This is a genomic window from Streptomyces sp. NPDC020742 (assembly GCF_040641675.1).
In the GTDB taxonomy this organism is placed as follows: Bacteria; Actinomycetota; Actinomycetes; order Streptomycetales; family Streptomycetaceae; genus Streptomyces.
The window spans coordinates 571,187-626,534 of sequence record NZ_JBFAEA010000001.1 but is presented as its reverse complement, the minus strand read 5'-3'; the positions used below and the strand labels follow the sequence as shown (position 1 = coordinate 626,534).

At 71.7% G+C, this 55,348-nt stretch carries 56 protein-coding genes and 1 pseudogene (2 of these 57 cut by a window edge); 29 read left to right on the top strand and 28 right to left on the bottom strand.

The window, feature by feature from the left end; genetic code table 11:
- Positions 1-84, bottom strand: the 5' portion of a protein-coding gene (locus AB0G84_RS02690; protein WP_361314391.1) for a hypothetical protein. It extends 255 nt beyond the left edge of the window; 84 of the gene's 339 nt are visible here — the first part of the coding sequence; it begins with the start codon at positions 82-84; the stop codon falls past the left edge of the window.
- A 109-nt stretch (positions 85-193) separates the two neighbouring features.
- Between AB0G84_RS02690 and AB0G84_RS02685 the strand changes: the two genes are divergently transcribed.
- Positions 194-556, top strand: a complete 363-nt coding sequence (locus tag AB0G84_RS02685; protein WP_361314388.1) for a hypothetical protein — start codon at positions 194-196, stop codon at positions 554-556.
- Positions 557-675: 119 nt separating this feature from the next.
- On the opposite strand, the gene hutH is transcribed toward AB0G84_RS02685, so the two are convergent.
- The 5 genes from hutH to AB0G84_RS02660 all read right to left on the bottom strand — a co-directional run bounded on the left by hutH (position 676) and on the right by AB0G84_RS02660 (position 6,836).
- Entirely contained in the window at positions 676-2,220 is a 1,545-nt protein-coding gene (hutH, locus tag AB0G84_RS02680) for a histidine ammonia-lyase (protein WP_361314386.1), read from the bottom strand.
- A gap of 110 nt (positions 2,221-2,330) precedes the next feature.
- Positions 2,331-3,431, bottom strand: a complete 1,101-nt coding sequence (locus AB0G84_RS02675; RefSeq protein WP_361315114.1) for a sensor domain-containing diguanylate cyclase — start codon at positions 3,429-3,431, stop codon at positions 2,331-2,333.
- A gap of 267 nt (positions 3,432-3,698) precedes the next feature.
- Positions 3,699-4,493 (bottom strand): enoyl-CoA hydratase-related protein, encoded by a 795-nt coding sequence (locus AB0G84_RS02670; protein ID WP_361314383.1) that lies wholly within the window; start codon positions 4,491-4,493, stop codon positions 3,699-3,701.
- Positions 4,494-4,623: 130 nt separating this feature from the next.
- Positions 4,624-5,721: an adenylate/guanylate cyclase domain-containing protein gene (locus AB0G84_RS02665; protein ID WP_361315112.1), complete on the bottom strand. Its 1,098-nt coding sequence runs from the start codon at positions 5,719-5,721 to the stop codon at positions 4,624-4,626.
- 239 nt (positions 5,722-5,960) lie between these two features.
- Entirely contained in the window at positions 5,961-6,836 is an 876-nt protein-coding gene (locus AB0G84_RS02660; RefSeq protein WP_361314381.1) for a biotin--[acetyl-CoA-carboxylase] ligase, read from the bottom strand.
- A 132-nt stretch (positions 6,837-6,968) separates the two neighbouring features.
- Here AB0G84_RS02660 and AB0G84_RS02655 point away from each other — a divergent pair, with 132 nt between their 5' ends.
- The 6 genes from AB0G84_RS02655 (at position 6,969) to AB0G84_RS02630 (ending at position 12,064) form a co-directional block, all read left to right on the top strand.
- On the top strand, positions 6,969-8,558 hold the full coding sequence (locus tag AB0G84_RS02655) for an acyl-CoA carboxylase subunit beta (protein ID WP_361314378.1): 1,590 nt from the start codon (positions 6,969-6,971) through the stop codon (positions 8,556-8,558).
- A gap of 14 nt (positions 8,559-8,572) precedes the next feature.
- Positions 8,573-8,785, top strand: a complete 213-nt coding sequence (locus AB0G84_RS02650; protein ID WP_361314375.1) for an acyl-CoA carboxylase epsilon subunit — start codon at positions 8,573-8,575, stop codon at positions 8,783-8,785.
- 126 nt (positions 8,786-8,911) lie between these two features.
- Complete coding sequence (locus AB0G84_RS02645; RefSeq protein WP_361314372.1) at positions 8,912-9,040, top strand: hypothetical protein; 129 nt, start codon at positions 8,912-8,914, stop codon at positions 9,038-9,040.
- Between the two features lie 166 nt (positions 9,041-9,206).
- Entirely contained in the window at positions 9,207-10,691 is a 1,485-nt protein-coding gene (locus AB0G84_RS02640) for a penicillin-binding protein 2 (protein ID WP_361314369.1), read from the top strand.
- A 42-nt stretch (positions 10,692-10,733) separates the two neighbouring features.
- Entirely contained in the window at positions 10,734-11,345 is a 612-nt protein-coding gene (locus tag AB0G84_RS02635; protein ID WP_361314368.1) for a nucleoside triphosphate pyrophosphatase, read from the top strand.
- A gap of 152 nt (positions 11,346-11,497) precedes the next feature.
- Positions 11,498-12,064, top strand: a complete 567-nt coding sequence (locus AB0G84_RS02630; RefSeq protein WP_361314365.1) for a DJ-1/PfpI family protein — start codon at positions 11,498-11,500, stop codon at positions 12,062-12,064.
- Positions 12,065-12,129: 65 nt separating this feature from the next.
- Here AB0G84_RS02630 and AB0G84_RS02625 read toward each other — a convergent pair whose 3' ends face one another.
- Complete coding sequence (locus tag AB0G84_RS02625) at positions 12,130-12,603, bottom strand: hypothetical protein (RefSeq protein WP_361314363.1); 474 nt, start codon at positions 12,601-12,603, stop codon at positions 12,130-12,132.
- Positions 12,604-13,083: 480 nt separating this feature from the next.
- Here AB0G84_RS02625 and AB0G84_RS02620 point away from each other — a divergent pair, with 480 nt between their 5' ends.
- The gene (locus AB0G84_RS02620) at positions 13,084-14,853 is read left to right on the top strand and encodes a biotin carboxylase N-terminal domain-containing protein (RefSeq protein ID WP_361314361.1); all 1,770 of its coding nucleotides are present in this window, start codon (positions 13,084-13,086) and stop codon (positions 14,851-14,853) included.
- A gap of 92 nt (positions 14,854-14,945) precedes the next feature.
- Here the strand turns inward: AB0G84_RS02620 and AB0G84_RS02615 are convergent, their stop codons facing one another.
- Positions 14,946-16,127, bottom strand: a complete 1,182-nt coding sequence (locus AB0G84_RS02615) for an alpha/beta hydrolase-fold protein (protein WP_361314359.1) — start codon at positions 16,125-16,127, stop codon at positions 14,946-14,948.
- A gap of 435 nt (positions 16,128-16,562) precedes the next feature.
- Here AB0G84_RS02615 and AB0G84_RS02610 point away from each other — a divergent pair, with 435 nt between their 5' ends.
- Entirely contained in the window at positions 16,563-17,108 is a 546-nt protein-coding gene (locus tag AB0G84_RS02610; RefSeq protein ID WP_361315109.1) for a helix-turn-helix domain-containing protein, read from the top strand.
- Between the two features lie 265 nt (positions 17,109-17,373).
- Here the strand turns inward: AB0G84_RS02610 and AB0G84_RS02605 are convergent, their stop codons facing one another.
- Together AB0G84_RS02605 and AB0G84_RS02600 are read right to left on the bottom strand one after the other, a co-directional pair.
- Entirely contained in the window at positions 17,374-18,357 is a 984-nt protein-coding gene (locus AB0G84_RS02605; RefSeq protein WP_361314356.1) for a DeoR/GlpR family DNA-binding transcription regulator, read from the bottom strand.
- Positions 18,358-18,701: 344 nt separating this feature from the next.
- Positions 18,702-20,147 (bottom strand): NAD(P)H-quinone dehydrogenase, encoded by a 1,446-nt coding sequence (locus AB0G84_RS02600; RefSeq protein ID WP_361314354.1) that lies wholly within the window; start codon positions 20,145-20,147, stop codon positions 18,702-18,704.
- A 203-nt stretch (positions 20,148-20,350) separates the two neighbouring features.
- Between AB0G84_RS02600 and AB0G84_RS02595 the strand changes: the two genes are divergently transcribed.
- The 3 genes from AB0G84_RS02595 to AB0G84_RS02585 all read left to right on the top strand — a co-directional run bounded on the left by AB0G84_RS02595 (position 20,351) and on the right by AB0G84_RS02585 (position 23,806).
- A complete protein-coding gene (locus tag AB0G84_RS02595) occupies positions 20,351-20,788 on the top strand; it encodes a gamma-glutamylcyclotransferase (protein WP_361314351.1) in 438 nt (145 codons plus the stop codon).
- Positions 20,789-21,016: 228 nt separating this feature from the next.
- The gene (locus AB0G84_RS02590; RefSeq protein ID WP_361314348.1) at positions 21,017-21,838 is read left to right on the top strand and encodes a purine-nucleoside phosphorylase; all 822 of its coding nucleotides are present in this window, start codon (positions 21,017-21,019) and stop codon (positions 21,836-21,838) included.
- Positions 21,839-22,102: 264 nt separating this feature from the next.
- Positions 22,103-23,806: a phospho-sugar mutase gene (locus AB0G84_RS02585; protein ID WP_361314345.1), complete on the top strand. Its 1,704-nt coding sequence runs from the start codon at positions 22,103-22,105 to the stop codon at positions 23,804-23,806.
- Between the two features lie 114 nt (positions 23,807-23,920).
- Here the strand turns inward: AB0G84_RS02585 and AB0G84_RS02580 are convergent, their stop codons facing one another.
- Complete coding sequence (locus AB0G84_RS02580; RefSeq protein ID WP_361314342.1) at positions 23,921-24,550, bottom strand: PH domain-containing protein; 630 nt, start codon at positions 24,548-24,550, stop codon at positions 23,921-23,923.
- Between the two features lie 130 nt (positions 24,551-24,680).
- On the opposite strand from AB0G84_RS02580, the gene deoC reads away from it, so the two are divergent.
- The 5 genes from deoC (at position 24,681) to AB0G84_RS02555 (ending at position 29,601) form a co-directional block, all read left to right on the top strand.
- Positions 24,681-25,676 (top strand): deoxyribose-phosphate aldolase, encoded by a 996-nt coding sequence (deoC, locus tag AB0G84_RS02575; RefSeq protein WP_361315106.1) that lies wholly within the window; start codon positions 24,681-24,683, stop codon positions 25,674-25,676.
- 7 nt (positions 25,677-25,683) lie between these two features.
- Positions 25,684-27,114: an aldehyde dehydrogenase family protein gene (locus AB0G84_RS02570; RefSeq protein ID WP_361314339.1), complete on the top strand. Its 1,431-nt coding sequence runs from the start codon at positions 25,684-25,686 to the stop codon at positions 27,112-27,114.
- Positions 27,107-27,976 carry an aldehyde dehydrogenase family protein gene (locus AB0G84_RS02565; RefSeq protein WP_361314337.1) on the top strand — a complete coding sequence of 290 codons (870 nt, stop codon included), beginning with the start codon at positions 27,107-27,109 and terminating at the stop codon, positions 27,974-27,976. Before AB0G84_RS02570 ends, AB0G84_RS02565 begins: the two co-directional genes overlap by 8 nt.
- A 230-nt stretch (positions 27,977-28,206) precedes the next feature.
- On the top strand, positions 28,207-28,878 hold the full coding sequence (locus AB0G84_RS02560; protein WP_361314334.1) for a hypothetical protein: 672 nt from the start codon (positions 28,207-28,209) through the stop codon (positions 28,876-28,878).
- Positions 28,879-28,905: 27 nt separating this feature from the next.
- Positions 28,906-29,601: a hypothetical protein gene (locus AB0G84_RS02555; RefSeq protein WP_361314331.1), complete on the top strand. Its 696-nt coding sequence runs from the start codon at positions 28,906-28,908 to the stop codon at positions 29,599-29,601.
- Positions 29,602-29,685: 84 nt separating this feature from the next.
- On the opposite strand, the gene AB0G84_RS02550 is transcribed toward AB0G84_RS02555, so the two are convergent.
- Positions 29,686-30,090 carry a hypothetical protein gene (locus tag AB0G84_RS02550; RefSeq protein WP_361314328.1) on the bottom strand — a complete coding sequence of 135 codons (405 nt, stop codon included), beginning with the start codon at positions 30,088-30,090 and terminating at the stop codon, positions 29,686-29,688.
- Positions 30,091-30,237: 147 nt separating this feature from the next.
- Here AB0G84_RS02550 and AB0G84_RS02545 point away from each other — a divergent pair, with 147 nt between their 5' ends.
- Complete coding sequence (locus AB0G84_RS02545) at positions 30,238-30,876, top strand: ATP-binding protein (RefSeq protein WP_361314326.1); 639 nt, start codon at positions 30,238-30,240, stop codon at positions 30,874-30,876.
- 279 nt (positions 30,877-31,155) lie between these two features.
- Here AB0G84_RS02545 and AB0G84_RS02540 read toward each other — a convergent pair whose 3' ends face one another.
- Positions 31,156-31,974 carry a SigE family RNA polymerase sigma factor gene (locus AB0G84_RS02540; RefSeq protein ID WP_361314323.1) on the bottom strand — a complete coding sequence of 273 codons (819 nt, stop codon included), beginning with the start codon at positions 31,972-31,974 and terminating at the stop codon, positions 31,156-31,158.
- Positions 31,975-32,199: 225 nt separating this feature from the next.
- Between AB0G84_RS02540 and afsQ1 the strand changes: the two genes are divergently transcribed.
- From afsQ1 to AB0G84_RS02515, 5 genes are all read left to right on the top strand, one after another.
- Entirely contained in the window at positions 32,200-32,877 is a 678-nt protein-coding gene (gene afsQ1, locus AB0G84_RS02535; protein ID WP_026169550.1) for a two-component system response regulator AfsQ1, read from the top strand.
- A 185-nt stretch (positions 32,878-33,062) separates the two neighbouring features.
- Complete coding sequence (locus AB0G84_RS02530; protein ID WP_361315103.1) at positions 33,063-34,748, top strand: ATP-binding protein; 1,686 nt, start codon at positions 33,063-33,065, stop codon at positions 34,746-34,748.
- Complete coding sequence (locus AB0G84_RS02525) at positions 34,745-35,458, top strand: hypothetical protein (protein ID WP_361314321.1); 714 nt, start codon at positions 34,745-34,747, stop codon at positions 35,456-35,458. The genes AB0G84_RS02530 and AB0G84_RS02525 overlap by 4 nt, the downstream gene beginning before the upstream one ends.
- A gap of 136 nt (positions 35,459-35,594) precedes the next feature.
- Complete coding sequence (locus tag AB0G84_RS02520; RefSeq protein WP_361315100.1) at positions 35,595-36,110, top strand: VanZ family protein; 516 nt, start codon at positions 35,595-35,597, stop codon at positions 36,108-36,110.
- 46 nt (positions 36,111-36,156) lie between these two features.
- Positions 36,157-36,363, top strand: coding sequence for a PspC domain-containing protein (locus tag AB0G84_RS02515; RefSeq protein ID WP_361314318.1), 207 nt, complete (start codon positions 36,157-36,159; stop codon positions 36,361-36,363).
- 150 nt (positions 36,364-36,513) lie between these two features.
- Here AB0G84_RS02515 and AB0G84_RS02510 read toward each other — a convergent pair whose 3' ends face one another.
- The gene (locus AB0G84_RS02510; protein ID WP_361314315.1) at positions 36,514-36,786 is read right to left on the bottom strand and encodes a hypothetical protein; all 273 of its coding nucleotides are present in this window, start codon (positions 36,784-36,786) and stop codon (positions 36,514-36,516) included.
- Positions 36,787-36,928: 142 nt separating this feature from the next.
- Complete coding sequence (locus AB0G84_RS02505) at positions 36,929-38,089, bottom strand: adenosine deaminase (RefSeq protein WP_361314312.1); 1,161 nt, start codon at positions 38,087-38,089, stop codon at positions 36,929-36,931.
- Positions 38,090-38,192: 103 nt separating this feature from the next.
- Here AB0G84_RS02505 and AB0G84_RS02500 point away from each other — a divergent pair, with 103 nt between their 5' ends.
- Positions 38,193-38,960 carry an alpha/beta hydrolase gene (locus AB0G84_RS02500; protein ID WP_361314309.1) on the top strand — a complete coding sequence of 256 codons (768 nt, stop codon included), beginning with the start codon at positions 38,193-38,195 and terminating at the stop codon, positions 38,958-38,960.
- A 16-nt stretch (positions 38,961-38,976) separates the two neighbouring features.
- On the opposite strand, the gene AB0G84_RS02495 is transcribed toward AB0G84_RS02500, so the two are convergent.
- The gene (locus tag AB0G84_RS02495; RefSeq protein ID WP_361314306.1) at positions 38,977-39,885 is read right to left on the bottom strand and encodes a LysR family transcriptional regulator; all 909 of its coding nucleotides are present in this window, start codon (positions 39,883-39,885) and stop codon (positions 38,977-38,979) included.
- Positions 39,886-40,005: 120 nt separating this feature from the next.
- On the opposite strand from AB0G84_RS02495, the gene AB0G84_RS02490 reads away from it, so the two are divergent.
- Positions 40,006-41,328 carry an MFS transporter gene (locus AB0G84_RS02490; protein ID WP_361314303.1) on the top strand — a complete coding sequence of 441 codons (1,323 nt, stop codon included), beginning with the start codon at positions 40,006-40,008 and terminating at the stop codon, positions 41,326-41,328.
- 131 nt (positions 41,329-41,459) lie between these two features.
- Here AB0G84_RS02490 and AB0G84_RS02485 read toward each other — a convergent pair whose 3' ends face one another.
- The 6 genes from AB0G84_RS02485 to AB0G84_RS02460 all read right to left on the bottom strand — a co-directional run bounded on the left by AB0G84_RS02485 (position 41,460) and on the right by AB0G84_RS02460 (position 46,598).
- Positions 41,460-42,050: a Uma2 family endonuclease gene (locus AB0G84_RS02485; protein WP_361314301.1), complete on the bottom strand. Its 591-nt coding sequence runs from the start codon at positions 42,048-42,050 to the stop codon at positions 41,460-41,462.
- A gap of 132 nt (positions 42,051-42,182) precedes the next feature.
- The gene (locus tag AB0G84_RS02480) at positions 42,183-43,460 is read right to left on the bottom strand and encodes a thymidine phosphorylase (protein ID WP_361314298.1); all 1,278 of its coding nucleotides are present in this window, start codon (positions 43,458-43,460) and stop codon (positions 42,183-42,185) included.
- A 119-nt stretch (positions 43,461-43,579) separates the two neighbouring features.
- The gene (locus tag AB0G84_RS02475) at positions 43,580-44,755 is read right to left on the bottom strand and encodes a methyltransferase domain-containing protein (RefSeq protein ID WP_361314295.1); all 1,176 of its coding nucleotides are present in this window, start codon (positions 44,753-44,755) and stop codon (positions 43,580-43,582) included.
- Positions 44,752-45,720 carry an ATP-grasp ribosomal peptide maturase gene (gene tgmB, locus AB0G84_RS02470; protein ID WP_361314292.1) on the bottom strand — a complete coding sequence of 323 codons (969 nt, stop codon included), beginning with the start codon at positions 45,718-45,720 and terminating at the stop codon, positions 44,752-44,754. Before tgmB ends, AB0G84_RS02475 begins: the two co-directional genes overlap by 4 nt.
- On the bottom strand, positions 45,720-46,055 hold the full coding sequence (locus AB0G84_RS02465) for a hypothetical protein (RefSeq protein WP_361314289.1): 336 nt from the start codon (positions 46,053-46,055) through the stop codon (positions 45,720-45,722). Before AB0G84_RS02465 ends, tgmB begins: the two co-directional genes overlap by 1 nt.
- A 177-nt stretch (positions 46,056-46,232) precedes the next feature.
- Entirely contained in the window at positions 46,233-46,598 is a 366-nt protein-coding gene (locus AB0G84_RS02460; protein ID WP_361314286.1) for a hypothetical protein, read from the bottom strand.
- Positions 46,599-46,933: 335 nt separating this feature from the next.
- Between AB0G84_RS02460 and AB0G84_RS02455 the strand changes: the two genes are divergently transcribed.
- The 3 genes from AB0G84_RS02455 (at position 46,934) to AB0G84_RS02445 (ending at position 48,781) form a co-directional block, all read left to right on the top strand.
- Positions 46,934-47,689 (top strand): DUF5919 domain-containing protein, encoded by a 756-nt coding sequence (locus AB0G84_RS02455; protein WP_361314283.1) that lies wholly within the window; start codon positions 46,934-46,936, stop codon positions 47,687-47,689.
- The gene (locus tag AB0G84_RS02450) at positions 47,682-48,149 is read left to right on the top strand and encodes an NUDIX domain-containing protein (protein ID WP_361314280.1); all 468 of its coding nucleotides are present in this window, start codon (positions 47,682-47,684) and stop codon (positions 48,147-48,149) included. The genes AB0G84_RS02455 and AB0G84_RS02450 overlap by 8 nt, the downstream gene beginning before the upstream one ends.
- Positions 48,150-48,232: 83 nt before the next feature.
- Complete coding sequence (locus AB0G84_RS02445; RefSeq protein WP_361314277.1) at positions 48,233-48,781, top strand: GNAT family N-acetyltransferase; 549 nt, start codon at positions 48,233-48,235, stop codon at positions 48,779-48,781.
- A gap of 4 nt (positions 48,782-48,785) precedes the next feature.
- Here AB0G84_RS02445 and cutA read toward each other — a convergent pair whose 3' ends face one another.
- Positions 48,786-49,109, bottom strand: a complete 324-nt coding sequence (gene cutA / locus AB0G84_RS02440; RefSeq protein ID WP_361314275.1) for a divalent-cation tolerance protein CutA — start codon at positions 49,107-49,109, stop codon at positions 48,786-48,788.
- 33 nt (positions 49,110-49,142) lie between these two features.
- Positions 49,143-49,562, bottom strand: coding sequence for a cytidine deaminase (locus AB0G84_RS02435; RefSeq protein ID WP_361314272.1), 420 nt, complete (start codon positions 49,560-49,562; stop codon positions 49,143-49,145).
- A 180-nt stretch (positions 49,563-49,742) separates the two neighbouring features.
- Between AB0G84_RS02435 and AB0G84_RS02430 the strand changes: the two are divergent.
- A pseudogene (locus AB0G84_RS02430) lies at positions 49,743-50,962 on the top strand (transposase).
- Between the two features lie 34 nt (positions 50,963-50,996).
- On the opposite strand, the gene AB0G84_RS02425 reads toward AB0G84_RS02430, so the two are convergent.
- The 4 genes from AB0G84_RS02425 to AB0G84_RS02410 form a co-directional block, all read right to left on the bottom strand.
- Positions 50,997-52,277, bottom strand: coding sequence for an ABC transporter permease (locus tag AB0G84_RS02425; RefSeq protein ID WP_361314269.1), 1,281 nt, complete (start codon positions 52,275-52,277; stop codon positions 50,997-50,999).
- On the bottom strand, positions 52,274-53,416 hold the full coding sequence (locus AB0G84_RS02420; RefSeq protein WP_361315098.1) for an ABC transporter permease: 1,143 nt from the start codon (positions 53,414-53,416) through the stop codon (positions 52,274-52,276). The genes AB0G84_RS02425 and AB0G84_RS02420 overlap by 4 nt, the downstream gene beginning before the upstream one ends.
- Positions 53,417-53,439: 23 nt before the next feature.
- A complete protein-coding gene (locus tag AB0G84_RS02415) occupies positions 53,440-54,948 on the bottom strand; it encodes an ABC transporter ATP-binding protein (RefSeq protein ID WP_361314266.1) in 1,509 nt (502 codons plus the stop codon).
- 181 nt (positions 54,949-55,129) lie between these two features.
- Positions 55,130-55,348, bottom strand: partial view of a BMP family ABC transporter substrate-binding protein gene (locus AB0G84_RS02410; protein WP_361314263.1) — the 3' portion only. Its footprint extends 813 nt past the window's final position; the window shows 219 of its 1,032 coding nt (coding positions 814-1,032); its start codon lies off the right edge, out of view; its stop codon occupies positions 55,130-55,132.

The following is a 55,348-nucleotide window of genomic DNA, read 5'->3' as shown; positions in this document are numbered from 1 at the left end:
TCCGGTCAGGGCGCCGACGTCGGTGATCTCCATGATCACTTCGACGTGAAGCCGCACAAAACGTGATGTCTCGCCATTGCTCATAGCACGGAGGTTAGGCATGGACCGGTCCTGACTTCCCCGCGACCCGCGGCGGTCACTAACATCTGCGGTCAACGGCCAATTCGCCGAACCCACAAGGGGGATCGCTTCCGTGACCGCACGACGACCACTACTGACCGCCGCGGCCGCGGGATCGGTGCTGTTCGCGCTGTGGTTCGTACCTTCCGCCAATGCCACCGCGGAGGCTGACGGAGCGACACCTTCCGGCCCGCGGGCGGTCTCCGCCCCGGACGCCGGGGCCGACCGGGCGGACACCACCACGGACGGCGGCGCCCTGGCGACCACGCCCGACACCGGCGACGTGGCTTCGGGCGCCGACATCCGGCCGCACTTCCTCGCCGACACCGGCAGCCCGGACACCACCCCGTACGTGATCGGCGGTGTTGCCTGTCTCGCGCTGGGCGCCGGACTGGTCAGCTACTCGGTGCGCCGCACCCACGACGACCTGCTCTGACCCGACGACCTGCGCCGCCCCAACGGCCGGCGCTGCCCCAACGGCCCGCGCTGCCCCAACGGCCGGCAGGGCGCCCGGGCCACCGCCCAGACGCCCCGGCGCCGCTCCGCACCCGCGGCCTACGCCAGCTCTCCGGTGACCGCCTCCACGGCCGCCACCAGACTGCCGTCCCGTACGAACGCATGGGCGCGCTCCAGGTCCGGCGCCAGGAAGCGGTCCTCGCCGGGCCCCTCGATACCGGCCGCGCGCACCGCTTCCAGCACCGCGCGGGTGGCGGGGGCCGGGGTCAGGCCCTCGCGCATCTCGACCGCCCGGGTCGCCGCGTAGAGCTCGACGGCGATGATCCGGGTCAGGTTGTCGACCGCGGTCCGCAACTTGCGCGCCGCGGACCAACCCATGGAGACGTGGTCCTCCTGCATGGCGGAGGACGGGATGGAGTCCACCGAGGCGGGCACGGCCAGCCGCTTCAGCTCGCTGACCAGGGCGGCCTGGGTGTACTGGGCGATCATCAGGCCGGAGTCGACACCGGGGTCGCCGGCCAGGAAGGCGGGCAGGCCGTGCGAGCGGTTCTTGTCCAGCAGGCGGTCGGTGCGGCGCTCGGCGATGGAGCCCAGGTCGGCGGCGGCGACCGCCAGGAAGTCCAGGACGTAGGCGACCGGTGCGCCGTGGAAGTTGCCGTTGGACTCCACCCGGCCGTCCGGGAGGACGACGGGGTTGTCGACCGCGGCGGCCAGCTCGCGCTCGGCGACCAGGCGGGCGTGCGCGAGGGTGTCCCGGCCGGCGCCGGCGACCTGCGGGGCGCAGCGGATGGAGTAGGCGTCCTGCACCCGCGGGGCGTCGTCCTGGTGGTGGCCGGTCAGGCCCGAACCGGCGAGCACCTTCAGCATGTTGGCGGCCGAGGCGGCCTGTCCGGGGTGCGGGCGGATGGCGTGCAGCTCGGGCGCGAGGACCTTGTCGGTGCCCAGCAGCGCCTCCAGGGAGAGGGCCGCGGTGATGTCCGCCGAGGTGAACAGCCGGGCGAGGTCGGCGCAGGCCATCACGAGCATGCCGAGCATGCCGTCGGTGCCGTTGAGGAGGGCCAGGCCCTCCTTCTCGCGCAGTTCGACGGGCTCGATGCCGTGCGCGGCCAGCAGCTCGCCGGCCGGGCGGACCGCGCCGTCGGGGCCCTCCGCGTCACCCTCGCCCATCAGCGTCAGCGCGCAGTGCGACAGCGGGGCGAGGTCGCCGGAGCAGCCGAGCGAGCCGTACTCGTGCACGACCGGGGTGATGCCGGCGTTGAGTATGGCGGCCATGGTCTCCACGACCAGTGGGCGGACGCCGGTGTGTCCGGAGGCCAGGGTCTTCAGCCGGAGGAACATCAGCGCGCGGACGACCTCGCGCTCGACCCGCGGCCCCATGCCGGCCGCGTGCGAGCGCACGATGTTGCGCTGGAGCTGGGCGCGCAGCTCGGGGCTGATGTGGCGGACGGCGAGGGCACCGAAGCCGGTGGAGACGCCGTAGACGGGGTCGGGCTTGGCGGCGAGGTCGTCGATGACGGCGCGGGCGGCGGTGACGGCCGCGAGGGCCTCCTCGGACAGCTCGATCCGGGCCGCGCCGCGGGCCACCGCGATGACGTCCTGTGCGGTCGTGCCGGACGTCCCCAGCACCACAGTGTGCATATCCATATTCAGGCACCCTAGAGATTGAATCGCCGGATGTCACCACCGGATTTCGGGATCACCCCTTACCGCGAGTGAGCACCATCGAGGCCGGTGAGCGCAAGCCCTTGCTCCCCTCACCTCCGGAAGCGGCGGCGCTCCGGCCCCGGGTGCCGGTCGGGGGCGTCCGCGAGCCGGACGACCGGGTCGTCCCTGCCGCCGTGCCGGCCGGCCACCACCGGCTCCCCGGAACCCGCCGCCTTGGCCTTGTACTGCGCGGCGTCCGCGAGCCGGAAGAGCCGGCGGCCGCTACGGACCGGGCCGATCGCGTCGCCGGTCGAGGCGACCCCCACCGCGACCCCCTCCCCGAGCTCCAACTCCCCCGCCCGGTCGCAGAGTTCACCGGCCACCTTGACCACCTCGTCGGCCGGTGGCCCCACCGCGAGCAGGCAGAACTCATCGCCGCCGAGCCGGGCGGCGAGGGTGCCGGGCAGCATCGCCCCGCACAGCGAGAGCACCGACCCGAACCGCTCCAGTAGCCGGTCACCCACCGCATGGCCGCACGAGTCGTTCACCCGCTTCAGTCCGTTGAGGTCGCACACCACCAGGCTGACCACCACCTCACTGCCGCGGTGCAGCTCCAGCGCCTCGTCCAGCCGCATATCGACGGCACGGCGGTTGGCCAGGCCGGTCAGCGCATCAGTGAACGCCAACCGGCGGGCCTCCGCCAGCCGCTCGGTCTGGGCGATGCCGGCGGCGGTGACGGCCGCCAGGACACCGGCGAAGGCGGCGTCGGCCCGGTGGAAGACGGGCTCGCCGGTGCGCCGGGCGACATAGAGCTCGCCCCACGCCCGGCCGTGCAGCACGATCGGCGCGACGACGCAGCAGCCCCGGCCGCGGCGGCGCAGTGCGGCCACCCGCTGGTGGTTGTAGGGACCGCCGCCCGCACCGGGCACCGGGTCCGTCTCGGCGGTCTCCACCCAGGCGCTGGGCTCGCCGCCGCCGGCCCACTGCTCGTGCAGGAAGCCCACGATCTCGGGGAATTCATGGACCGGGTAGCTCTCGTCCTCCGGGAACCCCTCCTCGCCCTCGGCGAGTTCACCGACGTTGACCAGGACCCGCAGCTTCCCCAGCTCGCGCTCCCACTTGGAGATCGCCGCGAAGGATCCCCCCAGGGCCTGACGCACGCCCTCCGCCGCGGCGTGCGCCGACTCGCGCGGCGTATGCGCGGCCGCCATCGCCTGCGCCAGCTCCACCACGGCCCGCAGCCGCGCATCGCCCTCGCCCGTCACCGGATCCTCACATTCCGTCACCGTGAGCACGCTCTGTACTACAGCGTAGGAATGTTTAACCCGTTTCGCCCCTTTCAGCCGGGGAATGACACCGCGGCGTTATCCGCGTCCTGCCTGGTGGGGCCGATCGCGGCCGGTCCGGGCAGTCCGTTCACGGAAAGTAACGAAGTCCGGTGCGCGACCCCTCGTACGGTCGGCGGGTCCCGGCCGGGCTCACTCCCCCGGCCACTGCGGATCCCGCTTCTCATTGAAGGCCGCCACGCCCTCCGCCCGGTCGCCGGAGAAGGCCACGCTGCGCCAGGCACCGTCCTCCAGGTCCAGGCCGGTACGCAGGTCCAGGCCGTGCCCGAGCCGCAGGGCGCGCTTGGCGGCGCGCAGGCCGACCGGCGAGTGCCGGGCGATCGCCGCGGCCAGCTCCAGCGCCTCGGCCCGGTCCTGCCCGTCCGCGGCCAGCTGGTCGATCATGCCCAGCTCCGCCGCCTCGGCCGCCGGCACCCGCCGCGCGGTGAACACCAGCTCGGCGGCGCGCGCCGCACCCACCCGGCGCGGCAGCAGCTGGGTGCCGCCGCCGCCGGGGATGACGCCCACCGAGACCTCCGGCAGGCCGACCACCGCCGTCCCGTCCGCCACGATCAGGTCGCAGGCCAGCGCCAGCTCGTAGCCGCCGCCCAACGCGAAGCCGTGCACCGCGGCGATGGCGGGCACCGGCAGCTCCAGTACGCCGGTGTAGGCGGCCCGGGTGTGCGGGCGCTGGCGCATCAGGTCCGCGTCGGTGAAGGAGTTGCGCTCCTTGAGGTCGGCGCCCACGCAGAACGCCCGCTCATGGGTGGAGGTGAGCACCACCGCCCGTACGGAGCGGTCCGCGGACAGCTCCGCACAGGCCTGCGCCAGGGCGTCGGCCATGGCCGTGGAGACCGCATTCATGGCCTTGGGGCGGTCCATGACCAGCTCCGCCACATGGCCGTGGCGCTCGATGCCGACCCAGCCGTCCGCGCCGAACCGTTCCATGAAGCCCTCCTCGATGAGCCCGCGTCCCTGTTAACGAGCGTTGACCTGAGCGACGGAAGGGATCATGCCAGCTGAGGGCCGCGCGGGACAGGGGGTGGGCCGGCCGGGCCGGGGACGGGTCGCCGGGCGGTCAGCCGCGCCGGGTCAGCAGCCACGGCTCCACGACGCCCAGCCCGCGCACCGGCCGCTGCCACATCGGCTGGAGCGCGAAGCGGTAGGAGGGCGGCGGGGCGCCGGTGCCCTCCTGGGCCGCCTTCTCGGCCGCCGCGGCGTCCGCCTCGGAGATGGGCGCGTCCCCGATCCGGCCCAGCTCCTCGGCGAACGCCTCGTCCACCAACACGGTGTCCTTGGGCGCTATCGAGGTCAGCCGGCTGGCCAGATTCACCGTGGTGCCGAAGACATCGCCCATCCGGGTCGTGACCGTGCCGAAGGCGATGCCGACCCGCAGCTCGGGCATCGTCTCGTCGTGGGTCATCGTCTCGATCAGCCGTAGCCCGATCTCGGCGGCGATCCCGGCGTCGTCGGCGGAGAAGAGGACCTCGTCACCGAGGGTCTTGATGAGCCGGCCGCCGTGCGCGGCGACCAGGTCCGAGCAGGTGGTCTCGAACGCCTCCACCAGCTCGCCGAGCTCCTCCTCCTCCAGGCGGCGGGTCAGGCGGGTGAAGCCCACCAGGTCGGCGAAGCCGACGGCGAGCCGGCGGTCGACCATCTCCGCGTCGTCCTGGGCCCGGACGACCCGGCCGGTGGCGGCGGCGAGCTGGCGCCGCCACACATAGACCAAGAACTCCTCCAGCTCCGGCAGCAGCAGCTGGACCAGGGGATAGGTGATCTCCGTACGGGTCAGACCGGAGTCCTGGGGCTCGGTGAGGCCCTCCAGGAAGGAATCGATCTGCCAATCGGCCAGACGGGCGGTGGTCTGCCCCGTGGAGCGGGCGACCTGCACCGCCATCGCCTCGCTCAGCAGACCGGCCTCGACCAGACCGGCGAGCCGGCGCAGCGCCAGCACGTCGGCCTCGGTGAGCGCCTTGACCTGGCCGATGTCGGCGAAGCCCATGGCCCGCCAGAACCGGGCCGCCAGGTCCATCGAGACCCCGGCACTGCGCGCCGCCTGGAACGGCGTGTAGCGGCGGTCGGCACCGAGGATGAGTTGTTCGAGACGGATGGCGATGTTGTTCTCGTCGCCCTCGTCACCGGCCGCCGGCGGATCGCCCGCGAGGGCGTCGCGCACCGCGTCGCCCTCGGTCTCCCCGCTGTCGGTGTCCACACCGCGCGGGACGCCGCCCGCGTCGTCGGCGGTCACCGGCCGCTCCCTGTCCGATCCGTGCGCACTGCCCTTCCGATCACTGCTCGTCCGAGGCCCGCTCCCTGTCGGACCGCCTCAACGATACGGCAGGTGTGCTCTGGCTCACTCTCACATGTCGGGTCCGGCCAAGGAAGGGCCATGGGCACCCCGTATGTGCGCAGGGCTCAGGAGGGCCCCGTCGCCGGGCGCAGATGGATGATGTCGCCCGCCCCCACCGGCCGCTGCACCCCCTCGCCGGTGGCCAGCACCAGCCGGCCGTCGCCGTCGATCGCCACCGCCTCGCCGGTCAGGTGGGCATCACCGGGGAGTTCGGCGCGCACCTCGCGGCCGAGGGTGGCGCAGCCCGCGGCGTAGGCCTCCTGGAGGCCGCTGGCCGCGGGGTCGCCGTCGGCGGTCTGCCACTCGCCGTACCAGCGCTCCAGGGACCGCAGGACGGCGCGCAGCAGCGGGTCGCGGTCGGTGGTGCGGGCGCCGGCCAGGGCCAGGGAGCCGGCGGCGGGGACCGGGAGCTCCTCGGCGGTGAGGGAGACGTTGAGGCCGATGCCGATGACCACGCCGTCACCGGCCCGCTCGGCGAGGATCCCGCCGGTCTTGCGTTCGGCGCCGTCGACCGTGACCAACACGTCGTTGGGCCACTTGAGTGCCGTGTCCACACCGGCCGTCCGGGCCAGCGCGGTGGCGGTGGCGACGCCGGCCAGCAGCGGCAGCCAGCCCCAGCGCTCCACCGGGACGCGCGGGGTGAGGAACACCGAGAAGAACAGGCCGGAGCGCGGGGGCGCCGACCAGGTGCGGTCCAGCCGCCCCCGGCCGGCGGACTGCTCCTCGGCCACCAGGATCGCGCCCTCCCGCTCCCCGGTGGCCGCCCGGTCCGCCAGATCGGTGTTGGTGGAGCCGGTGGCGGGGACGATGTCGATGGAGGTCCAGAGACTGCCGGAGTGCACCAGGGCGCGGCGCAGCGCCGTGGCGCTCAGCGGCGGGCGGCCCAGATCGCTCCACCGGCCGGCGTCTTTGTCCTGGTTTCCCGGAGGTTGAGGCGTCATGGCACCAGCCTAGGTGTGGTCAACGACGCAGTGCCGCTGAGCAGCCCCGCCGATACGCTACGAGTCGGTAGCCACACACGTACCACCCTCAGTACGAGCACCCTTTCCAGGACGAGCAGGAGCCGCATCCCGATGTCCGAGCCGGAAGCAAACATCCACACCACCGCGGGAAAGCTGGCGGATCTGCAGCGGCGGGTCGAAGAGGCCACGCACGCCGGTTCCGCCCGGGCGGTGGAGAAGCAGCACGCCAAGGGCAAACTGACGGCGCGTGAGCGCATCGATCTGCTGCTGGACGAGGGCTCGTTCGTCGAGCTGGACGAGTTCGCGCGGCACCGGTCGACCAACTTCGGACTGGAGAAGAACCGCCCGTACGGCGACGGCGTGGTGACCGGTTACGGCACCGTCGACGGCCGCCCGGTGGCGGTGTTCTCGCAGGACTTCACGGTCTTCGGCGGGGCGCTCGGCGGGGTCTTCGGCGAGAAGATCGTCAAGGTGATGGACTTCGCGCTGAAGACCGGCTGCCCGGTCGTCGGCATCAACGACTCCGGCGGCGCGCGCATCCAGGAGGGCGTGGTCTCGCTGGGCATGTACGGCGAGATCTTCCGCCGCAACACCCATGCCTCGGGCGTCATCCCGCAGATCAGCCTGATCGTCGGCCCGTGCGCGGGCGGTGCGGTCTACTCCCCCGCGATCACCGACTTCACCGTGATGGTCGACCAGACCTCGCACATGTTCATCACCGGACCGGACGTCATCAAGACCGTCACCGGCGAGGACGTGGGCTTCGAGGAGCTGGGCGGCGCGCGCACCCACAACACCACCTCGGGCGTGGCGCACCACATGGCGGGCGACGAGAAGGACGCCATCGACTACGTCAAGGGCCTGCTGTCCTACCTGCCGTCCAACAACCTCTCCGAGCCGCCGGTCTTCCCCGAGGAGGCGGACCTGGAGACCTCGGACCACGACCGCGAGCTGGACACCCTGGTCCCGGACTCGGCGAACCAGCCGTACGACATGATCACGGCGATCGAGCACGTCCTGGACGACGGGGAGTTCTTCGAGACCCAGGCGATGTTCGCGCCGAACATCGTCACCGGCTTCGGTCGGGTGGAGGGCCATTCGGTCGGTGTGGTCGCCAACCAGCCGATGCAGTTCGCCGGCACCCTGGACATCAAGGCGAGCGAGAAGGCCGCGCGCTTCGTGCGGACCTGCGACGCCTACAACGTCCCGGTGCTGACCTTCGTGGACGTCCCCGGCTTCCTGCCCGGCACGGACCAGGAGTACGACGGCATCATCCGCCGCGGCGCCAAGCTGATCTACGCCTACGCGGAGGCCACGGTCCCGCTGATCACGGTCATCACCCGCAAGGCGTTCGGCGGCGCGTACGACGTCATGGGCTCCAAGCACCTGGGCGCCGACCTCAACCTGGCCTGGCCGACCGCGCAGATCGCGGTCATGGGCGCCCAGGGCGCGGTCAACATCCTGCACCGCCGCACGCTGGCCGAGATCGAGGACCCGGCCGCGCTGGAGACCCGCCGCCAGGAGCTGATCCAGGAGTACGAGGACGCGCTGCTCAACCCGTACGTGGCGGCCGAGCGCGGCTATGTCGACGCGGTGATCATGCCGTCCGAGACCCGCCGGCACATCGTGCGCGGGCTGCGGGCGCTGCGCAACAAGCGCGAGGCCCTGCCCCCGAAGAAGCACGGCAACATCCCGCTCTAGGAGGTGCGGTCGACATGATCAAGGTCGTACGGGGCAACCCGACCCCCGAGGAGCTGGCCGCCGCGGTGGCGGTCGTCCAGGCCCGGGCGGTGGCCGCGGCCGCCGGACCGGCGTCCCAGGACCGTCCCGGCAGCGAATGGGCGGATCCGGCGTCCACCGTCCCGGCACGGTCCCGGCTGCCGCACCCGGGGCCGCAGGCCTGGCGGACGAGCTTCTGGCCGCGCTGAGCGGCCACCCCCGTGCAGGAACCCGCGGACGAAGTCGGTGCATGATGCACTGACTAGTCCCTTGCGCCGAGGCGCCTGAGTACGCGTACTCAGGCGCCTCGCGCGCGTCGGGCACAGGATCGATACATGCTGTGGTCAGATCCGCCCGATGAACCGCCCAAGGAGCTGCGCGATGTGCAGGCCATGCTCCGCCGGCTGGGCGTCGTACTGGCCGTGGCGGCGGTGCTGCTGATGTTCCTGCTCCCGGACAGGTGACCGGCACACCCCACGGGTCGCGACAGTTCCCGTACGGCGGGAGGTAACACTCACACTTCACTCCAGCAACCAGAGCAGCTGGAATCTCATCTTTCACTCTCGAAGGAGCGCAATTCGGGCGTCGAGTCGCCCGGGCGGGCGCGGCGGACCGTGGAGTGGGAGAGCGATGAACAGGCCGCTGAGACACATAGCCGTCTTCTGCGGGGTGCTGGTGCTGGCCCTGCTGATCCGTGCGACCTGGGTCCAGTTCGTCCAGGCCGACGAGCTCGCCGAGGACCCGCACAACCGCCGGGTGAAGATCGAGGCGTACTCCTACCCCCGCGGCAACATCATCGTGGGCGGCCAGCCGGTGACCGGCTCGGTGGCGACCTCCGGCGACTTCAAGTACAAGCGGACCTACAAGGACGGCCCGATGTACGCCCCGGTCACCGGCTTCGCCTCGCAGGCGCAGGGCCAGACCTTCCTGGAAGGCACCTACAACAAGCTGCTCTCCGGCAAGGACGACCGGCTCGCCTTCAAGCACGCCCAGGCCGTGCTGACCGGCGAGAAGCCGCGCGGCGGCGATGTGATCACCACCATCGACCCCAAGGCGCAGAAGGCCGCCTACAAGGGGCTGACCGACCTCAACGCCAAGGGCGCGGTGGTGGCGCTCGACCCGCGCGACGGCAGGGTCCTCGCGCTGGCCTCCACCCCCTCCTACGACCCGTCGACGTTCGCCGGGATCTCCGACGCCGAGAGCCGGAAGTTCAAGGCACTGGACGACGACAAGGACAAGCCGGTCAGCAACCGGGCGCTGCGCGAGACCTACCCGCCCGGCTCCACCTTCAAGATCCTCACCGCGGCCGCCGCCCTGGAGCACGGCGTGGTCAGCGACATCGACGCCCCCTCCGGCGCCCCCGCCCCGTACCAACTGCCGCTGAGCACCACCAAGGTCGGCAACGACGTGCCCGGCGCACCGTGCAACAACGCCTCCCTCAAGACCGGTATGCAGTGGTCGTGCAACAACGTCTTCCTGGACACCGCGCTCAAGGTCGGCAAGGACAAGATGCGGGAGACCGCCCAGAAGTTCGGCTTCAACTCCGACGTCTACGACAAGGAGTTCGGCGACCTGCTGGCCAGCAAGAGCCTCTACCCCAAGGCGCTGGACAAGCCGCAGACCGCGCTGACCGGCATGGGCCAGGGCAGCCTGACCAGCACCCCGATGCAGATGGCGATGGTGACCGCGGCGCTCGCCAACGACGGCAAGCTGATGATGCCGCACGTGGTCGACGAGCTGCGCGGCCCCGACCTGTCGACGCTGCAGAAGTTCGAGCCCAAGCAGATGTCCCAGGCGGTCTCCGAGGGCACCGCGAAGAAGGTGCAGGAGATGATGGAGTACACCGTCTCCGAGGGCACCGCCTCGAAGGCCAAGGTCGACGGCGTGACGGTCGGCGGCAAGACCGGCACCGCCCAGCACGGCGCGAACGTCAACGACGAGCGCCCCTACGCCTGGTTCGTGGCCTACGCCAAGCAGCGCGACGGGTCCTCCCCGGTGGCGGTCGCGGTCTTCGTCGACCCCAAGAGCATGGACATCCCGCGGTCCGAGATCGCCGGCGGCAAGCTGGGCGGCCCGATCGCCAAGCAGGTCATGGAGGCGGTCCTGAACAAGTAGGCCCGCTCCGGCGCGCCCGGTGTGCTCCGTACGATGGCGGACATGACCGAAGAACCCCGTGCCCGCCGCCTCGTCCTCGCCTCCCAGTCCCCCGCCCGGCTGGGCCTGCTGCGACAGGCCGGGCTGGCGCCCGAGGTCGTCGTCAGCGGCGTCGACGAGGACGCGCTGAGCGCCGAGACCCCCGCGGAGCTAGCCCGCGTGCTGGCCGAGGCGAAGGCCGCCGCGGTCGCCGCCCGCCCGGAGACCCAGGGCGCGCTGGTCGTCGGCTGCGACTCGGTGCTGGACCTGGACGGCGTGGCGCTGGGCAAGCCGGCCGACGCCGAGGACGCCACCGCCCGCTGGAAGTCCATGCGCGGCCGGGCCGGCGTACTGCGGACCGGCCACTGCGTGATCGACACCGCCAGCGGCCGCCGGGTCTCCGCCACCGCCGCCACCACGGTCCGCTTCGGCGAGCCCAGCGACGCCGAGATCGCCGCCTATGTCGCCAGCGGCGAGCCGCTGCACGTCGCCGGCGCCTTCACCCTCGACGGCCGCTCCGCCCCCTTCATCGACGGCATCGACGGCGACCCCGGCAATGTCATCGGGCTGTCGCTGCCGCTGCTGCGCCGCCTGCTCGCCGACCTGGACGTGACGCTCACCGACCTCTGGGCCTGAGCGGCCGGTCGCGGAAATCCGGCGGGGTCGACGCATTCCGGGTCATCAGGCGGGGAACCGATGGAACCGATTGATCCGGTACGGACCGATCAGCCCGATCGGTCCGGTCCGACCGGCCCGACCGGTCGAGTCGACCATGAGGAGCGCCCCGCATGCCCAAGATCCTGATCATCGCCGGTGACGCCACCGAGGACCTGGAGTTCTTCTACCCCTACCAGCGGCTGCTGGAGGAGGGGTACGAGCCGCACATCGCCGCCCCGTCCCGCAAGAAGCTGCAGTTCGTCGTCCATGACTTCGTCGACACCTTCGACACCTACGTGGAGCGCACGGGCCACTCCTGGCCGGCCGACCTCGCGCTGTCCGAGGTGGACCCGGCCGACTACGCCGCCCTGGTGCTCCCCGGCGGCCGGGCACCCGAGTACCTCCGCAACGACGCCGACTACCGCCGGGTCGTCACCCACTTCTTCGACGCCGACAAGCCCGTGGCCCACATCTGCCACGCCGCCACCTCCCTCGCCCCGCTCGGCGTCCTCAAGGGCCGGCGCACCTCCGCCTATCCGGCCTGCGCGCCGGACGTCGAGATGGGCGGCGGCGTCTTCGTCGACGGCTCGTCGGTGGTCGACGGCAAGGTCGTCTCGGCCCGCGCCTGGAACGACCACCCGGAGTGGATGCGGGCGTTCATGGACGTCCTGCGGGAGCATGCGCCGACGAAGGACTGAGGACCCGTCGAATCAGGCAGGACGGAGGGGGAGTTCGGCTCCGGGACCGCGGCCGGGTCGGGTGTTCAGAGCGCGCCCGGTGCCGCCGGCTGCGGACCGCCCGGGGCACCGCCGTCCCCGCCCGGAGCGCCCTGCCCGCCTCGAACGCCCGCCTCCCCGTACGCCACAAGGGTGAGCACGAGCAGCCCCAACGTCACCATCATCGCCAGGAAGGCGACCCAGCCGACCAGTCCGACGGCGAAGGCGCCCAGCAGGCCGTGCACCACGGCGGCGCTGATCAGCACGATCCGGGCGAAGCCGCCCGGGGCCCGGTCGCGCACCGCGGCGCGGACGAGGATGACCGCACAGCTCACCAGGTAGAGGCCGAAGAGGCCGCCCGCCACCCAGGAGCCGACGGACATCGCACGCGGCTGCAGACCGGCCAGCGACATCTGCTGCTTGTCCACGACGATGCTCAGGATCCAGTTGAGCAGCACGATCCCGCACGCCTCCAGGACCAGGACCACCGCCGCGGCCAGGGCCACCGGTCGTCGCGCCACCGCCACCACCCACTTCCGCCGTTCGCCGCGCCCGGGACCCACCCAGGACCGATGCCGCGACTCCGGAGAGATCCGTTACCGCGCGTAAGAAGACATCGGGCACGCTACTAATGGGTAATAGCTGGGGCAAGGGTTCTGCACGGGCGGGTGCGAAAGGGAGTGCGGACGGCGGGCCCGCGGCGCGCCGAAGGAGGGAGCCGTCCGCAAAGATTCCTTCGCCCATTCGTAGGGACTCCACAAAGAATTGACGATCCGCTGGACGCCGTATGTGCGAGACCTAAGCCACACCGAGTCCTGAGCCCGGGCCCGGGAATCCGGGCCTACCCTGGGATACCAGGGGGCTTGGGCCTCCTACTGGCGCTCCGAGCACACTCCGTGTGGGCAAGCTCACCCCGGGGAACGGGTCGGCACGCGGTGTCGCCAGTCCCTAAAATCGCCGCATCCCTATTGTTGCGGCGAAGCGCCAAGGAAGGACCCATCGTGCGCAAGGTGCTCATCGCCAACCGTGGCGAAATCGCTGTTCGCGTTGCCCGTGCTTGCCGGGACGCGGGGATCGGCAGCGTGGCCGTCTATGCCGACCCCGACCGCGACGCTCTGCACGTACGCGCGGCGGACGAGGCGTACGCCCTGGGCGGTGACACACCTGCCACCAGCTACCTGGACATCTCCAAGGTCCTGGCCGCCGCCGCCGATTCGGGCGCGGACGCCATCCACCCCGGCTACGGCTTCCTCTCCGAGAACGCCGACTTCGCGCAGGCCGTCCTGGACGCCGGGCTGACCTGGATCGGCCCGCCCCCGCACGCCATCCGCGACCTCGGCGACAAGGTCGCCGCCCGGCACATCGCCCAGCGCGCCGGTGCCCCGCTGGTCGCCGGCACCCCCGACCCGGTCTCCGGTGCCGACGAGGTCGTCGCCTTCGCCAAGGAGCACGGCCTGCCGATCGCCATCAAGGCGGCGTTCGGCGGCGGCGGCCGCGGCCTGAAGGTCGCCCGTACGCTCGAAGAGGTGCCGGAGCTGTACGACTCCGCGGTGCGCGAGGCGGTTGCCGCCTTCGGCCGCGGCGAGTGCTTCGTCGAGCGCTACCTCGACCGCCCCCGGCACGTCGAGACCCAGTGCCTGGCCGACAAGCACGGCAATGTCGTGGTCGTCTCGACCCGTGACTGCTCGCTGCAGCGCCGCCACCAGAAGCTGGTGGAGGAGGCCCCGGCGCCGTTCCTGACGGACGAGCAGAACGCCGAGCTCTACCGCGCGTCCAAGGCCATCCTCAAGGAGGCCGGCTACGAGGGCGCCGGCACCTGCGAATTCCTCGTCGGCCAGGACGGCACCATCTCCTTCCTGGAGGTCAACACCCGCCTCCAGGTCGAGCACCCGGTCACCGAAGAGGTCACCGGCCTGGACCTGGTCCGCGAGATGTTCCGGATCGCCGACGGCGAGAAGCTGGGGTACGACGACCCGGCGGTGCGCGGTCACTCCTTCGAGTTCCGCATCAACGGTGAGGACCCGGGCCGAAACTTCCTGCCCGCGCCCGGCACCGTCACCCGCTTCGACGCGCCGACCGGCCCCGGTGTGCGCCTGGACGCGGGCGTCGAGGCCGGTTCGGTCATCGGCCCGGCCTGGGACTCCCTGCTGGCCAAGCTGATCGTCACCGGTGCCACCCGTGCGCAGGCGCTGCAGCGCGCCGCGCGTGCGCTGGCGGAGTTCACCGTCGAGGGCATGGCCACCGCCATCCCCTTCCACCGCGCGGTCGTCGCGGACCCGGCGTTCGCCCCCGAACTCACCGGCTCCGCCGACCCGTTCACGGTCCACACCCGGTGGATCGAGACCGAGTTCGTCAATGAGATCCCGCCGTTCGCCGCGCCCGGTGGCGAGGAGGCCGAGGCCGACGCCCGCGAGACGGTCGTCGTCGAGGTCGGAGGCAAGCGCCTGGAGGTCTCGCTGCCGTCCTCGCTGGGCATGCCGCTGGCCCGGGCCGCGGTCGCTGGCGGTGCCAAGCCCAAGCGCAAGGCCGGCAAGAAGGCCGGCAGCGCCGCCTCCGGCGATGCGCTCGCCTCGCCGATGCAGGGCACCATCGTCAAGGTCGCCGTCGAGGAGGGCCAGCAGGTCACCGAGGGCGAGCTGGTCGTCGTCCTGGAGGCGATGAAGATGGAGCAGCCGCTGAACGCCCACCGCTCGGGCACCATCAAGGGCCTGACCGCGGAGGTCGGCGCGGCGCTCACGTCCGGCGCGGTGATCTGCGAGATCAAGGACTGACCCGGTGGCCTTCGGGCCACGGCGCGAAGGGGCTCCCGGCAGCGATGCCGGGAGCCCCTTCCGCGTCCCCGCGGGCGGTATCCACCCGGCCGCTACGAGTTCCCCACCACGTCCTCCGGGAACGTCAGCTGCTTGTCCATCCACCGGAGCGCGGCCGGCAGCTCGCGCCGCCAGGTAGCGAAGTTGTGGCTGCCGTGGTCGAGGACGAGGGAGTCCGCCTGCATCGGCGGCCGGACCGCGGCCAGGAACGCCCGGGCCGCCGGGTAGTTCTTCTCCCCCGTACGGCTGGTGCCGATCAGCACGTTCACCTGCGGGGCGGGCAGGTGCCGCAGACGCCACATCAGGTCGTGCTCCTGGCGGCGGCGGACCCGGTCCCGGCCACTGCCGAAGAGGTCGCCGGTGGTGGGGTCGTTGCTGACCTTGTAGTCGGGCGAGAGGGCGGCCGCCGAGGTGTAGGTCCGTGCGTGCCGCATCACCAACTGGAGCGCGCAGCTGCCGCCCGACGAGTAGCCCAGGACGCCCCAGCCGCCCGGATCGTGGCCGACGCGGTAGTGCGACTTGAGCGCGTCGGGCACATCGCGGGCGAAGAAGGTCTCGGCCTGCGGGCCACCGGGCACATCGGTGCACTGGGTATCCCGCGGCGGCGCGATGGTGGGCCGCATCATCACGATCACCGTCGGCTGCATCCGGCCGGTGCGCATCAGCTGCCCGGCGGTCTGCGGCAGCCGCAGGTGCTGGCCCAGCAGGAAGGTGCCGCCCGGGTAGCCGCTGAGCGCGACGATCACGGGGAAGCGCTGCCGGGCGTACTGCGGCTGGAAGTACTGCGGCGGCAGGTAGACATACGCCGGGTCCACCGCCCGGGTCCGCTTGCCGACGATCCGGACCGACTCGACCCGGCCGGACCGCTGCGGCGGGCCCGTCGGCAGCCCGTGCACCTTGTCCAGGCCGTCCGGGCCGGAGGCCTGCACCAGGCCCTTCGACGGGTCGCCCACCGGACCCGCGCCCCCGCCGCCCCACTTGCCGGCGGCGGCCGGCGCATCGTCGTACAGGCCGAACAGCTCGTGCCAGGAGGCGTAGAACTGGAAGTTGGTGTTCACCACCAGGCCGAGGGCCGCCACGACGGCCAGCTGGGTCACCACGATCGAGCCGAGCCGCCCCAGCAGCGCGCGGGGCCCCCGCCCGGCGAACCGCGGCCACAGCCAGAGCGTGAGCCCGACGCAGACCACGGCGGACGCGGCCATGGCGTACAACAGAGACCGGCTGGTCAGTCCCATCACAGCTTCCCCAGGTGTCCCGCGCCGCGGACCGCTCCCCCGGTGGTCCGCTACGGCGTCGTCCCGGCCCTCCGGAAGGGCCCGGAAGACCTCATTGCGCCTGGTTTGATGGCCCTTGGAGACGGCGCGTTGCGGCACCGCGGAGGAGTTCGGCCGTGCGACCGCCGCGGTACGCCGGGACTTCATGCGGAGGGCGCCGGCCGTCCACCCGGCGCCGGGCCACGGGCCGCACCCACTGCCCGGAGAGGGCGCGCCCCGCACTGGTTGCGTACCGCACCGAGATACCCCCCAACGGCGCAATGGCATGCTGGAGCCACCGGGCGGCAACCGGCCGGGCGAGGGAGGACGGCGATGGCGACGGACACGGCAGGGCAGCGGCGGACGGCGCGGGGTCCGGTGGCGGCCACACCTCCGCGGGAGCAGGACGCCCGCCCGATGCGGGCCGACGCCCGCCGCAACTACGAGCGGCTGCTGACCGAGGCCCGGACCGCCTTCACCGCACACGGCACGGACACCTCGCTGGAGGACATCGCCCGCCGCGCCGGCGTCGGCATCGGCACCCTCTACCGGCACTTCCCCAACCGCACCGCCCTGATGAGCGCGGTCTTCCAAGGCGAGGTGGACGCCCTGTTGGCGTACGCCAGGGAGCTGGCCGACGCGCCGCAGCCGTGTGCCGCACTGGTCGACTGGCTGCGCGCGATCATCACCCACGCCAGCACCTACCGCGGCCTGTCCCGCGCCCTGATGACGGCCTCGGCGGACGAGAGCTCGGGGATGGCGCGGTGCAGCGTGCCGATGCGCGAGGCCGGCGGCACGCTGCTGACCCGCGCACAGCAGGCCGGGGCGGTACGCCCGGATGTGAGCATCGGCGATCTGATGCAGCTGACCAACGGCATCGCGCTGGCCGTCGAGGAGTCCCCCGACGACCCCGGGCTCGCCGACCGGCTGCTGACCCTCACGCTGCGAGGGCTGAAGGGCTAGGGCGTTTCTTTCGGATCTTCGTGGGCTCGCGGGGCAGCCGCCGGGCAGCCCGCAGGGTGCCGCGGAGCGGACCGGCGCCGGAGACGGCAGGAACCCCGGCCGCAGCGCCCCTGACGCCCCGGCCGGCCGCCCGGGGAGCCCCCGGCCCGCCCCGATGCCGGCGCCGGCCCTACGGCCCGCGCGCCGTCGCTGTCCGTCCCGGTCGGCACGCCCCCCGTTCGCCGCGCCACAGCGCCGCCCGGTCCGGTGTGCCGTCGGGTCCGGCTCAGCGCCGCCTGGGAGCCAGGTCGGCGACCCGGCCGCCCGGCGCCTCCGTCAGGGCGGGGGCGGACCGCAGCTGCGGCGCACCGCCACTGCCGCCCGGCGCATGGCTGCGCCGCTGGCCCGGCAACGGGACGTCCCGCCGGGGACCCCGGCGCTCACCCCCGCCCTCCAGACCCGGCTGGCCCGGACCGTGACCGGTGCCCGTCCCGCCGGCGACGGCGATCTGGACGCCCTGGTCGGCCAGCGCCTGGAGCTCGGTCGCGGCCCGCTCGTCGTGGCCCGGCGGCTCGTCCGTGACCAGGCGGGTGATCACGTCCGTGGGCACGGTCTGGAACATGGTGTCCGAGCCGAGCTTGGTGTGGTCGGCGAGCACCACCACCTCCCCCGCCGCTTGGACGAGCGCCCGGTCGACGCTGGCGGAGAGCATGTTGGAGGTGGACAGGCCGCGCTCCGCGGTCAGCCCGCTGCCCGACAGGAAGGCACGGGACACCCGCAGGCCCTGCAGCGACTGCTCGGCACCGCTGCCGACCAGCGCGTAGTTGGAGCCGCGCAGGGTGCCGCCGGTCATCACGACCTCGACGCGGTTGGCATGGGCCAACGCCTGGGCGACCAGCAGGGAGTTGGTGACGACGGTCAGACCGGGGACGCGGGCGAGCCGGCGGGCGAGCTCCTGGGTGGTGGTCCCCGCGCCGACGACGATGGCCTCGCCCTCTTCGACGAAGCCGGCCGCAAGATCGGCGATGGCCGTCTTCTCCGCGGTGGCCAGGTGGGACTTCTGCGGGAATCCGGACTCGCGGGTGAAGCCTCCCGGCAGGACCGCACCGCCGTGCCGGCGGTCGAGCAGTCCTTCTGCCTCCAGCGCCCGCACATCCCGCCGTACGGTTACTTCGGAGGTCTGGACGACGCGGGCGAGCTCCCGGAGCGACACCGCTCCGTTGGCACGCACCATTTCAAGGATCAATTGGCGACGTTCTGCAGCGAACACGAAACTGACAGTAACGCCAACGACCGTCTGTTTTCAGCAGGTTGCACCAATTAACGGAAGTTGTTCACACGGCACAGCGTGACGTGGTATGCGGCGCGCATATGACGTACGCCCGTCGAACTGCCGGGCGGTACGGGGCGCTTGCTGCCTGGTCAGCCGCACTGCCGGCCCCGGAGCGGGCCGACCCGGCGCGCGGGCCGGCGGCCGGACCGTGCAGGCACGTTTCATCCCCAGAGCTCACCGGGGGCACAAAGGTCTCAATCGGCCCGGGGTTTGCCGGCGGCCCCGCACCGTACGGGGAGCACCCGGTACGGGCCGGGTGCTCCGTGCGCGGTCCGTACCGGCTACTCGACGCCGCTCTTGCGGGTGTGGAGCTGGCGGGCGACCTCGGCGATCGAGCCGGAGAGCGAGGGGTAGACCGTGAAGGCGCTGGCGATCTGCTCGACGGTCAGGTTGTTGTCCACCGCGATCGAGATGGGGTGGATCAGCTCGCTGGCGCGCGGGGAGACGACCACACCGCCCACGACGATGCCCGTGCCCGGGCGGCAGAAGAGCTTCACGAAGCCGTCGCGGATGCCCTGCATCTTGGCGCGCGGGTTGCGCAGCAGCGGGAGCTTGACGACCCGGGCGTCGATCTTCCCGCTGTCCACGTCGGCCTGGGAGTAGCCGACGGTGGCGATCTCCGGGTCGGTGAAGACGTTCGCGGAGACGGTCTTGAGGTTGAGCGGGGTGACCGCGTCGCCGAGGAAGTGGTACATCGCGATCCGGCCCTGCATCGCCGCGACGGAGGCCAGCGCGAAGACGCCGGTGCAGTCGCCGGCCGCGTACACGCCGGGCGCGGTGGTGCGGGAGACCTTGTCGGTCCAGACGTGACCGGAGTCCGTCAGCTTGACGCCGGCGCCCTCCAGCCCGATGTCCTCGGTGTTGGGGATCGAGCCGACCGCCATCAGGCAGTGCGTACCGGAGATCGTCCGGCCGTCGGCGAGGGTGACCTCGACCCGGTCGCCGACCCGTTTGGCGGACTGGGCCCGCGAGCGTGCCATGACGTTCATGCCGCGGCGGCGGAAGACGTCCTCCAGGACGGCGGCGGCGTCCGGGTCCTCACCCGGCAGCACCCGGTCGCGGCTGGAGACGAGCGTGACGCGGGACCCCAGCGCCTGGTAGGCGCCCGCGAACTCGGCACCGGTGACACCGGAGCCGACCACGATGAGCTCCTCGGGCAGCTCGTCGAGGTCGTAGACCTGGGTCCAGTTCAGGATCCGCTCGCCGTCGGGGAGGGCGTCGGGGATCTCCCGCGGGTGGGCGCCGGTGGCGATCAGCACCGCATCGGCGATCAGGTTCTCGGAGGTGCCGTCGGCGGCGGTGACCGTGACCTTGCGCGAGCCGTCCGGCGCCTGCCCCGGCTCCAGCCGGCCGCGGCCGCGCATGACCCGGCCACCGGCACGGGTCACCGACGCGGTGATGTCATGCGACTGGGCGAGCGCCAGCCGCTTGACCCGCCGGTTGACCTTGCCCAGGTCGACGCCCACCACCCGGGCGGGCCGTTCGCTGTACGGGGTGTCGTCCTCGACGATGATGCCGAGCTCTTCGTACGACGAATCGAAGGTGGTCATCACCTCGGCGGTCGCGATGAGGGTCTTCGACGGCACACAGTCGGTGAGCACCGACGCCCCGCCCAGACCGTCGCAGTCGACGACGGTCACCTCCGCTCCGAGAGAAGCCGCCACCAGGGCCGCTTCGTATCCGCCGGGCCCACCACCGATGATCACGATCCGAGTCACGTACTCCATTGTCCCGCACGCCTGTCCGTGCCTCGCCCCCGGGGGCGAGGCACGTCCCGTGCGGCCTTCCGGGCGCCCCGTCCGGCCGGGCATGCCCGCCCCGGGAAGCCGGGGCCCGCCTTGCGCCGCCCGGGGCACACTCGGCGCCCACCTTGTCGTACGAACCTCCGGTACCACGAGCCCGGCGGGCAACCTCCCGTACCCTCGGAACCATGTCGCTCTACGCCGCGTACGCCGGCAACCTCGACGCGCGGCTGATGTCCCGCCGCGCACCGCACTCGCCGCTGCGCGGCACCGGCTGGCTGAACGGCTGGCGGCTCACCTTCGGCGGCGAGCAGATGGGCTGGGAGGGAGCGCTGGCGACGGTCGTCGAGGACCCCGACTCCCAGCTCTTCGTCGCGCTCTACGACATCGCCCCCGGGGACGAGGAGTCCATGGACCGGTGGGAGGGCGTCGGGATGGGCATCTACCGCCGGATGCGGGTCCGCGTACACACCCTCGACGGCGACGAGGCCGCCTGGATCTACGTCCTCAACGGCTACGAGGGCGGCCTGCCCTCCGCTCGCTACCTCGGCGAGATCGCCGACGCCGCGGAGTCCGCCGGCGCCCCGCACGACTATGTGATGGAGCTGCGCAAGCGGCCCTGCTGAGCGGTTCGGGCCCGCTGGTGGCGCGCCCGGCGCCCGGTGGGTCCGCGCGGCCGGCGGGACGGGACGTGCGCCGGCGCCCCTCCGGCCCGGGCGCGCGTCCCCGGGCGGAAGGCGCCGGGCGGAAGCCGCCGGGCAGCCCTTCTTGGACAGAAGTCACAAGGCAACGATTCCAGGACCGTCGGCAGCGACATCTACGCGCGTAGGGGAATACCGGCTACCCTCGTCCGCGTGAACGCATCTGTTACTCCGGACATCGCGCGCGACCCGCAGGGCGCCGCCGCCGACGCCGCCGCCCGCCTGCGCGAGCTGACCGGCGCCGAGACCCACGACGTCGCCCTGGTGATGGGCTCCGGCTGGGCGCCGGCCGCCGAGGCCCTGGGCGCGCCCGAGCACGAATTCCCCGTCACCGAGCTGCCCGGCTTCCCGGCGCCGGCCGTCGCCGGACACGGCGGCACGATCCGCTCCTACCGGGTGGGCGAGAAGCGGGCGCTGGTCTTCCTGGGCCGCACCCATTACTACGAGGGCCGCGGGGTCGCCGCCGTCGCCCATGGCGTGCGCACCGCCGTCGCCGCCGGCTGCAAGACCGTGGTGCTCACCAACGGGTGCGGCGGCCTGCGCGAGGGCATGCGCCCGGGCCAGCCGGTCCTCATCAGCGACCACCTCAACCTCACCGCCACCTCCCCGATCGTCGGCGCCAACTTCGTCGACCTCACCGACCTGTACTCGCCGCGGCTGCGCGCGCTGTGCAAGGAGATCGACTCGTCGCTGGAGGAGGGCGTCTACGCCCAGCTCCCCGGCCCGCACTACGAGACCCCGGCCGAGATCAAGATGATCCGCACGCTGGGCGGTGACCTGGTCGGCATGTCCACCGTCCTGGAGGCCATCGCGGCGCGGGAGGCGGGCGCCGAGGTGCTCGGACTGTCCCTGGTGACCAACCTCGCCGCCGGCATGACGGGTGAGCCGCTCAACCACGAAGAGGTACTGCAGGCCGGCCGCGACTCCGCCTCGCGGATGGGCGCCCTGCTCGGCCAGGTCCTCACCAAGATCTAGCCGGTTCCGAAGAGCCAGGGCGTTTCTTTTGGATCTTCGTGGACCCCGCGAGCCCACGAAGATCCGAAAGAAACGCCCTAGGTCTGGGGCCTGTCGGGCGGCCGCCCCCGGCGGGCGCCGGCCGGTGCACCTGACCGGTCGACGCGGTGCGTCCTGGGCGCGGGGTAAGGGGTACGAGCCGGGCGTGCGCCGCGCGAGCGCCCGGCAGCCCCGTAGGTCCACCCCGTACCTCACCCCCAACGCACCGATAGGCAGGAGCATCACGTGGCTACCGATCCCGCGGAGCTGATCAACCGGGCCCAGGCATGGCTGGCCGAGGACCCCGACCCGGAGACCCGGGACGAGCTGGCCGGGCTCCTCGACGCCCGGAACACCGACGAACTGGCCGCGCGGTTCGCCGGCACCCTGCAGTTCGGCACCGCCGGACTGCGCGGGGAGCTGGGCGCGGGCCCGATGCGGATGAACCGCTCGGTGGTCATCCGGGCCGCGGCCGGCCTCGCCGCGTACCTCAAGGCGAAGGGCGAGGGCTCCGGGCTGGTCGTCATCGGCTACGACGCGCGCCACAAGAGCGCCGACTTCGCGCGGGACACCGCGGCCGTGATGGTCGGCGCCGGCCTGCGGGCCGCGCTGCTGCCGCGCCCGCTGCCGACCCCCGTGCTGGCGTTCGCGATCCGGCACCTGGGCGCGGTGGCCGGTGTCGAGGTCACCGCCAGTCACAACCCCCCGCGGGACAACGGCTACAAGGTCTATCTGGGCGACGGCTCGCAGATCGTGCCGCCCGCCGACGGGGAGATCGCCGCCGAGATCGCCGCGGTGGCCTCGCTGGCGGACGTACCGCGTCCCGAGTCCGGCTGGGAGACCCTCGACGACGCCGTCCTGACGGCCTATCTGGCGCGCACCGACGCGGTGCTCACCCCCGGCTCCCCGCGCGAGCTGAACGTGGTCTACACCCCGATGCACGGCGTCGGCCGGGACACCCTGCTCGCCGCGTTCGCCCGGGCCGGCTTCCCTGCCCCGGCGGTCGTCGAGGCGCAGGCCGAGCCGGACCCGGAGTTCCCGACCGTCGCCTTCCCCAACCCGGAGGAGCCGGGCGCGATGGACCTCGCGTTCGCCACCGCGCGCTCCCTGGACGCGGGCGGGGCGGACGGCGCCGGCGGCGGGGTGGACATCGTGATCGCCAACGACCCCGACGCGGACCGCTGTGCGGTCGCCGTCCCGGACCCCGGCACGCCCGAGGGCTGGCGGATGCTGCGCGGTGACGAGGTCGGCGCCCTGCTCGCCGCCCACCTGACCGGCAAGGGCGCCCGTGGCACCTTCGCCACGACGATCGTCTCCTCGCAGCTGATGTCCCGGATCGCCGGCGGCGCCGCGCTCCCGTATGAGGAGACGCTGACCGGCTTCAAGTGGCTCGCCCGGGTCGACGGCCTGCGCTACGCCTACGAGGAGGCGCTGGGCTACTGCGTCGACCCGGAGGGCGTGCGCGACAAGGACGGGATCACCGCGGCGCTGCTGGTCGCCGAGCTGGCCGCGGAGCTCAAGCAGGCCGGCCGGACGCTCGGCGACCTGCTGGACGACCTCGCGGTGCAGTGCGGGCTGCACGCCACCGACCAGCTGTCGGTCCGGGTCGAGGACCTGTCGCTGATCGCCGCCGCCATGCGCCGGCTGCGCGCCCAGCCGCCGTCCGCACTGGCCGGGCTGGTGGTGGAGCGGGCCGACGACCTGAACGAGGGCAGTGCGGAACTGCCGCCGACCGACGGGCTGCGCTACTACCTCGCCGGGTCGCCGGAGGCGGGCGTCGAATCCGCCCGGGTCGTCGTCCGCCCCAGCGGCACCGAGCCCAAGCTCAAGTGCTACCTGGAGGTCGTGGTGCCGGTCGGCTCGGCCGAGGCGCTGCCGGCGGCCCGGAAGAAGGCGGCGCAGGCGCTGGCCGACCTCACGGCGGACGTGTCGGCCGCGGCCGGCATCTGACGAACGGTCGGGGGCGGGTCCGTCCCGCCCCCGGACCGGGCCCCCGGACGGTCCCACCCCCGGACGGTCCCACCCCCGAATCGGGCCGGCTCCCCCGCCACCGGCCGCTCACGCTCACAGCGCGAGCATCACCGCGAGCCCGATCGCGCCCACCACGGCCGGTGCGATGACCGGGTACGACCAGCGGACCACCGGCTCGCCCTGTGCGGACCCGCGCTCCGCCGCCCGGTCCCTGACCCCCCGGAGCTCGTCGAGGGCCTGGTCGGCCAGGGCGCGCGGCACCGGGCCGGCGTCGGCGTTCGGGCCGAAGCGGGGCCCGGAAGCGCCCGCGCCGCGCATCGCCTGCCGTTGGGCCTTCTTGCGCTGCCGCAGCGAGACCGGGATGGCCCACAGCTGGTACCGGCCGCCGGTGGTGGTGACCACCTCGGCGGAGAACGCGGCGCGGAAGCCCTCGATCGCCCCCCAGGGCAGGGTGATCGTGCGGAACGGGTTACGGACCGTCAGCCGCTCCTCGCCGGCCCGCACCAGGGGCCGCAGGGTGTAGGCGGTGACCAGCGGGACGACCAGCAGCAGCCCGAAGACCGTAGTCAGCCGGGTGTGGGCACCGCCGCGGAGCAAGGCGTCGCCGCCGAGCCAGAGCGCCAACAGCAGGAGCAGCACACCGCCGACGAGGGCCGCGGGCGAGCGGTAACTGCGCTCGGCGTACTGCTGCTGAGGCGGGGTGGCGCGTCGCTGGCTCGTCATGCGGCAGATTCTGCCCGACCGTCCGCATGCCGGACATTGCGTTACGGCATCATTCGGGTCGTGGGCCGGATTGAGTCCAGCGAGGGGGGTGACATGGCGCTACGCGCGTAGATATGCTCCCCTCGTGACCATGCCCATCACTGTTCCCGCATACGGCAAGGAAGCCGCGGGGCGTCTGGCGTCAATGGCGGACGTGACCGCCGACGACGGTGCGCTGCGCCGCTTCCTGCACGGCCTCCCCGGCGTCGACGCGGTCGGCCTGGAAGCCCGCGCCGCCACCCTCGGCACCCGCTCGGTCAAGACGACGGCGAAGGCGTACGCCATCGACCTCGCCATCTCGATGATCGACCTGACGACCCTCGAAGGCGCGGACACCCCGGGCAAGGTCCGGGCGCTGTGCGCCAAGGGCATCCACCCCGACCCCACCGACCGCACCGCCCCCAAGGTCGCGGCGATCTGCGTCTACCCGGACATGGTCGCGACGGCCAAGGAGGCGCTCGGCGACTCCGGCATCCACGTCGCGTCCGTCGCCACCGCCTTCCCGGCCGGCCGCGCCGCGCTGCCGGTGAAGCTGGCCGACACCCGGGACGCGGTCGCGGCCGGGGCCGACGAGATCGACATGGTGATCGACCGGGGCGCGTTCCTCTCCGGCCGCTACCTGGAGGTCTTCGAGGAGATCAAGGCCGTCAAGGAGGCCTGCGCCCGTCCCGACGGCAGCGCGGCGCACCTCAAGGTCATCTTCGAGACCGGCGAACTCCAGACGTACGACAACGTCCGCCGGGTCTCCTGGCTCGCGATGCTGGCCGGCGCCGACTTCATCAAGACCTCGACCGGCAAGGTCGCCGTCAACGCCACCCCGCCCGTCACGCTGCTGATGCTGGAGGCGGTGCGCGACTTCCACGCCGCCACCGGCGTCCAGGTCGGCGTGAAGCCGGCCGGCGGCATCCGTACGACCAAGGACGCGATCAAGTACCTGGTCATGGTCAACGAGACGCTCGGCGAGCCCTGGCTGACCGCCGACTGGTTCCGCTTCGGCGCCTCCAGCCTCCTGAACGACCTGCTGATGCAGCGCCAGAAGCTCAGCACCGGCCGCTACTCCGGCCCCGACTACGTCACGGTGGACTGAGGCTCCCATGACCTTCGATTACGCACCCGCACCCGAGTCCCGCGCGGTCGTCGACATCGCGCCGTCCTACGGCCTGTTCATCGACGGCGAGTTCGCGCCGGCCTCCGACGGCAAGGTCTTCAAGACCGTCTCCCCGTCCTCGGAGGAGGTCCTCTCCGAGGTCGCGCAGGCCACCGGCGACGACGTCGACCGCGCCGTGAAGGCCGCCCGCAAGGCCTTCGAGAAGTGGTCCGCGCTGCCGGGCGCCGAGCGCGCCAAGTACCTCTTCCGGATCGCCCGGATCATCCAGGAGCGCTCGCGGGAGCTGGCGGTCCTGGAGACGCTGGACAACGGCAAGCCGATCCGGGAGTCCCGGGACGCCGACCTGCCGCTGGTCGCCGCGCACTTCTTCTACTACGCGGGCTGGGCCGACAAGCTCGACCACGCGGGCTACGGCCCCAACCCCCGCCCCCTGGGCGTCGCGGGCCAGGTCATCCCGTGGAACTTCCCCCTGCTGATGCTGGCGTGGAAGATCGCCCCGGCGCTGGCGACCGGCAACACGGTCGTCCTCAAGCCCGCCGAGACCACCCCGCTGTCCGCCCTCTTCTTCGCGGACATCTGCCGCCAGGCGGGCCTGCCCAAGGGCGTCGTCAACATCCTCACCGGAGACGGCTCCACGGGCGCGGCGCTGGTCGCCCACCCCGACGTCAACAAGGTCGCCTTCACCGGCTCCACCGAGGTGGGCAAGGCCATCGCCCGCACGGTCGCCGGCACCGACAAGAAGGTGACGCTGGAGCTGGGCGGCAAGGCGGCGAACATCGTCTTCGACGACGCACCGCTCGATCAGGCCGTCGAGGGCATCGTCAACGGCATCTTCTTCAACCAGGGCCACGTCTGCTGTGCGGGCTCCCGCCTGCTGGTCCAGGAGTCGGTGGCCGACGAGCTGCTGGACGCGCTTAAGCGCCGGATGGCGACCCTGCGCGTGGGTGACCCGCTGGACAAGAACACCGACATCGGCGCGATCAACTCCGCCGAGCAGCTGGCCCGGATCACCGAGCTGGCCGACGCCGGCCAGGCCGAGGGCGCCGAGCGCTGGTCCCCGGCCTGTGAACTGCCGTCCGCCGGCTACTGGTTCGCGCCGACGCTGTTCACCGGCGTCACCCAGGCGCACCGGATCGCCCGGGAGGAGATCTTCGGCCCGGTGCTGTCCGTGCTGACCTTCCGCACCCCCGCGGAGGCGGTGGAGAAGGCCAACAACACGCCCTACGGCCTGTCCGCCGGCATCTGGACGGAGAAGGGCTCGCGGATGCTGTGGATGGCGAACAAGCTGCGGGCGGGCGTCATCTGGTCCAACACGTTCAACAAGTTCGACCCGGCCTCGCCGTTCGGCGGCTACCAGGAGTCGGGCTACGGCCGCGAGGGCGGCCGGCACGGTCTGGAGGCGTACCTCAATGTCTGAGCTGACTGGCCGACTGTCCGTCTTCAAGACCTACAAGCTGTACGTCGGGGGGAAGTTCCCCCGGTCCGAGAGCGGGCGGGTGTACGAGGTGACCGACTCCAAGGGCACATGGCTCGCCAACGCCCCGCTGTCCTCCCGCAAGGACGCGCGGGACGCGGTGGTCGCCGCCCGCAAGGCGTTCGGCGGCTGGTCGGGCGCCACGGCGTACAACCGCGGCCAGATCCTCTACCGCATCGCCGAGATGCTGGAGGGCCGCCGCGACCAGTTCATCGCGGAGGTCGCCGACGCCGAGGGCCGCTCGAAGGCCAAGGCCACCGCGCAGGTGGACGCGGCGATCGACCGCTGGGTCTGGTACGCGGGCTGGTCCGACAAGGTCGCCCAGATCGCCGGCGGCGCCAACCCGGTCGCCGGGCCGTACTTCAACCTCTCCGCACCGGAGCCGACGGGTGTGGTCGCGGTGCTGGCGCCCCAGGAGTCGTCGTTCCTCGGCCTGGTCTCGGTGATCGCCCCGGCGATCGTCACCGGCAACACGGTGGTCGTGGCGGCCGCCCAGGAGGCGCCGCTGCCCGCCCTCTCGCTGGGCGAGGTGCTGGCCACTTCCGACCTCCCGGGCGGTGTGGTCAACGTCCTCTCCGGCCGTACGGCCGAGATCGCGGCCCCGCTCGCCGCCCACCAGGACGTCAACGCCCTCGATCTGGCCGGCGCGGACGCCGACCTGGCGAAGGAGCTGGAGACGGCGGCGGCCGACAACCTCAAGCGGGTGCTGCGCCCGGCGCCGGTGGACTGGAAGGCCGCCCCGGGCACGGACCGCCTGCTGGCGTTCCTGGAGACCAAGACGGTCTGGCACCCGATGGGCGTTTAGGCCTGCTCCGACGGCCTTATGACGGCTCGTCAGCACTGCCCGTGCGGGGCCTCGCCAGATGGCGGGGCCCCGCTTCGCGCTCCGGCCCCCTCACTACGATGGACGCGACTCCTCGACGCACCAGACGTCGAGCCCCCACCTGGTCACGCGCCCGGCCACCGCCGGCAATGGCGCGGCCCCCACGGTCCGTTCACCACGGAACGGACGCGCCACGAGAGGAGCCGCACCGGATGAGGCCGGACTACCGAGACTGCTTTCCGCCCTTCCTCCAGCCCGGGGAACGGCTGATCATCGCCTCGGACTACTACGGGAACTCGGCGCTGCCCTCCGTCCCCGCCCAGCTGCGCACGCCCCGTACCCCGCCGCCTCCGTCAGCGCTCGAACAGCGGGTACGGGGCGCGCTGGGGAGCGCGCTGGACAAGGTGACCCGCCCGCTGGAGGCCCTGGGCACCAACCGACTGGTCAACAACCCGGCCACCCGGGCAGCCGGGCGCGTCGGGGACCGGGTGGAGAACGCGGCGCTCAACCTGGAGCACTTCGCCGACCGGGCGACCGAAAGGGCGATCTGGGGCACCGTCATGGACGGCGGCTGGCAGAGCATGGCCGGCCGCTTCCTGGTCGATCTGACCAACGCGGGCGGTGACCCCAAGCGCCAGGCGCTGACCGACCGTCGGCTGATCCTGCTGGTGGACCACAACACGAGCTGGCGGAACCCCGCCCCGCAGTGGGACTTCGGGGTGGCGGTGCCGCGTACCCACATCGCGCGGGTCACCGCACATCCGAAGGCCATCAGCCGGGGGCGGTTCGACGTCACCTTCGTCGACGGGTCGTGGATCGCCCTGGGCAGCGTGCTGCGCACGAACATGGAGGGGTTCGTCGCCGCCTTCGCCCACGGCGTCTGAACCGGCCGGACCAAGGAGCCTGAACGCGTGCCGAAGACCGACCACGTCACCCCCTGCCGGCAGTTCCTCCACCCCGGCGAAGTGCTGCGGGAGGCCAGGGACTATGACGTCTACCCGAACCTGCCGCTGGTGCCCGCCCCGCTGAGGGCGCCGCGGAAGCCCTCGCCGCGCAAGAAGGGGGTCTGGGGGGCGTTGAGCAGCGTCCTGGACAAGGCATCGCGGCCACCGGGCGAGGCGGCGGCCCCCCGGCCGGCCGGCGGCCGGCTGCTGGACAACGGGCTGGTCGACAACCCGCTGACCCGCGCGGTCGGACATGTCGCGGAGGGGCTGAACGAGGCCCGGGAGAACGCCGAGGACGCCATGGACGACGCCGCCGAGCGCGCGATGTTCGGCAAGCCCATGGAGGGCAGCTGGACGAGCATGGCCGGCCGGTTCCTCGTCCAGGTCACCAACGCCGGCGGCTCGCCGCGGCACCAGGCGCTCACCGACCGCCGGCTGTTCGTCCTGACCGACCAGGCCACCGGCTGGCGGGAGCGCCCTGCGGAGCTGGAGCTCGCCGCGCAGGTGCAGCTCTCGAACATCGCACAGCTGCGGCCCGCGCCCCGCATGACCTTCCCGCGCGGCCGCTTCGATCTGGTCTTCGTCGACGGCTCGTGGCTGGCGCTGAGCTGTTCGTTCCAGGACGACATGGAGGCGATGGTCGCGGCCTTCCACGGGCGCTGATCGGGGCCGGCCCCGGCCGTCGAGGTGGCCGCGGCCGGCCCGGGCGCCTCAGGGCCGCCGCGCCGACGACCCCGGGCGCGGTCGTCACCCCGGCAGGATCCTGCTGGCCGTGCCGAGCAGGGGTACGTCGCGGATCGCGGCGCCCCGGGAGAGGGAGCCGGTCAGCGTGGCGGTGGTCAGCGGCTTGAAGTCGGCGACCTGGGTGCCGACGGCGTTGGTGAGCGGGTCGACGTTGGTGCGGGCGAGCGGGTCCAGCTGGAGGTCCTTGACCGGGCCGACGCCGCCGGCGACGGAGTGCAGCAGCGCACCGGTCAGGGCGGAGGCCGTGGCACCGGTGTCGGTGCCGTGCGCCGGGGCGGTCGCGGGGGCCGCGCTCGCCGTTGCCGTACCGCCGGCCGCGAGGGCGGCGCCGGCCGCGGAGACCAGCAGACCGGCGCGCAGCAGGGTGCGCGGTACGCGGCTGGGCTTGGGACGTGCGTGGGAGGGCATGGGCCACCTGCCTGTAGTTCGAAAGGTCGTGCGAGCACAGGGCGTTGGGTAATCGACTGACTCCGTAGCGTAGTTGGTGCAGAGTGGCCGATCCACCCCGCACGCCAGGGGTACCCCACACGGCCGCATACGGGACAATGACTGCCCGTGAGCTTCCACTCCTCCGCCCCCACCGCCCGCGTCGTCCTGCTGACCGGTCCCTCGGGCTCCGGCAAGACCTCGCTGGCCGCCCGCAGCGGCCTGCCGGTCCTCAACCTCGACGACTTCTACAAGGAGGGGACGGACCCGACGCTGCCCCAACTCGCCGACGGGGGCGGCGCGGACTGGGACTCACCGCTCTCCTGGGACGCCGGCGCCGCCGCGGCCGCCATCGAGGCACTGTGCCGTACGGGGCGCGCCGACGTCCCGGTGTACGACATCTCCGCCAGCGCCCGGGTCGGCGCGTCCGGGCTGGACCTCGGCGGCGCGGCGCTGTTCATCGCCGAGGGGGTCTTCGCCGCCGACCTCATAGCGACCTGCCGCGCGGCGGGCCTGCTGGCCGATGCGCTGTGTCTGCGCGGCCGACCGTCCACGACGTTCCGGCGCCGCCTGGCCCGCGATCTGCGGGAGGGCCGCAAACCCGCGCCGTACCTCGTCCGCCGGGGGCTGCGCCTGATGCGCGGCGAGCGCTCGCTGGTGGCCCGGCACACCGCGCTGGGCGCGCACCCCTGTGCCGCGCCGGAGGCACTGACCCGGATAGCGGCCGCGCGGGCGGTGGACGCAGCGGGCGCGGCGGTACGCCCCTGAGCGCGCCGCGGCCGCAGGCTCCTCGTCGGGCACAGTCGCAGGCTCCTCGCCGGGCACGGCACCCGGCGCGGATCGGGCACGCATAAAGGAGCGGGTTCGGGCAGACCCCCCGGCCACCCGAACCCGCTCCGTTCCCCCGATTCCCCCGTATCCCCCGATACGTCCGGCTTCGGCAGATTGCTCCGCCTCGGCCGGTTCCCCCGTATCCCCCGTTCCCCCCTCGGGCTACCCCCCTCGGGCTCCCTCGGGTGCGGGCCCGTTCCCCTCGGGCCCGGTCCTTCAGGCCACCAGCTCGCCGAAGGACTCTTCCTCGTCACGTCCGAAGCTGAGGACCTCGTCCTCGCGCAGCCGGCGCAGGGCGCGCCAGATGCTCGACTTCACCGTGCCGACACTGATGTTGAGGATGTCCGCGATCTCCGGGTCCGTACGGCCCTCGTAGTAGCGCAGCACCAGCATGGTGCGCTGCGTCTCGGGCAGCCGGGCCAGCGCCTGCCACAGCACGGCCCGCAGCTCGGTGCCGCGCATCGCGTCCACCTCGCCGACCGTCTCCGGCAGCTCCTCGGTGGGGTACTCGTTGAGCTTGCGCCGGCGCCAGGCGCTGATGTGCAGATTGGTCATGGTGCGGCGCAGGTAGCCGCCCAGCGCCGCCTTGTCGCTGATCCGGTCCCAGGCCCGGTAGGTCGAGAACAGCGCGCTCTGCAGCAGGTCCTCGGCCTCGAAGCGGTCACCGGTCAGGTGGTAGGCGGTGGCGTACAGGGAGGCGCGGCGCTCCTGGACGTAGGCGGTGAAGGCCGCTTCGGCCTCGGCCGCCTCCGTTGCGGAACGCCGTTCCCCCGTGGCCTCCCCGTACTCCGTTCCCCCGTTGTTTCCCCCGTGGGTGGCGTCGCCCCCGTGCCCCCGGTTTCCTTCGACTCCCCCGTCGAGCGTCACCGTCGTCGCGTCGATGGCCACCATGAACGGCAGCCGCTGACGCCCGATGGAGCGCGTGCACCCCCGTACGGCGGCGGCCCCTGCGGCACCGGACTTCTCGGTGGTGCGTACGACGTCGTGGAGTCGCGTGATAACTGCGCTGGAAGTGGTGCCGTGCAGTGTGTTCATCGCGCGCCCCCCGTCGTAGAGCCAGCTCGTTCGGTGTGTCCCGGGTGTTGATCTCTCCCGGTGCCCAAAAGACTGCCAACCCAGTTTCATCGCGTTGTCCGTCGACTGTCACAGACCTGTCACAGGGGCAGGGGACCGCGGCATGGCTGCCGCACGGCGACGGGGCCTGTGCATGGGAGCGCCATCGGTCGATCTCCCGGCGCCCCATGGGACAGAATGGCTGCTGTGCCTTTCCTGTTGCTGATCGAGGACGACGACGCCATCCGCACGGCCCTCGAACTCTCGCTGTCCCGCCAGGGTCACCGTGTGGTGACCGCGGCGACGGGCGAGGACGGCCTGAAGCTGCTGCGTGAGCAGCGGCCGGACCTGATCGTGCTGGATGTGATGCTGCCGGGCATCGACGGTTTCGAGGTGTGCCGGCGGATCAGGCGTACGGACCAGCTGCCCATCATCCTGCTCACCGCGCGCAACGATGACATCGACGTCGTGGTGGGGCTGGAGTCCGGTGCCGACGACTATGTCGTCAAACCCGTCCAGGGTCGGGTGCTGGACGCCCGCATCCGGGCCGTGCTGCGCCGCGGCGAGCGCGAGTCCAGCGACTCGGCGACCTTCGGCTCGCTGGTGATCGACCGCTCGGCGATGACGGTCACCAAGAACGGCGAGGACCTACAACTGACACCGACCGAGCTGCGGTTGCTGCTGGAGCTGAGCCGCCGCCCCGGGCAGGCGCTCTCCCGCCAGCAGTTGCTGCGGCTGGTGTGGGAGCACGACTACCTGGGCGATTCGCGCCTGGTAGACGCCTGTGTCCAGCGCCTGCGCGCCAAGGTGGAGGACGTCCCCTCCTCCCCCACCTTGATCCGTACCGTCCGCGGTGTCGGCTACCGACTGGACTCCCCGCAGTGACGGAACGTTCCCACCAGGGCGGACCGGAGGACGACGGCGCCGGCGGCGGGGTGGAGGGCTCCGCCGCGCGGTCCGCCGGGCCGGCGGCCTCGACCTCGGAGGCGAAGGCGAAGGCGGCCTCGTCCTCGGAGGCGAAGACGGCCTCGGCCTCGGCCGAGCAGGACGGTCCCCCCGCCGGGCAGCGGATGCCACGGCTGCTGGGGCGGGCCTCGGGGCTGCTGCGCTGGACGAGCCTGCGGCTGCGGCTGGTGGTGGTCTTCGGGCTGGTGGCACTGACCGCGGCGGTCTCGGCGTCCGGCATCGCGTACTGGCTCAACCGCAACACCGTGCTAGACCGCACCCAGAACGCCGTGCTCAACGACTTCCGCAAATCGCTGGAGGACAGCACCCGGTCGCTGCCGCTGCGCCCGCGGTGCTCCGAACTCCAGGACGCGGCGCGGCAGATGGCCGCCGGCCCGCAGAACTACGTGGTGCTGCTGATCGGCGTGGACCGCGCGGGCAAGGACTGCGCGGCCACCACCGACAAGGACCTGCTGACGCTGCGGACCGTCCCCGCCTCGCTGCGCAAGGCCGTGGGCGAGGTGCGCCCGGTCGACGAGTCCAACCACTACTCGCACCACCTGTACTGGCAGCGCAAACAGGTCGGGGACACCCCCTACCTCGTCGCCGGCGCCAAGGTGATCGGCGGCGGGCCCACCGGCTACATGATGAAGTCGCTGGCCACCGAGGGGCAGGACCTCAACTCGCTGGCCTGGTCGCTGGGCATCGCCACCGCGCTGGCACTGGTCGGCTCGGCGCTGCTGGCGCAGGCCGCCGCGACGACCGTGCTGCGGCCGGTGCAACGACTGGGGCACGCCGCGCGGCAGCTGGGTGAGGGCCGGCTGGACACCCGGCTGCGGGTGACCGGCACCGACGAACTCGCCGATCTGTCCCGTACGTTCAACCGCACCGCGGAGCGTCTGGAGCAGCGGGTCGAGGAGCTGAGCGCCCGGGAGGCGGCCTCCCGGCGCTTCGTCGCCGACATGTCACATGAGCTGCGGACGCCGCTGACCGCGATCACCGCGGTGTCGGAGGTGCTGGAGGAGGAGTCCGAGTCGCTCGACCCGATGATCGCGCCCGCCGTCCAGCTGGTGGTCAGCGAGACCCGTCGGCTCAACGACCTGGTGGAGAACCTGATGGAGGTCACCCGCTTCGACGCGGGCACGGCCCGCCTGGTGCTGGACGACGTGGACGTCGCGGACCAGGTCACCGCCTGTATCGACGCCCGGGCCTGGCTGGACGCGGTGGACCTGGACGCGGACCGCGGCACCGTGGCTCGACTGGACCCGCGGCGCCTCGACGTGATCCTCGCCAATCTGATCGGCAACGCCCTCAAGCACGGCGGCTCCCCGGTGCGGGTGTCGGTGCGTACCGAGGACGCGCACGGGGCGGAGGCGCCCGCCGGGGACGCGGCGGGCGGGGTAGAGGGCGGCGGTACGGCTGCGCCCGGCGCGGAGGCCGGCCCGGAGGGCACCGGCGGCGAGGGCATCGAGGAGGCCCCGGGCACCACCCGGCCGGGCGGCGACCTGGTGATCCGGGTCCGCGACCACGGCCCGGGCATCCCGGAAGAGGTTCTGCCGCACGTCTTCGACCGCTTCTACAAGGCCAGCGCCTCCCGTCCCCGTTCGGAGGGCAGCGGCCTCGGCCTCTCCATCGCGCTGGAGAACGCGCACATCCACGGCGGTGAGATCACCGCGGCGAACCTCCCCGAGGGCGGTGCGGTCTTCACCCTGCGGCTCCCGATGGACGCCTCCCCGCTGGCGGACTCCAACGGACCGGACCGCGGCGGCCGGCGGGGCACCACCAACGAGGGCACGGAGGGCGAGCGATGACGCCGGCGGGAGCGCCGAGGACGCCGGGCGGACAGCCGATGCCCCGCGGCGGACAGCGGACGGTGGCGGGCAGCTGGCGGACGACGACGCCGAGCGCACGGAAGTGGCGGCGCACCGTCACGGTGGCCGCGCTGGCGCTGGCCGCCGCCGGCTGCGGCATCCGGGGCACCTCGGTGCCGGTCGACGCGGGCGGCGCGCCCTCGCGGGTCAGCTGCAAGGCGCCGGCGGGCGAGTCGACGCCGGGCGCGGCGGGCTCCACCCGGGCCACCGTCTACCTGGTGTGCGGCTCGGCACTGGCACAGGTCGAGCGGACGATCCCGCCGCCCGGCCGGGCCACCGGCGACGAACGCCGCCTGCAGGCGGCCCGCGCCCTGCTGACCGAGCTCCAGCGAAAGCCGTCGACGGACGAGGACAAGGCCGGCTTCAGCAGTGCGCTGCCCGCCGACCTCAAGGTCAACGGCCCGCGCCCGGACGATCCCGCGGAGGCCCTGCGGCTCACCGTCCAGCCGGGCGACCTGCCGTCCTTCGCCCTGGCCCAACTGGTGTGCACCTACGGCGCGAGCCCGGCACTGGGCCGGGCGCATGCCGCGGTGCTGGCCGGCCCCGGCACCGACCGGGCCCACCGCTACGACTGCTCCGCCGACGTCCTGGCCAACCCGGACATCGCGGAGAACGCGGGGTGGGGCGACCCGCTGTCGCAGTCGGGGTGACGGAGGCGGGCCTGCCGGGCAGCCGCCCGGCGGGCCCCTCGCCAACCCGCCCCTCTGGGCCGGAACCGTTGCCGCCGCTATCGACGTCCTGGCCTGTGTGCAGCGTCATGGCCCCGGCACCACCGCCGCCCCCCGTATGCGCGTCACCGGACTCCTGCTCCTCGTGGCGCACCTGTCGATCGTCGGCTGGCTCACGCTGCGTCCTCGTACGTTGCCCTGGGTGCCGGCCGCCAATCTCCGGCCGCTGGCGACGATCCGGGCCGAGCTGGTGCACGGACTGTCGTGGGAGGCCCTGCAGAGTCTGGGCAGTTCGGTGCTGCTGCTGGCGCCGCTGGGGGTGCTGCTGCCGCTCTCGGCCGGGCGCCTGAACGTTTCTCCCCTGGTGTCGCTGACCCGTACCGTCTTTGCCGGCGCAATGATCGCGCTGGCCATCGAACTGCTGCAGTCGGGGATACCCGGACGGGTACCGGACGTCGACTCCGTACTGCTGGGTGCGCTGGGGGTGGCGCTGACCCACCTCGCGGTCGTTCCGGGGGCCCGCTGCCGGCTCCGCCGCCGGCGCGGGAGTCTCGGGGGTACGACCCCGAGGATCCCCAGGGTCGAAGTAGCCCCGCAGGCTGACGTCCTGTCGGGCAGCCGGACCTACCTTTGAGACATCGGGGCACACGCCCCACAACGTCGCAAAGGAGTCGTTCCTCATGGCCGCCGCACTGGTCCGCCCCCGCAACAACCGAGTGATCGCCGGAGTCTGCGCAGGCCTGGCCCGTCGCTTCGGTACGACCCCGACCACCATGCGCATCATCTTCCTGGTGTCGTGCCTCCTGCCCGGTCCGCAGTTCCTGGTCTACCTGGCGCTGTGGATACTCCTGCCCTCGGAGGACCGGGCCGCCGCCACCGCCTGGTAGCCCGGCCGCCGCCCCGGAGGCATCGTCCGGCCGGGGCTGTCGTCCGGCCGGGGCATCGTCCGCCCGGACATGACGGTGCCCCGGCCGTCAGCGCGGAAGCGGACGGCCGGGGCACGGCGCACTGCGCGTCCCGGGGGACGGCGGGGCGGGTCAGCCCAGGGTCTTGCCGAGGGCACCGGTCGGCAGACCGCCCAGCAGGCTGTTGCCCTTGGACTTCAGCGGCGTCTTGATGTCGCCGCCGACCGGCTTGGACTGGGTGGCCCCCGAGAGCGTCTTGGTGGCGTTCTTGACCGGCAGGCTCTTCAGCACGCCGGTGGTGTCGGCGCCGGTCACCGGGGCCGCAGCGGCGGTGCCCGCGGCGGTGGCGGCGATGGCGGCACCGAGCGCGACGGCACCGAGAGTCTTGATGGTTCCCTGCTTCATCGAAATTCGTCCTCATTGATGGGGGCTTGACCGGCCCATCAACCTAGTGAGGCGGCAACCGGCGCCGCAAACAGCCACGGGCAAAGAAAAAACGGCCGGTGGACATTCCACCGGCCGTTGCGCTATATGCTCGCGCTACCCCTTACGCACCGTCAGGACCGCTGCTCAGAGGGGAGGTTGCGCCCACCGGGCGGAACAGCCACTCGGCGCGGAGTTCCGCGTAACCGGGCTTGATGACGTCATTGATCATGGCCAGACGTTCATCGAAAGGAATGAAAGCTGATTTCATCGCATTGACTGTAAACCACTGCATGTCGTCGAGCGAGTACCGGAATGTCTTGACCAGGTGCTCGAATTCCCGGGACATGTTCGTACCGCTCATCAGCCGGTTGTCCGTGTTGACCGTGAGGCGGAACTGCAGCCGGCGCAGCAGGCCGATGGGGTGCTCCGCGTAGGAGGAGGCGGCGCCGGTCTGGAGGTTGGAGGTGGGGCACATCTCCAGCGGGATGCGCTTGTCCCGGACGTACGAGGCGAGCCGGCCGAGGGTGACCGAGCCGTCCTCGGCGACCTCGATGTCGTCGATGATCCGGACGCCGTGGCCCAGGCGGTCGGCGCCGCACCACTGGAGCGCCTGCCAGATGGACGGCAGGCCGAAGGCCTCACCGGCGTGGATGGTGAAGTGGTTGTTCTCCCGCTTGAGGTACTCGAAGGCGTCGAGGTGGCGGGTGGGCGGGTAGCCGGCCTCGGCGCCGGCGATGTCGAAGCCGACGACGCCGGTGTCGCGGTAGCGGTTGGCCAGCTCGGCGATCTCCAGGGCGCGGGCGGCGTGCCGCATGGCGGTCAGCAGGGCGCCGACCCGGATGCGGTGACCGTTCTCGCGGGCCCGCCGCTCGCCCTCGCGGAAGCCCTCGTTGACCGCCTCGACGACCTCTTCGAGGGTCAGGCCCTGCTCCAGGTGCTGTTCGGGCGCGTACCTGACCTCGGCGTAGACCACACCGTCGGCGGCCAGGTCCTCGGCGCACTCGGCGGCGACGCGGACCAGTGCGTCGCGGGTCTGCATGACGGCGCAGGTGTGGGCGAAGGTCTCCAGGTAGCGCTCCAGCGAGCCGGAGTCGGCGGCCTCGCGGAACCAGACCCCGAGCTTCTCCGGGTCGGTCTCGGGCAGGCCCTCGTAGCCGGTCTCGCGGGCCAGGTCGACGACCGTGGCCGGCCGGAGCCCGCCGTCGAGGTGGTCGTGGAGCAGCACCTTGGGAGCGCGGCGGATCTGTTCACTGGTCGGAAGGGTGGTGGTCTCGCTCGTCATCTCGGCACTGTAGCCCCTACGCGCGTAGATGGCACCGAACGATATGTAACAGTGACCCGTCCACGGGGTGGCGCGCACGCCTCCGTCTGCCATCGTTCTGCCCATGGCTCAGCAAGCACTGCCGGTACGCGAGGCCCGGCTGGGAAGACCGCTGGGAGCGGGCGGATCACAGAGGGCGGTGAGCGGCGTTGCGCTGTTACTGCCCGGAGGGGAACCGAACGGGGTGCGGCGTCCGTCACCGGTGGCCACGCTGGCGGTGCGCCCGCTGGCGGCCCGCCTGGCGAAGGCGGGGCGCCCCGAGGGGCTGACCACCCACGTCCTGCACTACCGCTGCCGCGGCTGGAACGGCACCGAAGCGCACCCAGCGCGCGATGCCGCCTGGGCACTGGAGGAGGTGGTCCGACGCTACGGCGACGTCCCGGTCTGCCTCATCGGTACGGGCATGGGTGCCCGCGCCGCACTGCACGCCGCTGGTCACCCGGCCGTCAACTCCGTCCTGGGGATCGCCCCTTGGCTGCCCGACCCGCGCCGGAGTGACGGGCCGCCCGAACCGGTGAAACAACTGATCGGCCGCCAGGTCCTGCTGGTCCACGGCACCAACGACGAACGCCACGACCCCGACCTCTCCTACCGCTACGCCGAGCGCGCCAAGAAGATCAACCGCGATATCTGCCGTTTCGAGGTGCACTCGGACGGCCACTCCCTGCACCAACACCGCACCGAGGTCCTCGCCCTGGCCACCGACTTCCTACTCGGCTCCCTGTTCACCCGCGACTTCGCCCGCCCCGTCAAGGACGCCCTGGCCGCCCCTCCCCCACTGGGCCTGCGGATGCCGCTGGCCGCGGGGTTCGGGGCGTCGCTGCGGCACTGAGCGGGGCAGCCCGGAGTCAGGAAAGGAGCTCGCCCCGGCGGCTGAGGAGGAACTTCTTGAAGGCGGCCACCGGTGGGGTGTCCACGTGGCCGTCGAGCCAGGCGACGCCGATCTCGCGGACCGCGCGCGGCGCCGTCACGGTCAGTTCCACCACGCCGGGGCGCGGTACGGCGGGCGGCGGCAGCAGGGCCACGCCGAGTCCGGCCGCGACCAGTCCGCGGAGGGTCTCGGCCTCCTCGCCCTCGAAGGCGACCCGCGGGGTGAAGCCGGCCTCGGTGCACAGGGCGTCGGTGATCCGGCGCAGCCCGTAGCCCGGTTCGAGGGTGACGAAGAGTTCGTCGGACGCCTCGGCGAGCCGGATCCGCTTCCGGGAGGCCAGCCGGTGGTCCTCGGGGACGACCAGGCGCAGCTTCTGTTCGTCGAGGCGTCGGGCGACCAGATCGGGGTAGTCGGGGACCGGTGAGGTCAGGCACAGGTCGAGGTCCCCGGCGCGGAGCCGTTCGATCATCGCCTCGCCGTAGTTCTGCACGAGCTGGAAGCGGACCTTGGGGTGGTCGACACGGAAGGTGCGCAGCAGGCCCGGTACGGTCTCCGAGCCGAGGGTGTGCAGGAAGCCGAAGGCGACCTTGCCGGCGTCGGGGTCGACATCGGCGCGTACGGCCTCGGTGGCCCGCTCGATGTCGGTGAGCGCGCGCTCGACGGAGGCGAGGAAGGTGCGGCCGGCGGGGCTGAGCGAGAGGGTGCGGCCGTGCCGGGCGAAGAGCGCGACCCCGAGTTCCTCCTCGAGCCGGACGATGGCGCGGCTGAGGGTCGGCTGGGGCATGCCGAGTTCCTGGGCGGCGCGGGTGACGTGTTCGTAGCGCGCCACCGCCTCGAACTGGGCGAGACGGGGCGCCAGGGCCAGCGCCCAGGAAGATTCCGGCATGTCTTTTCTGTTGCGAACCTGCAACAGAGAACGCCGTGAGCTGCTGTCATGCATCACGGAATCAATTATGCCGTTTCCATGCATTGGACGCATGAAACGGCTCGGTCATACCTTCGACTCATGCCTCCCGCTGATACCGGGGCGTCCGTCACCGACCGTGCGGCCGCCTCTCCCTCGTCGTCTCCTGACTCCTCTTCCTCCTCCGCCGCCGCGCCCGATCCCGACGCCGGGAAGCTGCGGCCGGGCGGCCCCGGCTACCGCCGGATGAGCCTCGCCCTCTTCGCCGCGGGGGTCGCCACCTTCGCCCTGCTGTACTCGACGCAGGCACTGCTGCCCGCGATCTCCACCGACCTCCAGGTCAGTCCGGACCAGGCCAGCTGGACGGTGTCGGCGGCCACCTTCGGGCTGGCGCTCGGGGTGATTCCGCTCAGCGCCTTCTCCGAGCGGTTCGGGCGGCGCGCGCTGATGACCGCTTCCCTGACGGTGGCCACGCTGATCGCGCTGCTGGTGCCGTTCGCGCCGTCGATCGGCGCGCTGATCGCGCTGCGCGGGGTGCAGGGTGTCGCGCTGGCCGGGCTGCCAGCCTCGGCGATGGCCTTCCTGGCCGAGGAGGTGCGCGCCAAGGCGCTGGTGGCGGCCATCGGACTGTTCGTGGCGGGCAACAGCATCGGCGGGATGTCCGGCCGGATCGTGACCGGCTGGGTGGCCCAGGCCTTCGGCTGGCGGGCCGCGCTGGGCGCGGTGGGCGTGATGGCCGTGGTGTGCACGGTGGCGTTCCGGCTGCTGGTGCCCAAGGCCCGGCACTTCGTGTCCCGTTCGGTGGGCCCGCGGGCGCTGGCCCGTACCCTCGGCGGTCACCTCGCCGACCCGCTGCTGCGCCGGCTGTACGGCATCGGCGCGCTGTTCATGACGGTCTTCGGCGCGGTCTACACGGTGATCGGCTACCGCCTGGTCTCCGACCCGTTCAACCTCCCGCAGGGCATCGTCGGTTCGATCTTCGTGGTCTACCTGGTCGGCACCGTCTCCTCGGCCGCGGCCGGCAAGCTGGTCGCCCGGATGGGCCGGCGGGGCGCGCTCTACCTGGCGGTCGGCACCACCTCGACGGGTCTGCTGCTGACGCTCTCGGATTCGGTGACCACGGTGCTGGCGGGCCTGATCCTGATCACGGCCGGCTTCTTCGCGGGCCACGCGGTGGCCTCCTCGGCGGTCAGCCGCACCGCGAAGACCGCCCGGGCGCAGGCGTCGGCGCTGTACCAGTGCGCGTACTACGTCGGCAGCAGCCTCGGCGGTGCGCTGGGGGCCGCCGCCTTCCACGCGGTCGGCTGGGAAGGCACCGTGGTGCTCGGTCTGGCCGCGATGCTCGGCGCCGTGTCCATCACCCTCTACGCAACCCGCAAGGCCGTCGCGGAACGCCGCCTGCTCCACCTGGCGAAGGCGGCGTAACGCCCCCGGGACGGGTCCCCTAGGCCCCGCCCGCCCCTCGACCGAAGGACCCGTCCCGCCACCTGTCCTGGTGGGGCGGGTCCTTCGTCGTCCCCGGTCGGCGGCCCACAGCGGTCAGTCCTCCACCGCCGTCAGTCCACGGGGAAGACGCCGGTGTCCAGGGTGAGTTCGAAGGGCGCGGGGAGGTGAACGTCCTCTCCGAACTTCACCTTCTCCAGTTCGCGGTAGACGCTGTCCTTCGGCTCGCCGTAGAGCGTGACGGTGGGACCGCCAGGACCGAAGCGGTCGACGAGGAGGTAGAGCGGCACCCCTGCCTGTGCGTACGCCGCCGCCTTGTTGATCCGGTCGTAACTCGCGTTGGACGGGGAGGTCACCTCGACGACCAGCTCGGCGGCTGTCAGCGGGGCGGCGTTGCCGCCCTCCAGCCCGTCCAGGACCGCATACGGGATCACGACCAGGTCCGGGATGTAAAGGCGGCCGTACTGCGGGTGGGCAAGTCCCTGCGTCTGGTAGAGACCCCAGTCCTTGGGCAGCACGCGGTACAGACTGCGCTGGACCAGCTCGGCGAGGCGGTTGTGAGGCGCGGCGGGCGGCGGTGTCACGACGATGACCCCATCAATGATCTCCACCCTGCTGCCCTCGGGCCAGTCCGACTCCTCCCAGAAGCGGACAAGCTCATCCCAGTGCTGGCCCGGAGCGGGGTCGGCGGGGAGTGCACTCATGGCGGTCTCCTTGCTCGGTGTGACACCGATCCCAGCATGCCGAACGGGACCGGCGGCGGTCCACCGGTCCCGTTCACCCGTACGAGGAAACCGCAGGTCAGCCGCAGGTTCAGCCGCAGGTCAGCGCGCAGGTCAGGCGATGCGCTCCAGCACCACCGGGCTGGGCGTGAAGGCGGCGTCGGCCGGGCCGACGAGGATGCCGCCGTCCAGCGCCTCCAGGGCGTAGGGGAACTTCTCGGGGGTGTCGGTGTGCAGGGTCAGCAGGGGCTGGCCGGCGGTGACGGTGTCGCCCGGCTTGGCGTGCAGCTCGATGCCGGCGGCGGCCTGCACCGGGTCCTCCCTGCGGGCGCGGCCGGCGCCCAGGCGCCAGGCGGCGAGGCCGACGGCGTAGGCGTCGAGGGTGGTGAGGACGCCGGTGGCGGAGGCGGTCACGGTGTGCCGTTCGCGGGCCACCGGGAGGGCGGCGTCGGGGTCGCCGCCCTGTGCGGTGATCATGCGGCGCCAGTGGTCCATGGCGGAGCCGTCGGCCAGCGCCTTGGCCGGGTCGGCGTCCTTCAACCCGGCAGCGTCGAGCATCTCGCGGGCCAGGGCGAGGGTGAGGTCCACGACGTCCTGGGGGCCGCCACCGGCCAACACCTCGACGGATTCCTGGACTTCGAGGGCGTTGCCGGCGGTAAGGCCGAGCGGGGTGGCCATGTCGGTGAGCAGGGCGACCGTCTTCACGCCGTGGTCGGTGCCCAGTCCGACCATGGTGGAGGCGAGTTCGCGCGCGTCGTCGAGGTGCTTCATAAAGGCGCCGGAGCCGACCTTGACGTCCAGGACGAGGGAGCCGGTGCCCTCGGCGATCTTCTTGGACATGATCGAGGAGGCGATCAGCGGGATGGACTCGACGGTGCCGGTGACGTCGCGGAGCGCGTAGAGCTTCTTGTCGGCGGGGGCGAGGCCGTCGCCGGCGGCGCAGATGACCGAGCCGACGTTGCGCAGCACGTTCAGCATCTCGTCGTTGCTCAGCTGGGCCCGCCAGCCGGGGATGGACTCCAGCTTGTCGAGGGTGCCGCCGGTGTGGCCGAGACCGCGGCCGGAGAGCTGGGGCACGGCAGCGCCACAGGCGGCGACCAGCGGGGCGAGCGGCAGGGTGATCTTGTCGCCGACGCCGCCGGTGGAGTGCTTGTCGGCGGTGGGGCGGGACAGCGAGGAGAAGTCCATCCGCTCACCGGAGGCGATCATGGCGGCGGTCCAGCGGGCGATCTCCGTGCGGTTCATCCCGTTGAGGAAGATCGCCATCGCCAGGGACGACATCTGCTCATGGGCGACCTCACCGCGGGTGTACGCGTCGATGACCCAGTCGATCTGAGCGGGGGTCAGCTCGCCGCGATCACGCTTGGTACGGATGACGGAGATGGCGTCCATGGACGGTTCCTTTCGAACGGGTAGGTCCGTTCTACACGCATAGACGGCGGGGTGGCCAGGGCGGGCGGGCCGGGGCCGGCCTTGGAGGCGGTGCCGCTTGGTGTCCTCGTCGGCGTCGGCTAGATCGTCCAGCGGTGGACCCGGCCGTCCGGCGCCGTGTAGGTCACGTTCTGCTCAGCGGGAGTGGCCTCGATGCCGAACCACTCACGGCGTGGCCGGTTGAGCTGCCGCCAGCGCCGGTGGGTCACTTCGACCGGCTCCCACAGGTCGCGCGGTCCGGTGGAGGTCACCAACGGCGTCCCCCCAGGCATGTCCTCGATCCGAGTGGCCGAGCCGTCCGCAGGGTCGTACAGCACCGTGATGTGCAGGCCCTGGTCGCTCCGGCTGTACGTGCGGACGAGGGCGCGCGGCATGTGCAGCTGGGCGAAGAACGAGAACGTCCAGTCATCCAGCACCAACCCGGAGAGTTCGGCATCACGACTTGGGCGGCCGGGGATCTCGGGTACCGGCGCCTCGCCTTCGGTGCCGGTCCTGAGCGGCATGAACGCTGCGGGTGTGTGCAGGATGCGGCCGACCGCCGTCCCGTCCGGCAGCTTCGTGAGCCGGGCGATCATTCCGCCGGCGAGGGTCCCCTTGAGCGGGACGACCAGGATGCCGCCGGTACGGCATCGCTCCAGCCACGAGGGTGGGATGCGCGGTACGGAGGCCGTGGCGATGATGCGGTCGTACATCGCGTCGGCCGGGACATCCCGTGCACCGTCGCCGTGGAGCACGACCGGGTCGAAGCCGATGCCGTTGAGTCGCTCACGAGCCAGAGTCGTGAGGGTGTCGGAGCGGTCCACCGTGGTGACGTGCTTGTCACCGGCGAGGTGGCAGAGCATCGCCGCGTTGTAGCCGCTGCCGGCGCCTGCCTCGTAGACATCGTCCCCTTCGTTCACGTCGAGGGCGTCGAGCATGTCCGCCATGAGGCTCGGCGCGGTCGAGGATGACGTGGGCACACCGGTCACTCCGCCGGAGCCACCCTGCTCGGCGTGTACACCGTCCACTTCGGTGATGAGGGAGTCGTCCGTGTACACGGCGTCGAGCCACGCCTCTGCGCCTCCTTCGGTGATCCGCCAGGGGATGAACCGTTCGCCCTCGCGCCGGTAGAAGACAGGGACGAATGGATGGCGGGGGACGTTGAGAAATGCCTCCGCCAGCCGGGAGGACAGCACCACGCTTCCGCGGTCGATCTGTTGGGTGAGCGAGATGCGTGCCCGGATCAAGCGCTCTTCGTCGTCGAGGATGTTCGTCACCGTCCGGCCCCTTCCAAGTAGTCGCAGATCGCGGCCGTGATCGGCAGTCCGGTCGCCTGCTCGATGAACCCGTACTGCCCGTTCGGGTTCACTTCCAAGAACCGCCATGCCCCGTTGGGCGTTACCACGAAATCGAACGCGCCGTACGGCAGGCCGAGGCGGTCCAGCATGCGCAGAACTCCGGCGGCCACCTCGGGCGGCGGGTCACAGACCCGGTAGGTGTGGCTGTCGTAGTCGCTGCGCCAGTCGATGCGTCCGGCGTCCGAGTCGGCATGGATCTCGGCCGCGAAGATCCGGCCGTCCACGGCGGTCAACCGCACCTCGTACGCCTTGGGTACCCATGCCTGGAACAGGTGGGCAGTAGTGGCGATGTCCGCGTGCGGAAGATCGTCGGGGTCGACGAGGCTCGCGTACACCGCGGCAGTCTGCCCGTGCACGGAGCCCCGCACATGGAAGAACGGCTTGTACACGAGGGGGCCGCCCAGGGAGTCGGCGAAGCGTTTCGCCGCGTGCGGGTCGTTGGTGATGAGGGTGCGGGGAACGCTCAGTCCCGCGTCAGCCGCGATGCGCAGTTGCAGCGGCTTGTACTCGGCATCCGCCGCCCTTCCCGGTGGCGGAAGCCACCGGCACGGTAACGCCGTCAGCAGTCCACCGAAGCCCCAACGGGCCTCGGTCTCGGCGACCTTGCGGGCTTCGGCGGTCATCTGCTCAGGAAACTGCGGGCGGGTCGGGCGACGGTAGTACACGGAGCGGACCGACCCGAGGTCGAGCGTGCGGCGGTCGTTGTTCAGGGTGCCGTGCCAGCGGTCCCCGCTGAGGCTCGCGGCCAGCGTGAGCCTCAGCGGGAACTCGGCCATATCGGCCCGGAAGACGGGCACGGCGCGCCGGTTCAGCTCCTCAACCACCAGGTCGCAGGTCGGGTCGAAGCGACCCGCCAGGATGAGAACGTGTCCGGCGCCGGTCATCAGTCGTCGCTCGGTCCCGGATCGTCCGGCGCGTCCATCTGGCCCGTGGGCGCCGTCGGCCCGTAGGTCTTCGGCGGGTTCTTGGTCATGTAGACACCCGGCGGCATGTCCTCGTAAATGCCGGTCTGTGACTCCTCGTCGTACGCGACCTCGCTCGGCAGGATGCCGCCCGTGGCCGGGACGGGGGTCAGGAACCGGAACGCGAAGGGCGCCGGCCCCTCGTGGTGCGCCAGCTCCGGCATGGAAACCGCCCCGTCGGTGCTCAACGGGAGCCGCAGTTCCGGCGCGTCGAGTACCGGCGCGGCAGGGCGTCGTTCCTCAAGTGTGGTGGGCATTGCTTCCCCTTTCTCGATTCTCGTTTCTCGATGGATGGAATGGATGGGTCGGGATCTCGATGGGGGCGTACGCGCGGATCAAGCAGCCCGGCTACGGGCTCCCCCCGGCTTCCCCACCGGTCCCGGGCTTCTCGGCCCCAGCGCAGCCCGCGACCGCGTACTCCGCACCCGCCCGGATCACCCGAACGCCTCCACGGGAAGCCGTGGCGTGTCGCGTTCACGGTCGTCCGGCGCGTCGTCCACGTCGGGGCCGTCGTCGTCCGGCACTGGCAGGCGCGCGCCTCTGCTTTCCGCCACCCGCTGCACGTTGGCCAGGGCGGCGGTCAACTCCAGTGCCAGCAGGTGCAGTTCGCCAGGCGTCCAGCTCCGGGCTGCAAGAACGCGGCGCGCCTCCTCGATGAGTTCGGCGGCGGAGTCGAGCTGCGCCTCCTCCATCTCGTCGGCGAGCCGGGACACGTACCCGGTCCCGTCACCGGAGACGAAGCACGGCTTTCCGTCCGGACTCGACCACGGCAGGAGCCGCGCGGCGACTGTGGGACTCACCAGCCCGCCACCTTCGCTCCGCGAATCCAGTGCGGACCGGCGTGCGCTCCGTACATCGCGGACACGGCGTCGTCGGACGGATGGCGTCCTCGCGAGGGCGGTAACAGCCGCAGCGGCGACATGGCCACTCTCACGATGATTTGGGGCATTTCGTCAACCTCCCAGCGGTTGGTGACCACGGCCTCCGACGTTCGCCGTCCCGGATCGCCGCGGGGCTGTAGCTCTCGCCTCTTACGCTCCCGCGCTTGGTGGTGCGTTCCTACTCCGTTCCGCGACCGTTAGGCACGGAGAAGAGCTACCGCACCGAAGCGTGCCTAACGTCCCAAGGGGTACTTGTGAACGAAGCACTACGCTGCGCCCTCCGTCGAGCTCACCTGACGGATCGCCAATTAGCCGAGCGGTGCGGCGTCGACATCAAGACCGTCGGCCGATGGATCACTGAGAACGGGCGAGTTCCCCACGCCCGACACCGGTGGGCCGTCTGCGAAGCACTCGGAGAGGACGAAGGGGTGTTGTGGCCAACAGCCGCAAAGAAGGCGATAAAGGTCGGTCCGGACCGCGAGGTCGTTTCCGTCTATCCGTATCGGTCCGCCTGTCCGGCCTCTCTGTGGCGGTCACTGATCACCAACGCGGAGCGCGAGCTGACCTTCGCGGGTTACACCAACTACTTCCTGTGGCTCGAACAAGCACGTTTCGGTACGGCACTGCAGCGAAAGGCCGCCCGTGGCTGCAACGTTCGGTTTGTGCTCGGCAACCCTGACGGCGACCTCACTCGGTCGCGCGAGCGCGATGAAGACGTCGCACTCACCCTGTCGACGCGTATTCGCGTGACACTCGCCGAGCTGGAGAAAGTCCGAAGGCAGCCAGGAATTGATGCGAGGTTCAGCGACGGTCACGCATACCTGTCCGTGTTCCGCTTCGACAACGACATGATCGTCACGCCGTTGCTGACGCACAGCGTTGGGCACGACGCGCCCACCCTGCATCTGCGTCGCCACCAGGACGACGGCATGTTTGACCGCTTCGCCGCGCACGTGGAAGAACTGTGGCGCAGGGGCACTCCGGTGTGGGAAGGCGACGGCAATGGGTAGGCGCGACTACGAGGACGACCCTGATGCCCCTGCCGCGAACAGCTTGATTCCGGCGGCCTCTGCGATCGTGGTCGACGACTCCGGGCGCATCCTGCTCCAGCGTCGGCGCGACAACGGCATGTGGGCACTTCCCGGTGGCGTCATGCATATTGGCGAGTCGCTGCCGGACTGTGCTGTTCGGGAGACCCGAGAAGAGACCGGGTTCGCCGTCGAGATCGTGGGCATCGTCGGCACGTACACCAATCCCCGTCATGTCTTCGCCTACGACGACGGCGAAGTACGGCAGGAGTTCTCCGTCTGCTTTCTGGCGAGACCCGTGGGTGGCGAACTGGCGGTGTCCGAAGAATCCACCGACGTCCAGTGGTTCGCCCCCGGAGAGGTGGACGCGCTCCCGATGGTCCCCAGTATTCGGAAGCGTGTGAATGACTGGCGCGATGGCGCTATGCCTGCTACCCGGTAGAGCGCTACCAATGCCAGGGCAGCCGCGGCCCCGCGGCCCCTCGAGCCGCGTACGCGAAGCTATGCGAGGAGGCGTGCGCAACAGTGCCAGAGGCGATCACCGTCGAGCCGTTGGACGGCCCGGCGACCTCGCGGGCCGAGGCCGCTTTCAGGCTCGTCTACGCCGAGGTGTTCGCTGAGGCACCGTACGAGGAAAGCCCGGAAGCCGTAGAGGCGACGTTCCGCCGTTTCCGCGCCCAGGTCCGCAAAGCGACCTTCCGTGCCGCCCTGGCCCGTACCGTCGGCGGTGAACCGGTGGGCATCGCGTACGGCTACCCGCTCAGTGCCGCGACAGGTTGGTGGGACCGGCTGATCGCCCCCGTCCCGGCCGAGGTCCGGCGAGAAGACGGGCGACGCACGTTCGGGCTGATGGAGTTCGCGGTGCGGGCGCCCTGGCGTCGAGTCGGTGTCGGGCGGCGGCTGCACGAGGCGCTGCTCGTGGGAGGGAACGAAGAGCGCGTGCTACTCAATGCGCTACCGGACGCCGAGGCGGCTCAAGCGGCTTACCGGTCCTGGGGATACCGCAAAGTGGGCCAGGCCCGTCCCTGGGAGGGCGCGGCTCTCCATGACGTGATGCTCCTCCGGCTCCGCTGAGTGGTCAGTTCGGTGCCGCGGTCGTCCCCAGCCACTGGAGATACGCGTCCGCCCCGGCGACGATCGGTACTGCGGAGACCTCCGGGTTCTGCCAGGGGTGGTGCTGGAGGAGATGCGACTCAACCTCGTCGTACCGGTCGGCGCGGATCTTGAGGACGAGCTGCCACTCCTCGCCCGAGCCGAACTCGCCCTGGTGCCAGAACACGGACGCCACCGGTCCGACGATCTGTGCCCCGGCGGCGAGCCGCGCGGAGACGACCGACTGTGCGAGCGTTACGGCTGCTTCGCGGGTCTCCGTTGCGGTGGACACCTGAAGGAAGTCAGTCATGTGGCGACTGTAGTGGCGAAGTGCCGGGGCCCGTCAGCCCCCCAGATGCCCCGGCCCGAACGCATCCGGCAGCAGGTCCGACAGCGGGCGGATGCCCGCCGCCGTGTCGACCAGGAGGTCGGGGCCGCCGTGTTCCCACAGGAGTTGGCGGCAGCGGCCGCAGGGGACGAGGAGGTCGCCCGCGCCGTCGACGCAGGTGAAGGCGGTCAGCCGGGGTACCGGTCCGTCGTTGGCGGCCCGGCCGGCGAACAGGGCAGAGATCAGGCCGCATTCGGCGCACAGGGCGAGGCCGTACGAGGCGTTCTCGACGTTGCAGCCGGTGATCGTGCGGCCGTCGTCCACCAGGGCGGCGGCGCCAACGGGGTAGCCGGAGTACGGGGCGTAGGCCCGGGACATCGCGTCCCGGGCCTGCGCGCGCAGTGCGGTCCAGTCGACCGGAACCAGTGAGGTCATCACATTCTCCTTCGTGGATTCCTCCAGTTTTACGGGGGAGGAAACGAAACTCCTGTGGAGCAGGGCAGTGGTAGCCATATCTCTGTCAGGGTGATACGGCGTTCACCCGCCGGGGTGGTGCGGCAGGCGATATTGGGCTGAATGCAGCAACTGCCATACCTCCCAGCTAGGTTGGCGGCTATGACGAGCGCGGCAACTGACGGCGTCGGGCATGCCCGGTACACCTACAGGCTTCGCGTGTCGTCCACGGCCCGCACCGCGCTACTCGCGGAGTGGGACCGTTGCGGTGGGTGTGGAACGAGTGCGTGGCAAAGTCCAAGGCCATCCACCTGCACAACATCAACAATCCCGAGGACACCCTCACGTGCGGCCCGGTGGTACTCAGCAAGATGCTGACCGAGGCACGTGCCCGCACCCCATGGCTGCGGGAGGGGGCCTCGGTACCGCAGCAGCAGCTGATACGCGACTTCGGCAAGTCCCGGGCCAAGGCCCTGAAGGACATCCGAGAGCAGCTGCCGATGTACCGCCGGGCCGGTATGCCCAAGTGGAAGAAGAAGGACCAGGCAGACCCGACGTTCGAGTACACCCGGCGCGGCTTTCGTCTCACCGGCGGCCGCCTGCACCTTGCCGGCGGGATCATCCTGACTGTGGTGTGGTCCCGTGACCTGCCCGCAGAGCCATCCTCGGTGCGCGTGTACCGCGATGGCCTCGGCCACTGGTACGCGAGCTTCGTCACCCCCACCCAAGCCCAATCGCTGCCCGAAACCGGGCACCGCATCGGCATCGACTGGGGCGTGCGGGAAATCGCGACCACCACCAGCGACGACCATGACCTTCCCCACGCCGAGTACGGCAAAGAAGCTGGCAAGCGACTGGCCCGCTACCAGACCATGATGTCGCGCCGTGAACGCCCGAAGGGGAAGGTTCAGACACGGGGCTACCGCGCTGCCAAGCGGCAGGTGGCGAAGCTGCACAAGAAGATCGCCCGGCAGCGACAGGACACCGGCCGCAAGTGGGCCAAAAAGGTCGTCCGCGACCATGACGCCATCGCGATTGAGGACTTTCATCCGAAGTTCCTCGCGAAGTCTCGCATGGCTCGCAAGGCGGCCGACGCCGCGATCAGCGCGACAAAGGCGGCCTTGGTCGAGATGGGCCGCAAGCACGGGCGGGACGTCCGACTCGTGAACCCGGCGCACACCACGATGGACTGTGCGCAGTGCGGAGCAAGAGCCAAGCACGCACTGCCTCTCTCCGAACGTACCTACACCTGCACCGCGTGCGGAGCCGTGTCGCCCAGGGACAAGAACTCCGCACGCGTGATGCTGGCCCGGGCTGGTCTCGACCCGGCTGGTGCTGATCGCGTAAGACTCGATCGCTCACTGAGCGACCAAGCAGCGTGAGCTAGGAATTCCCCTCATGCATGAGGGGGAGGGGTCAAGTGCCTTGTCCTCGGCGGTAAGGCCTGCCGTTCGCCTTCGGCGGGCGCAGGCGCTGGGAGAACAGGGCGAGGACGAGCAGGGTGGCGATGTACGGGCTCGCCTCGACCAGTTCGAGCGGAACGGTGTCCGCCAGGAAGTACCACGCTATGAGGACCACCGCGGCGATCGCGGACACCGCCGCCTGGGCGCGCTTGGCGGCACGCAGACGGAGCAGGGCGAGCACCGCCAGCAGGGCGGCCAGGCCCAGCAGCAGGGCGTGGACGGTGGGGCCGCCGCTGCGCAGCTGCATGGCGTCCATGAAGCCGAACAGGCCCGCGCCGATCGCCACACCGCCCGGCCGCCAGTTGCCGAAGATCATCGTGGCGAGACCGATGTAGCCGCGTCCGCCGGTCTGGCCGTCCTGGTAGAAGTGCACCCCGATGGAGAGGAAGGCACCGCCGAGGCCGGCCAGGGCGCCGGAGACCAGCACCGCCGCGTACTTGTACGCGTAGACGTTGACGCCCAGGCTCTCGGCGGAGATCGGGGCCTCACCGCAGGAGCGCAGCCGCAGGCCGAAGGACGAGCGCCACAGCACGAAGAAGGTGCCGATGAACAGGGCGATCGTCAGCAGGGTCAGCCAGGAGACGTTGGTGACCGCGGCGCCGAGGATGCCGGCGAGGTCGGAGACCAGGAACCAGTGGTGCGCCTCCAGGGAGTTGAGCGCGTCCGACAGGCCCGGGACGGTGAAGGAGGGCATGTCGGGCATCGGCGGGGACTGCTTGTCGTTGCCGCCGGCCGCCATGGCGGCGCTGCCCTCCTGGCCGAACCACAGGGTGGCCAGGTACTGGGTGGCGCCCAGCGCCAGGATGTTGACCGCGACACCGGAGACGATGTGGTCGACGCCGAAGGTGACGGTGGCGACGGCGTGGATGAGGCCGCCGAGCGCACCGCCGAGGATGCCGGCCGCCGCTGCGGCCCAGGGGCCGTGCTGCCAGCCGATCCAGCCGGCCGCGAACGAGCCGAGCATCATCATGCCTTCGAGGCCGATGTTGACCACGCCGGCCCGCTCGGACCACAGGCCACCCAGACCGGCGAGGCCGATGGGCACGGCGGCGCTCAGGGCGGCCCCGAACTGGCCGGTGGAGGTGAGGTCGCCGGCGCCGGTGAGGGCGCGCAGCAGGGAGACCGCGACCAGCCCGGCGGCGATCATCAGCAGGATCCAGGGGTAGGTCAGCCGGCGTCGGCCGCTCTTCCCGGGGACCGCGAGCTTGGTCGCGGTCTTGAGGTCCGTGGTCACGCCGACACCTCCGGCTTGGCGCTCTGGTCAGGGTTGTCGGCGTTCTTGGTGCGGGACAGGGCGGCCAGCTCCTCGCCGACCTTCCGCTGCTGCAGGCGCAGGCCGTAGCGGCGGACCACCTCGTAGGCGATGACCACGCACAGGACGATGACGCCCTGCATCACGCCGACGATCTCCTGGGCGTAGCCCTCGAACTCCAGCCGGGAGCCGGTGCGGTCGAGGAAGGCCCACAGCAGGGCGCCGAAGGCCATGCCGACGGGGTGGTTGCGGCCCAGCAGCGCGATGGCGATGCCGGTGAAGCCGATGCCGGCCGGGAAGTCCGTGCCGTACTGGAAGGACTCGCCCAGCAGGGTGGGCATGCCGACCAGGCCGGCCGCGGCGCCCGACAGCAGCATGCTGATGACGACCATCCGCTTGACGCTGACGCCGCTGGCCTCGGCGGCCGACTCGGACGCGCCGACCGCGCGCAGGTCGAAGCCGAAGCGGGTGCGGCTCAGCAGGAACCAGTACAGCGCCCCGGCCACCACCGCGACGACCACGAAGCCGTAGACCGGCTTGGGGTGGGTCGGGAAGGAGAAGAAGTGGCTGGACTCGGGGAGGAACTTGGTGTGCAGGAGGTTGCCGTCCTTGATGGCGAGGCGGCCGTCCTGCAGGAAGTAGCCGATGATCGAGGCGGCGATCGCGTTCAGCATGATCGTGGTGATCACTTCGCTGACGCCGCGGGTGGTCTTCAAGAGGCCCGCGATGCCCGACCAGAGGGCACCCACCAGCATCGCGATCACGATGAGCAGGATGATCTGGAGCGCACCGGGCAGCGCGATGGCGCCGCCGACCGCCGCGGCGGCGAAGGCCGCGAGGCGGTACTGGCCGTCGACGCCGATGTTGAAGAGGTTCATCCGGAAGCCGATGGCGACCGCCAGTGCCGACAGGTAGTACGGCACCGCCTTGTTGATGATCCAGACCTGGCTGTCGCTGTAGTGGCCGTAGTCGGCCATGATCCCGTAGGCGCGGAAGGGGTTCTCGCCCGAGGCCAGGAAGACCAGGGACGAGATCACTATCGCGGCGACGATGGCGAGCACGGGCGCGGCGATCGCCAGGAGCACCTTGTCCCGGCTGGCGCTGCGCGCGATGGCGTCCACGGAGGGGTTCTTGGTGGCGGCGGTCACTGCGCACCGCCCTGGGCGTCTGCGTCGTCGGACGCGCTGAGGTGGCCGCTGGCGGCACCGGTCATGGCGGAGCCCAACTCCTCCGGGGTGATGGTGGTGGGGTCGGCGTCGGCGACCAGCCGGCCGCGGTACATCACCCGCAGCGTGTCCGAGAGGCCGATCAGCTCGTCCAGGTCTGCGGAGATCAGCAGCACCGCCAGGCCCTCGCGGCGGGCCTCGCGGATCTGTTCCCAGATCTGCGCCTGCGCGCCGACGTCCACGCCCCGGGTGGGGTGGGCGGCGATCAGCAGCTTGGGGTGGTGGCTCATCTCGCGGCCGACGATCAGCTTCTGCTGGTTGCCGCCGGAGAGCGAGGCCGCGGTGACCTCGATGCCGGGGGTGCGCACGTCGTACTCGGTGACGATGCGCTCGGTGTCCTTGCGGGCGCCGGCCAGGTCGAGGAGCTTGCCCTTGCTGTTGGGGCGCTCGGTGACGTGGCCGAGGATGCGGTTCTCCCACAGCGGCGCATCCAACAGCAGGCCGTGGCGGTGCCGGTCCTCGGGGATGTAGCCGATGCCGCCGACCCGGCGGGCGCGGGTGGAGGAGCCGGAGAGGTCGGCGCCGTCCAGGGTGACGGTGCCGCGGTCCGGCGCGCGGGTGCCCATGACGGCCTCGACCAGCTCGGCCTGGCCGTTGCCCTCGACGCCGGCGACGCCCAGCACCTCGCCCTTGTGGATGGTGAACGAGATGCCGTCCAGCACCGTGCGGACCACGCCGTCGGAGTCGGTCGCGGACAGGTGCAGGCCCTCGACGCGGAGCATCTCCTTGTCGGTGACGGTCGATTCGCGGGTCTCCGGCGAGGGCAGCTCGCTGCCGACCATCAGCTCGGCCAGCTGCTTGGGGGTGGTCTTCGCCGGCTCGACGGAGGCCACGGTGGTGCCGCGCCGGATGACGGTGATGTCATCGGCGACCGAGAGCACCTCGCCCAGCTTGTGCGAGATGAAGATGACGGTCAGGCCCTCGGACTTGAGCTCGCGCAGGTTGTCGAAGAGCGCGTCGACCTCCTGCGGGACCAGCACCGCGGTCGGCTCGTCGAGGATCAGGGTGCGGGCGCCGCGGTAGAGGACCTTGAGGATCTCCACGCGCTGGCGGTCGGCCACGCCGAGGTCCTCGACCAGTACGTCGGGCCGGATGCCCAGCCCGTACGCGTCGGAGATCTCCTTTATCTTGGCGCGGGCGCCGGCGCCGATGCCGTGCAGCTTCTCCGCGCCCAGGACGGTGTTCTCCAGGACGGTGAGGTTGTCGGCGAGCATGAAGTGCTGGTGCACCATGCCGATGCCGCGGGCGATGGCGTCGCCCGGTGTGTGCAGGGTGACCTGCTCGCCGTCCAGCGCGATGGTGCCCTCGTCCGGCTTCTGCATGCCGTAGAGGATCTTCATCAGGGTGGACTTGCCGGCGCCGTTCTCGCCGCACAGGGCGTGGACGGTGCCGCGACGCACGGTCAGGTGGATGTCGTGGTTGGCCACGACGCCGGGGAACCTTTTGGTGATTCCGCGGAGTTCCACAGCGGGGGCGTCCTGCGTGGACGGGCCGCTGCTGGTGGCGCTTGCGTTGATGGCGCACTCCCCTCGGGGGTGAAGGAGCGGAAGGAAGGAAGAAGAGAAGAGAAGAGGGAGAAAGACAGGGCAGGGACGCTGCCGGGTGCGGTTAGGGCGTCTCCTTGACCTTCACCTTGCCCTCGATGATCTTCTTCCGGGCCGCGTCGATCTGCGGCTGGACGTCCTTGATGAAGCCGCCCGAGGTGGCGAGCGAGACACCCTTGTGTTTGGTGTCGTAGGCGTGGATGCCGGTCAGCGGCTGCTTGTCCTCGACGCTCTTGATCAGGTCGAAGACCGCCACATCGACGTTCTTCACGACCGAGGTCAG

Coding starts and splice junctions, on each gene's coding strand:
- AB0G84_RS02500 (WP_361314309.1), top strand. CDS start 38,193: ATGGCTCAGCAAGCACTGCCGGTACGCGAGGCCCGGCTGGGAAGACCG.
- AB0G84_RS02450 (WP_361314280.1), top strand. CDS start 47,682: ATGGGTAGGCGCGACTACGAGGACGACCCTGATGCCCCTGCCGCGAAC.
- AB0G84_RS02540 (WP_361314323.1), bottom strand. CDS start 31,974: ATGAACACACTGCACGGCACCACTTCCAGCGCAGTTATCACGCGACTC.
- AB0G84_RS02530 (WP_361315103.1), top strand. CDS start 33,063: ATGCCACGGCTGCTGGGGCGGGCCTCGGGGCTGCTGCGCTGGACGAGC.
- AB0G84_RS02495 (WP_361314306.1), bottom strand. CDS start 39,885: ATGCCGGAATCTTCCTGGGCGCTGGCCCTGGCGCCCCGTCTCGCCCAG.
- AB0G84_RS02560 (WP_361314334.1), top strand. CDS start 28,207: ATGAGGCCGGACTACCGAGACTGCTTTCCGCCCTTCCTCCAGCCCGGG.
- AB0G84_RS02600 (WP_361314354.1), bottom strand. CDS start 20,147: ATGGAGTACGTGACTCGGATCGTGATCATCGGTGGTGGGCCCGGCGGA.
- AB0G84_RS02595 (WP_361314351.1), top strand. CDS start 20,351: ATGTCGCTCTACGCCGCGTACGCCGGCAACCTCGACGCGCGGCTGATG.
- AB0G84_RS02610 (WP_361315109.1), top strand. CDS start 16,563: ATGCGGGCCGACGCCCGCCGCAACTACGAGCGGCTGCTGACCGAGGCC.
- AB0G84_RS02550 (WP_361314328.1), bottom strand. CDS start 30,090: ATGCCCTCCCACGCACGTCCCAAGCCCAGCCGCGTACCGCGCACCCTG.
- AB0G84_RS02655 (WP_361314378.1), top strand. CDS start 6,969: ATGTCCGAGCCGGAAGCAAACATCCACACCACCGCGGGAAAGCTGGCG.
- AB0G84_RS02580 (WP_361314342.1), bottom strand. CDS start 24,550: ATGACGAGCCAGCGACGCGCCACCCCGCCTCAGCAGCAGTACGCCGAG.
- AB0G84_RS02645 (WP_361314372.1), top strand. CDS start 8,912: ATGCTGTGGTCAGATCCGCCCGATGAACCGCCCAAGGAGCTGCGCGAT.
- AB0G84_RS02485 (WP_361314301.1), bottom strand. CDS start 42,050: ATGAGTGCACTCCCCGCCGACCCCGCTCCGGGCCAGCACTGGGATGAG.
- AB0G84_RS02510 (WP_361314315.1), bottom strand. CDS start 36,786: ATGAAGCAGGGAACCATCAAGACTCTCGGTGCCGTCGCGCTCGGTGCC.
- AB0G84_RS02630 (WP_361314365.1), top strand. CDS start 11,498: ATGCCCAAGATCCTGATCATCGCCGGTGACGCCACCGAGGACCTGGAG.
- AB0G84_RS02505 (WP_361314312.1), bottom strand. CDS start 38,089: ATGACGAGCGAGACCACCACCCTTCCGACCAGTGAACAGATCCGCCGC.
- AB0G84_RS02515 (WP_361314318.1), top strand. CDS start 36,157: ATGGCCGCCGCACTGGTCCGCCCCCGCAACAACCGAGTGATCGCCGGA.
- AB0G84_RS02490 (WP_361314303.1), top strand. CDS start 40,006: ATGCCTCCCGCTGATACCGGGGCGTCCGTCACCGACCGTGCGGCCGCC.
- AB0G84_RS02615 (WP_361314359.1), bottom strand. CDS start 16,127: ATGGGACTGACCAGCCGGTCTCTGTTGTACGCCATGGCCGCGTCCGCC.
- AB0G84_RS02635 (WP_361314368.1), top strand. CDS start 10,734: ATGACCGAAGAACCCCGTGCCCGCCGCCTCGTCCTCGCCTCCCAGTCC.
- AB0G84_RS02465 (WP_361314289.1), bottom strand. CDS start 46,055: ATGCCCACCACACTTGAGGAACGACGCCCTGCCGCGCCGGTACTCGAC.
- AB0G84_RS02670 (WP_361314383.1), bottom strand. CDS start 4,493: ATGGAACGGTTCGGCGCGGACGGCTGGGTCGGCATCGAGCGCCACGGC.
- AB0G84_RS02565 (WP_361314337.1), top strand. CDS start 27,107: ATGTCTGAGCTGACTGGCCGACTGTCCGTCTTCAAGACCTACAAGCTG.
- AB0G84_RS02640 (WP_361314369.1), top strand. CDS start 9,207: ATGAACAGGCCGCTGAGACACATAGCCGTCTTCTGCGGGGTGCTGGTG.
- AB0G84_RS02650 (WP_361314375.1), top strand. CDS start 8,573: ATGATCAAGGTCGTACGGGGCAACCCGACCCCCGAGGAGCTGGCCGCC.
- cutA (WP_361314275.1), bottom strand. CDS start 49,109: ATGACTGACTTCCTTCAGGTGTCCACCGCAACGGAGACCCGCGAAGCA.
- AB0G84_RS02480 (WP_361314298.1), bottom strand. CDS start 43,460: ATGGACGCCATCTCCGTCATCCGTACCAAGCGTGATCGCGGCGAGCTG.
- AB0G84_RS02675 (WP_361315114.1), bottom strand. CDS start 3,431: ATGGCGGCCGCGCATACGCCGCGCGAGTCGGCGCACGCCGCGGCGGAG.
- AB0G84_RS02525 (WP_361314321.1), top strand. CDS start 34,745: ATGACGCCGGCGGGAGCGCCGAGGACGCCGGGCGGACAGCCGATGCCC.
- AB0G84_RS02570 (WP_361314339.1), top strand. CDS start 25,684: ATGACCTTCGATTACGCACCCGCACCCGAGTCCCGCGCGGTCGTCGAC.
- AB0G84_RS02520 (WP_361315100.1), top strand. CDS start 35,595: ATGCGCGTCACCGGACTCCTGCTCCTCGTGGCGCACCTGTCGATCGTC.
- tgmB (WP_361314292.1), bottom strand. CDS start 45,720: ATGACCGGCGCCGGACACGTTCTCATCCTGGCGGGTCGCTTCGACCCG.
- AB0G84_RS02660 (WP_361314381.1), bottom strand. CDS start 6,836: ATGACGCCTCAACCTCCGGGAAACCAGGACAAAGACGCCGGCCGGTGG.
- hutH (WP_361314386.1), bottom strand. CDS start 2,220: ATGGATATGCACACTGTGGTGCTGGGGACGTCCGGCACGACCGCACAG.
- deoC (WP_361315106.1), top strand. CDS start 24,681: ATGCCCATCACTGTTCCCGCATACGGCAAGGAAGCCGCGGGGCGTCTG.
- AB0G84_RS02435 (WP_361314272.1), bottom strand. CDS start 49,562: ATGACCTCACTGGTTCCGGTCGACTGGACCGCACTGCGCGCGCAGGCC.